This is a genomic window from Consotaella salsifontis (genome assembly GCF_900167365.1).
Lineage (GTDB): Bacteria > Pseudomonadota > Alphaproteobacteria > Rhizobiales > Rhizobiaceae > Consotaella > Consotaella salsifontis.
The window spans coordinates 134,882-190,484 of the sequence record NZ_FUXL01000001.1; the positions used below are offsets into that span (position 1 = coordinate 134,882).

At 63.9% G+C, this 55,603-nt stretch carries 56 protein-coding genes (1 of these 56 only partly in view); 20 read left to right on the forward strand and 36 right to left on the reverse strand.

Features of this window, described 5'->3' with window-relative positions:
* The first annotated feature begins 16 nt into the window (after positions 1 to 16).
* Positions 17 to 721 carry a retropepsin-like aspartic protease family protein gene (locus B5D38_RS00645; RefSeq protein WP_078706445.1) on the forward strand — a complete coding sequence of 235 codons (705 nt, stop codon included), beginning with the start codon at positions 17 to 19 and terminating at the stop codon, positions 719 to 721.
* Between the two features lie 10 nt (positions 722 to 731).
* Here B5D38_RS00645 and dusA read toward each other — a convergent pair whose 3' ends face one another.
* The 4 genes from dusA to B5D38_RS00665 form a co-directional block, all read right to left on the reverse strand.
* Positions 732 to 1,727, reverse strand: coding sequence for a tRNA dihydrouridine(20/20a) synthase DusA (gene dusA / locus B5D38_RS00650; RefSeq protein WP_078706446.1), 996 nt, complete (start codon positions 1,725 to 1,727; stop codon positions 732 to 734).
* 154 nt (positions 1,728 to 1,881) lie between these two features.
* Positions 1,882 to 4,182: a putative bifunctional diguanylate cyclase/phosphodiesterase gene (locus tag B5D38_RS00655; RefSeq protein ID WP_078706447.1), complete on the reverse strand. Its 2,301-nt coding sequence runs from the start codon at positions 4,180 to 4,182 to the stop codon at positions 1,882 to 1,884.
* A gap of 489 nt (positions 4,183 to 4,671) precedes the next feature.
* Positions 4,672 to 5,292: a carbonic anhydrase gene (locus B5D38_RS00660; RefSeq protein WP_078706448.1), complete on the reverse strand. Its 621-nt coding sequence runs from the start codon at positions 5,290 to 5,292 to the stop codon at positions 4,672 to 4,674.
* Positions 5,293 to 5,566: 274 nt separating this feature from the next.
* Positions 5,567 to 6,052: a MarR family winged helix-turn-helix transcriptional regulator gene (locus B5D38_RS00665; RefSeq protein ID WP_078706449.1), complete on the reverse strand. Its 486-nt coding sequence runs from the start codon at positions 6,050 to 6,052 to the stop codon at positions 5,567 to 5,569.
* A 296-nt stretch (positions 6,053 to 6,348) separates the two neighbouring features.
* Between B5D38_RS00665 and B5D38_RS00670 the strand changes: the two genes are divergently transcribed.
* The 7 genes from B5D38_RS00670 to B5D38_RS00700 all read left to right on the forward strand — a co-directional run bounded on the left by B5D38_RS00670 (position 6,349) and on the right by B5D38_RS00700 (position 14,207).
* Positions 6,349 to 6,633, forward strand: a complete 285-nt coding sequence (locus B5D38_RS00670; RefSeq protein ID WP_078706450.1) for an acyl carrier protein — start codon at positions 6,349 to 6,351, stop codon at positions 6,631 to 6,633.
* A gap of 117 nt (positions 6,634 to 6,750) precedes the next feature.
* Positions 6,751 to 7,956: a beta-ketoacyl-ACP synthase gene (locus B5D38_RS00675; protein ID WP_078706451.1), complete on the forward strand. Its 1,206-nt coding sequence runs from the start codon at positions 6,751 to 6,753 to the stop codon at positions 7,954 to 7,956.
* 16 nt (positions 7,957 to 7,972) lie between these two features.
* Complete coding sequence (locus B5D38_RS00680) at positions 7,973 to 9,259, forward strand: beta-ketoacyl-ACP synthase (protein ID WP_078706452.1); 1,287 nt, start codon at positions 7,973 to 7,975, stop codon at positions 9,257 to 9,259.
* Between the two features lie 30 nt (positions 9,260 to 9,289).
* A complete protein-coding gene (locus B5D38_RS00685; RefSeq protein ID WP_078706453.1) occupies positions 9,290 to 10,351 on the forward strand; it encodes a zinc-binding dehydrogenase in 1,062 nt (353 codons plus the stop codon).
* Positions 10,348 to 11,265: a lipid A biosynthesis lauroyl acyltransferase gene (locus B5D38_RS00690; protein ID WP_078706454.1), complete on the forward strand. Its 918-nt coding sequence runs from the start codon at positions 10,348 to 10,350 to the stop codon at positions 11,263 to 11,265. Before B5D38_RS00685 ends, B5D38_RS00690 begins: the two co-directional genes overlap by 4 nt.
* Before the next feature lie 338 nt (positions 11,266 to 11,603).
* A complete protein-coding gene (locus B5D38_RS00695; protein WP_245318703.1) occupies positions 11,604 to 13,601 on the forward strand; it encodes a putative bifunctional diguanylate cyclase/phosphodiesterase in 1,998 nt (665 codons plus the stop codon).
* A 258-nt stretch (positions 13,602 to 13,859) separates the two neighbouring features.
* Positions 13,860 to 14,207: a response regulator gene (locus tag B5D38_RS00700; protein WP_078706455.1), complete on the forward strand. Its 348-nt coding sequence runs from the start codon at positions 13,860 to 13,862 to the stop codon at positions 14,205 to 14,207.
* Between the two features lie 72 nt (positions 14,208 to 14,279).
* On the opposite strand, the gene B5D38_RS00705 is transcribed toward B5D38_RS00700, so the two are convergent.
* The 10 genes from B5D38_RS00705 to moaA form a co-directional block, all read right to left on the reverse strand.
* Positions 14,280 to 14,822 (reverse strand): DUF4405 domain-containing protein, encoded by a 543-nt coding sequence (locus B5D38_RS00705; RefSeq protein WP_131829836.1) that lies wholly within the window; start codon positions 14,820 to 14,822, stop codon positions 14,280 to 14,282.
* Between the two features lie 160 nt (positions 14,823 to 14,982).
* Complete coding sequence (locus B5D38_RS00710; RefSeq protein ID WP_078706457.1) at positions 14,983 to 15,864, reverse strand: NAD(P)-dependent oxidoreductase; 882 nt, start codon at positions 15,862 to 15,864, stop codon at positions 14,983 to 14,985.
* 77 nt (positions 15,865 to 15,941) lie between these two features.
* Positions 15,942 to 16,718 (reverse strand): ABC transporter permease, encoded by a 777-nt coding sequence (locus B5D38_RS00715; RefSeq protein ID WP_078706458.1) that lies wholly within the window; start codon positions 16,716 to 16,718, stop codon positions 15,942 to 15,944.
* Positions 16,719 to 16,735: 17 nt separating this feature from the next.
* Positions 16,736 to 17,452, reverse strand: a complete 717-nt coding sequence (locus B5D38_RS00720) for an ABC transporter permease (protein WP_078706459.1) — start codon at positions 17,450 to 17,452, stop codon at positions 16,736 to 16,738.
* Between the two features lie 67 nt (positions 17,453 to 17,519).
* Complete coding sequence (locus B5D38_RS00725) at positions 17,520 to 18,311, reverse strand: ABC transporter substrate-binding protein (RefSeq protein WP_078706460.1); 792 nt, start codon at positions 18,309 to 18,311, stop codon at positions 17,520 to 17,522.
* Positions 18,312 to 18,539: 228 nt separating this feature from the next.
* Complete coding sequence (locus B5D38_RS00730) at positions 18,540 to 19,487, reverse strand: AEC family transporter (RefSeq protein WP_078706461.1); 948 nt, start codon at positions 19,485 to 19,487, stop codon at positions 18,540 to 18,542.
* Positions 19,488 to 19,657: 170 nt separating this feature from the next.
* Positions 19,658 to 20,269, reverse strand: coding sequence for a molybdenum cofactor guanylyltransferase (mobA, locus tag B5D38_RS00735; protein ID WP_280949361.1), 612 nt, complete (start codon positions 20,267 to 20,269; stop codon positions 19,658 to 19,660).
* A complete protein-coding gene (locus B5D38_RS22130; protein ID WP_165690746.1) occupies positions 20,266 to 20,472 on the reverse strand; it encodes a YMGG-like glycine zipper-containing protein in 207 nt (68 codons plus the stop codon). Before B5D38_RS22130 ends, mobA begins: the two co-directional genes overlap by 4 nt.
* Positions 20,473 to 20,562: 90 nt before the next feature.
* On the reverse strand, positions 20,563 to 21,039 hold the full coding sequence (locus B5D38_RS00745; protein WP_078706463.1) for a hypothetical protein: 477 nt from the start codon (positions 21,037 to 21,039) through the stop codon (positions 20,563 to 20,565).
* A 4-nt stretch (positions 21,040 to 21,043) separates the two neighbouring features.
* Positions 21,044 to 22,033, reverse strand: a complete 990-nt coding sequence (moaA, locus tag B5D38_RS00750) for a GTP 3',8-cyclase MoaA (RefSeq protein WP_078706700.1) — start codon at positions 22,031 to 22,033, stop codon at positions 21,044 to 21,046.
* A gap of 164 nt (positions 22,034 to 22,197) precedes the next feature.
* On the opposite strand from moaA, the gene B5D38_RS00755 reads away from it, so the two are divergent.
* Positions 22,198 to 22,563 (forward strand): gamma-butyrobetaine hydroxylase family protein, encoded by a 366-nt coding sequence (locus B5D38_RS00755; protein ID WP_078706464.1) that lies wholly within the window; start codon positions 22,198 to 22,200, stop codon positions 22,561 to 22,563.
* Between the two features lie 78 nt (positions 22,564 to 22,641).
* Here the strand turns inward: B5D38_RS00755 and B5D38_RS00760 are convergent, their stop codons facing one another.
* The 4 genes from B5D38_RS00760 to B5D38_RS22345 all read right to left on the reverse strand — a co-directional run bounded on the left by B5D38_RS00760 (position 22,642) and on the right by B5D38_RS22345 (position 27,530).
* Positions 22,642 to 23,418, reverse strand: coding sequence for a proteasome-type protease (locus B5D38_RS00760; RefSeq protein ID WP_078706465.1), 777 nt, complete (start codon positions 23,416 to 23,418; stop codon positions 22,642 to 22,644).
* 196 nt (positions 23,419 to 23,614) lie between these two features.
* The gene (locus B5D38_RS00765) at positions 23,615 to 24,562 is read right to left on the reverse strand and encodes an alpha-E domain-containing protein (RefSeq protein ID WP_078706466.1); all 948 of its coding nucleotides are present in this window, start codon (positions 24,560 to 24,562) and stop codon (positions 23,615 to 23,617) included.
* 2 nt (positions 24,563 to 24,564) lie between these two features.
* Positions 24,565 to 25,977 carry a circularly permuted type 2 ATP-grasp protein gene (locus B5D38_RS00770; protein ID WP_078706467.1) on the reverse strand — a complete coding sequence of 471 codons (1,413 nt, stop codon included), beginning with the start codon at positions 25,975 to 25,977 and terminating at the stop codon, positions 24,565 to 24,567.
* Positions 25,978 to 26,216: 239 nt separating this feature from the next.
* Positions 26,217 to 27,530, reverse strand: a complete 1,314-nt coding sequence (locus B5D38_RS22345; RefSeq protein ID WP_207552865.1) for a threonine/serine exporter family protein — start codon at positions 27,528 to 27,530, stop codon at positions 26,217 to 26,219.
* 258 nt (positions 27,531 to 27,788) lie between these two features.
* Between B5D38_RS22345 and B5D38_RS00780 the strand changes: the two genes are divergently transcribed.
* The 6 genes from B5D38_RS00780 (at position 27,789) to B5D38_RS00805 (ending at position 33,666) form a co-directional block, all read left to right on the forward strand.
* Positions 27,789 to 29,207: a phosphomannomutase gene (locus tag B5D38_RS00780; protein ID WP_078706701.1), complete on the forward strand. Its 1,419-nt coding sequence runs from the start codon at positions 27,789 to 27,791 to the stop codon at positions 29,205 to 29,207.
* Between the two features lie 150 nt (positions 29,208 to 29,357).
* On the forward strand, positions 29,358 to 30,050 hold the full coding sequence (gene larB, locus B5D38_RS00785) for a nickel pincer cofactor biosynthesis protein LarB (RefSeq protein WP_078706468.1): 693 nt from the start codon (positions 29,358 to 29,360) through the stop codon (positions 30,048 to 30,050).
* Positions 30,051 to 30,230: 180 nt separating this feature from the next.
* Positions 30,231 to 31,685 (forward strand): NAD-dependent succinate-semialdehyde dehydrogenase, encoded by a 1,455-nt coding sequence (locus B5D38_RS00790; protein WP_078706469.1) that lies wholly within the window; start codon positions 30,231 to 30,233, stop codon positions 31,683 to 31,685.
* A 292-nt stretch (positions 31,686 to 31,977) separates the two neighbouring features.
* A complete protein-coding gene (locus tag B5D38_RS00795; RefSeq protein ID WP_078706702.1) occupies positions 31,978 to 32,220 on the forward strand; it encodes a DUF2249 domain-containing protein in 243 nt (80 codons plus the stop codon).
* Between the two features lies 1 nt (position 32,221).
* Positions 32,222 to 32,584, forward strand: a complete 363-nt coding sequence (locus tag B5D38_RS00800; protein WP_078706470.1) for a metal-sulfur cluster assembly factor — start codon at positions 32,222 to 32,224, stop codon at positions 32,582 to 32,584.
* The gene (locus B5D38_RS00805; protein ID WP_078706471.1) at positions 32,581 to 33,666 is read left to right on the forward strand and encodes a hypothetical protein; all 1,086 of its coding nucleotides are present in this window, start codon (positions 32,581 to 32,583) and stop codon (positions 33,664 to 33,666) included. Before B5D38_RS00800 ends, B5D38_RS00805 begins: the two co-directional genes overlap by 4 nt.
* A 64-nt stretch (positions 33,667 to 33,730) precedes the next feature.
* On the opposite strand, the gene B5D38_RS00810 is transcribed toward B5D38_RS00805, so the two are convergent.
* From B5D38_RS00810 to B5D38_RS00835, 6 genes are all read right to left on the reverse strand, one after another.
* Positions 33,731 to 34,714, reverse strand: a complete 984-nt coding sequence (locus tag B5D38_RS00810; RefSeq protein ID WP_245318706.1) for an alpha/beta hydrolase — start codon at positions 34,712 to 34,714, stop codon at positions 33,731 to 33,733.
* 94 nt (positions 34,715 to 34,808) lie between these two features.
* Positions 34,809 to 36,791 (reverse strand): bifunctional 2',3'-cyclic-nucleotide 2'-phosphodiesterase/3'-nucleotidase, encoded by a 1,983-nt coding sequence (locus B5D38_RS00815; protein WP_078706472.1) that lies wholly within the window; start codon positions 36,789 to 36,791, stop codon positions 34,809 to 34,811.
* A gap of 89 nt (positions 36,792 to 36,880) precedes the next feature.
* Positions 36,881 to 37,405 carry a GNAT family N-acetyltransferase gene (locus B5D38_RS00820; protein WP_078706704.1) on the reverse strand — a complete coding sequence of 175 codons (525 nt, stop codon included), beginning with the start codon at positions 37,403 to 37,405 and terminating at the stop codon, positions 36,881 to 36,883.
* 5 nt (positions 37,406 to 37,410) lie between these two features.
* Positions 37,411 to 38,283, reverse strand: coding sequence for a 3-mercaptopyruvate sulfurtransferase (gene sseA / locus B5D38_RS00825; protein ID WP_078706473.1), 873 nt, complete (start codon positions 38,281 to 38,283; stop codon positions 37,411 to 37,413).
* Between the two features lie 5 nt (positions 38,284 to 38,288).
* Positions 38,289 to 39,032, reverse strand: a complete 744-nt coding sequence (locus B5D38_RS00830; RefSeq protein WP_078706474.1) for an alanyl-tRNA editing protein — start codon at positions 39,030 to 39,032, stop codon at positions 38,289 to 38,291.
* Positions 39,032 to 40,072: a cysteine synthase A gene (locus B5D38_RS00835; RefSeq protein WP_078706475.1), complete on the reverse strand. Its 1,041-nt coding sequence runs from the start codon at positions 40,070 to 40,072 to the stop codon at positions 39,032 to 39,034. Before B5D38_RS00835 ends, B5D38_RS00830 begins: the two co-directional genes overlap by 1 nt.
* Positions 40,073 to 40,233: 161 nt before the next feature.
* On the opposite strand from B5D38_RS00835, the gene B5D38_RS00840 reads away from it, so the two are divergent.
* The 4 genes from B5D38_RS00840 to B5D38_RS00855 all read left to right on the forward strand — a co-directional run bounded on the left by B5D38_RS00840 (position 40,234) and on the right by B5D38_RS00855 (position 43,084).
* Complete coding sequence (locus tag B5D38_RS00840) at positions 40,234 to 40,392, forward strand: YqaE/Pmp3 family membrane protein (RefSeq protein WP_078706476.1); 159 nt, start codon at positions 40,234 to 40,236, stop codon at positions 40,390 to 40,392.
* Positions 40,393 to 40,613: 221 nt separating this feature from the next.
* The gene (gene rpsD, locus B5D38_RS00845) at positions 40,614 to 41,231 is read left to right on the forward strand and encodes a 30S ribosomal protein S4 (RefSeq protein WP_078706477.1); all 618 of its coding nucleotides are present in this window, start codon (positions 40,614 to 40,616) and stop codon (positions 41,229 to 41,231) included.
* 147 nt (positions 41,232 to 41,378) lie between these two features.
* Positions 41,379 to 42,251, forward strand: coding sequence for a tRNA 2-thiocytidine(32) synthetase TtcA (gene ttcA / locus B5D38_RS00850; protein ID WP_078706478.1), 873 nt, complete (start codon positions 41,379 to 41,381; stop codon positions 42,249 to 42,251).
* Complete coding sequence (locus B5D38_RS00855) at positions 42,248 to 43,084, forward strand: inositol monophosphatase family protein (protein ID WP_078706479.1); 837 nt, start codon at positions 42,248 to 42,250, stop codon at positions 43,082 to 43,084. Before ttcA ends, B5D38_RS00855 begins: the two co-directional genes overlap by 4 nt.
* A gap of 55 nt (positions 43,085 to 43,139) precedes the next feature.
* Here the strand turns inward: B5D38_RS00855 and B5D38_RS00860 are convergent, their stop codons facing one another.
* The 9 genes from B5D38_RS00860 to purC form a co-directional block, all read right to left on the reverse strand.
* On the reverse strand, positions 43,140 to 44,420 hold the full coding sequence (locus tag B5D38_RS00860) for a multidrug effflux MFS transporter (RefSeq protein ID WP_078706480.1): 1,281 nt from the start codon (positions 44,418 to 44,420) through the stop codon (positions 43,140 to 43,142).
* A gap of 255 nt (positions 44,421 to 44,675) precedes the next feature.
* Positions 44,676 to 45,023 (reverse strand): Grx4 family monothiol glutaredoxin, encoded by a 348-nt coding sequence (gene grxD, locus B5D38_RS00865; RefSeq protein ID WP_078706705.1) that lies wholly within the window; start codon positions 45,021 to 45,023, stop codon positions 44,676 to 44,678.
* Positions 45,024 to 45,155: 132 nt separating this feature from the next.
* Complete coding sequence (locus tag B5D38_RS00870) at positions 45,156 to 45,389, reverse strand: BolA/IbaG family iron-sulfur metabolism protein (protein WP_078706481.1); 234 nt, start codon at positions 45,387 to 45,389, stop codon at positions 45,156 to 45,158.
* Positions 45,390 to 45,471: 82 nt separating this feature from the next.
* On the reverse strand, positions 45,472 to 47,676 hold the full coding sequence (gene purL / locus B5D38_RS00875) for a phosphoribosylformylglycinamidine synthase subunit PurL (protein ID WP_116002536.1): 2,205 nt from the start codon (positions 47,674 to 47,676) through the stop codon (positions 45,472 to 45,474).
* 150 nt (positions 47,677 to 47,826) lie between these two features.
* Complete coding sequence (locus B5D38_RS00880) at positions 47,827 to 48,366, reverse strand: hypothetical protein (protein ID WP_131829837.1); 540 nt, start codon at positions 48,364 to 48,366, stop codon at positions 47,827 to 47,829.
* 171 nt (positions 48,367 to 48,537) lie between these two features.
* A complete protein-coding gene (locus B5D38_RS00885; RefSeq protein ID WP_245318708.1) occupies positions 48,538 to 48,957 on the reverse strand; it encodes a hypothetical protein in 420 nt (139 codons plus the stop codon).
* Between the two features lie 25 nt (positions 48,958 to 48,982).
* On the reverse strand, positions 48,983 to 49,663 hold the full coding sequence (gene purQ / locus B5D38_RS00890; RefSeq protein WP_078706484.1) for a phosphoribosylformylglycinamidine synthase subunit PurQ: 681 nt from the start codon (positions 49,661 to 49,663) through the stop codon (positions 48,983 to 48,985).
* Positions 49,664 to 49,776: 113 nt separating this feature from the next.
* A complete protein-coding gene (gene purS, locus B5D38_RS00895) occupies positions 49,777 to 50,016 on the reverse strand; it encodes a phosphoribosylformylglycinamidine synthase subunit PurS (protein WP_078706485.1) in 240 nt (79 codons plus the stop codon).
* A gap of 69 nt (positions 50,017 to 50,085) precedes the next feature.
* A complete protein-coding gene (purC, locus tag B5D38_RS00900) occupies positions 50,086 to 50,850 on the reverse strand; it encodes a phosphoribosylaminoimidazolesuccinocarboxamide synthase (protein WP_078706486.1) in 765 nt (254 codons plus the stop codon).
* A gap of 247 nt (positions 50,851 to 51,097) precedes the next feature.
* Between purC and B5D38_RS00905 the strand changes: the two genes are divergently transcribed.
* A complete protein-coding gene (locus tag B5D38_RS00905) occupies positions 51,098 to 51,430 on the forward strand; it encodes a DUF1476 domain-containing protein (RefSeq protein ID WP_425349301.1) in 333 nt (110 codons plus the stop codon).
* A gap of 134 nt (positions 51,431 to 51,564) precedes the next feature.
* Here B5D38_RS00905 and B5D38_RS00910 read toward each other — a convergent pair whose 3' ends face one another.
* From B5D38_RS00910 to B5D38_RS00920, 3 genes are all read right to left on the reverse strand, one after another.
* Positions 51,565 to 52,485: a formate/nitrite transporter family protein gene (locus tag B5D38_RS00910; RefSeq protein WP_078706488.1), complete on the reverse strand. Its 921-nt coding sequence runs from the start codon at positions 52,483 to 52,485 to the stop codon at positions 51,565 to 51,567.
* Positions 52,486 to 52,496: 11 nt separating this feature from the next.
* Positions 52,497 to 54,629, reverse strand: a complete 2,133-nt coding sequence (gene pta / locus B5D38_RS00915; protein ID WP_078706489.1) for a phosphate acetyltransferase — start codon at positions 54,627 to 54,629, stop codon at positions 52,497 to 52,499.
* Between the two features lie 305 nt (positions 54,630 to 54,934).
* Positions 54,935 to 55,603, reverse strand: partial view of an acetate/propionate family kinase gene (locus B5D38_RS00920; RefSeq protein ID WP_078706490.1) — the 3' portion only. It continues 537 nt past the right edge of the window; the window shows 669 of its 1,206 coding nt (coding positions 538–1,206); its start codon lies beyond the right edge, outside the window; it ends in the stop codon at positions 54,935 to 54,937.

The window sequence follows — 55,603 nt, forward strand, 5'->3', positions numbered from 1 at the left end:
CGGTGAGCGAGCGACGATGCGCAACACGATCCTTTTGACTGCGCTGATCGCACTGCTGGTGGTCGGCGGGCTTTTCCTCGTGATGGACGGCGACGGGTACATCGGCCCCGTACGTGACGGCCAATTCGCAGAACTTGTCTATCTGGCCGCCATCGGACTTTTCCTCGGGAGCGGCATTGTCGCGGCTTCGCGCGGAGGCCTGTCGAGCACGATCAAGGCGGCTGGCGCCTGGGTTGCGCTCTTCGCGATCCTCATTGGTGCCTATGCATTCTCGGCGGAACTGCGAGATGTCGGCGCACGGATGCTTGGGGCGCTGATTCCGGGACGGGTCGTCACGCTCTCCAGCGGCGAGGGCAAGCGCGTCATGGTTATGCGCGATGCCGGCGGACAGTTTCAGGTCGACGCCGTGGTCAATGGCGTTGCGACGACCTTGCTCGTCGACACGGGCGCAAGCACCGTCGCTTTCGATCGCGCGGCGGCCAGACGGATCGGGATCGACGTCGACCGCCTATCCTTCGACAGCCGCGTGGAGACGGCAAACGGCGTGGCGCGAGCGGCCCCGATCCGGCTCGATAGCCTGCGGATCGGCCCTATCGAGCGCAGGAACGTTCCCGCCGCCGTGACCGAAGGCGAGGGCAGCCTCACGCTCCTGGGCATGAGCTTTCTGTCTACCCTGGGGTCGGTTGAGATTCGCGGCGACCGCCTGATCCTGACGGACTGAGAAGCTTCCTTTAGGCCGCGCTGAGCGAGAGAGGCGCCTCTTCGATCGCGGCGAAAGCGCGATGGAGAACGTCGGCATTGGCGCTTGGCCGCGCACCTTCCTCGGTCAAAATCCGGCGCCACCGCCGGGCGCCGGGGCGGCCGGTGAAAAGGCCGATCATATGGCGCGTGACGTGGGAAAGGCGGCCGCCGGCCGCGATGTGCCTTTCGGCATAACCCGCCATCCGCTCGATGAGGACGGCTGTTTCGATCGCGGGCGCTGCACTGCCGAAGATCAAGCGGTCCACCTCGGCAAGCTGGTCCGGCGTCTCATAGGCGCCGCGGCCCATCATCACCCCGTCTACCTTGTCCAATTGAGAGGCCGCGTCGGACACCGTGCGCAGCCCGCCGTTGAGGCCGACGAAAATATCCGGCAGCCGCTGCTTGAGGCGGAAGACGCGATCGTAGTCGAGCGGCGGTATTTCGCGGTTCTGTTTTGGATCGAGGCCCTGCAGCCAGGCCTTGCGGGCATGAACCCATATGGCTGCGACCCCTGCCTCGCGCGCGGTGTCTGCGAGCATGTCGAGCGCGACCTCGGGGTCCTGCTCGTCGACGCCGATCCGGCACTTCACCGTGACGGGAATCGAGACGGCATCTCGCATGGCGGAAAGGCACGCGCCGACGAGCGCGGGTTCGCGCATGAGGCATGCCCCGAACGCGCCGGACTGAACCCGGTCGGAAGGGCAGCCGACGTTGAGGTTGACCTCGTCATAGCCCCATTCCTCGGCGATGCGAGCCGCCATGGCGAGCTTGCCGGGCTCCGACCCACCAAGCTGGATGGCGACGGGATGCTCGGCCGCGTCGAAGGCGAGAAGCCGATCGCGATCTCCATGGAGCACTGCATCGGCGACAATCATTTCCGTGTAAAGCAGCGCGCGCCGGCTGAGCTGGCGATGGAAGAAGCGGCAATGCCGATCTGTCCAGTCGACCATGGGCGCCACCGCGAAACGTGCTGCCTCGATGGTCATCGATCCGCTTTTCCTTGTGGCTGTCTCATCTTGCCCGCCTATATGAGGGCAAAGCTCCGCGATGACCAGACGGTGTCGAATGGGTGAGCCGCGTTTCACCTCGCGCAATGCATGCGCTGCGCTATCGGCAACTCCGCGTCGTTGCCTTCCGGCGCTAGGCAGTGGCCGCGGGCAGGGTGCGGTCCGCCACCTGCGTTTTTGCCGAGGGGCGGCCATAGCTCTTCTCTGCGTGCTGAGGCACCATACGCCGGAGCTGCTCGATCGGCATGGCCTGCGAAAACAGGTTTCCTTGCACCACGTGGCAGCCCGCGGCGATCGCGCATTCCATTTGCTCGTCTGTCTCGACACCCTCGGCGGTCACGGCAAGCCCCATCGCGTGCGCCAAGTTGGCTATGGCGTTCACGACTGTCGCGGCGGTGCCTCCCGTTTCTCCCAACTCCCGGATGAAGGCCTGATCGACCTTGAGCCCGTCGATCTTGCAGCGCTTCAGGTATCCGATGGAGCTGTCGCCTGAGCCAAAATCATCGATCACCACATGGATGGAGGAAGCCCTGAGTTTCGCGAGTGTCTCCAGAACGCCCTGTGGCGTATCGAGCAGGGTGCTTTCGGGGATCTCCAACTGAATTCGTGTCGGCGATACGTCTGTTTCTTCGACAATCGAAAGCACACGTTCGACGAGACGCGGGTCCTTGACCTGGGCGGGCGAAAGATTGACCGCCATCGTAAGGTTTGGAAATTCTGCCGCGACTTGGCAGGCCATTCTGAGGACCCAGTCGCCCAGCGGCAGGATGAGCCCGCTTTCTTCCGCTACAGGTAGAAATTCGAGGGGGCCGATCAATCCGAGCCTTGGATGATTCCACCGCAGCAGCGCTTCCAGGCCGGTGAGGGTGCCGGTCTGTGCGTCGAGCAGCGGCTGATAATGAACCTGGAGCTGATTGGGGGCCCATAGCGCGTGACGAAGGTCGACCTCCATCTGGCGCTTGTTCTTTTCCGCTTCCACCAGCGTATCGCTGAAGATGGTGAAGTTGCTGCGGCCACGGCTCTTGGACTGGTAGAGCGCGATATCGGCTCGATGGATGAGCTCTTCCTGGTCCTCCGTGGTCGGCACCGCGATCACCGCGCCGACGGAGACGCCGACGAAGGCCTGTACGCCTCCAAGATCGAAAGGCGCGGAAATCACCAAGACGATGCGCCGCGACAGCGCCTCGATGTCTCCCGGCTGACACATGCTCGTGACGATGGCGAATTCGTCGCCACCGAGCCGGGCGACGGTGTCGCCCTGCCGGGTGATCTTGCGCAGACGATCCGCGACCTGGCGGATGAGTTCGTCGCCCGCCTGATGCCCGAACGTATCGTTCACGTGCTTGAAGCGGTCGAGGTCCAGGAAAAGGACGGCAAAGCTCGCGTTGCTGCGGCGCGCGCGCTCCAGATGGATGTCGAGGCGCTCGGCGAACCTCGCCCTGTTCGCCAGCCCGGTGAGAGAGTCATGGAAGGCGAGATGATGGACGCGCTTTTGAGTCGACATCAGGCGGCTCGATGTGCGGTAGAGCCAGTAGATCAATGTTCCGATCAACAGCAGGACGACCGTCAGGCCGACAACCAGAGCAGGAGCGAGCTCGCGAAGAACCACGAGATTGGGTCGATCAACCGTCCAGCAAAGATAGCTGACTGGCCCGTCGGGCGATGTCAGGGAATAGCATGCCTCGGCCGGGTCTTCAGAAGGCGTAGAACTGAAATGAGGATTTGCGAGCTGAAGACTCTGCCTGAAGTGCTCGAGGAAGGAGCCGTCAAGAAACGTGACGGCGACATGGAGCATCCTCTGCCCAAGATCGTCGTATCCGGAGGAGCCCTTGCCGATCGACTGCGTCACATAGGCAAGCGCGGGGCGCCCGTCGATGAGAAGGAAGTTGTAGAGGGCAACCCCGGCCGTCGGCTGGGCGGTCACGGCGCTCTGGCGGTCCTGAAATCGATTCAAGAGGTCGCCGATCTCGGGCAGAAAACCTGTCGGATCGACACGTTGGCTCTGAGACATCGCAAACAGGCGTTCGCCGCTCTCGCTCAGAATCGCCGAACGGTCGATCGACAGAATGCGCGAGGTCCACGATTCGATGTTCGACCCAAAGCCCTGAATCGCGGAGAAGCCCTGCGCTCGGATCATTTGGTCGAGTTGGACGAACGCCGCTTGCCGCCCGACGATCTGCAACGAAAGGTTGGCCACGCTCTCGGCTACCGATTGTTCCTCCCGCTGGCGGGTGTCGCCCTCAATCTTGCTTGCCGACCAGTAGGCCACGCCTCCGACAAAAAGCGCCGTAAGGCCGAGGATGAGAAAGACGGGCAGAAAGATCAGCAGCAGGGGGTGCGAACGCCGCTCGGCATCGACGAGCGCTTTCGAGCCTCCGGCCCGCCGCCTAAAGGCGCGAAACTGGAAAGGACGGCGTCCCGTGAGCTGGTTCATCGTGCCAGTTCCACTCCATGGCCGTGCGTGAAGGATGCAAGCCGCATCCTTGCGTCAAGCGTTGATAAGCCTGGGCTGCGACGTCTTGTGGTTGTGCAGTATGTTTCAGAATTGCGAAAATAAACTTACCTGATCACGCTCGCGCAGAGGCGTGTGACGACTCGCGCTTGCTCGAAATGAAGGTGGCTAAACATGCATATCTGATGGGCTGGCGCTGCGGCGCGAGAAAAACGTAATTTATCCAAGCGGCGAGAAGGGCAATCCGAAACGACGCGTTTCGTAAGCGCGACTTATAGAAGTGGAAGCTTGCCAATGTCCTAACGGAATGTGCGTGGCTGACGCGGTTCCACAGCCTTGAGTATGCCCGTTGCCGGGTCATCTTGGCGAGCCGTCATGGCGCGCCACCGTTGACGCCTTGCGCGACACTGGAGCGACGACGTCTCCGTCGTCGCTTGTGCGGGATCTCTTCCGGGAAAACTTGCGTCGCGATCAGAACGAAGACTGATCCACCGCCACAAAATCCTCTCCCGCGAGACGACTGAGAACGCCGGTGTGGATATCGAACTGGAAACCCTCGACCTGGAGCGAGCCGGCCTCTTCCGCTTCCGCGACCCAGGGGAACGTTCGCAGGTTTGCCAGCGACAGACGCACGACCGCCGCTTCATACTTCGGAAGCAGTTCGTGAAGTGGGCCGACGCGCGGAATGGTCTCCAGAACCGGAGCCGCGATCTCCATCCACCGACTGACGAAGTCCTGCGCGTCGGAAGGGGCGCCTTCTGCCATTGCGCGCACACCGCCGCATTGGGCATGGCCAAGGACCACAGCCCGCTTCACCTTGAGGACGCGCACAGCGTACTCGACAGCCGCGCTCGTTCCGTGGTGGTGACTGTCAGGGGCATATGGCGGAACGAGGCCCGCGATGTTGCGCACCGAAAACATCTCGCCTGGGCCCGCGCCGAAGACGCGCTGCGGATCGACGCGGGAGTCCGAGCAGGCGATCACCAGCGTGTGGGGATTCTGGCCATACATCGCCAATGCCTCGTAGGTCGCGCGCTCGCTCGGCCACATCTCCGCGCGGAACCGGCGATACCCTGACAGCAGACGATCCATGCTCACCTCTCCATCCTTGTCACCTGGAACACCCTTGCCGACGCGCCGATCCTCAGGTGCAAACCTTCGCAGACCAAATAGGTGATCCGTCTCGCGTGTCATCGGCCCAAGCGGGCGTGGTGCTCATGCTTCCTTGGCGCGGAGCGCTACCGGATGCAAGAAGCAGTCACTTCTTTCCAATGAACGATGATGCGGATCCGCTTTCCTGTGGAGGGAAAAAAGGAGTGGGGAAAGCGGTAAGGCTCCGTCGATCTGATAACTGAAACGGCACAGGCTACGACTGAGCGAGAACGCGATCCAGGGCGGCAAGGCCAGCCTCAAGACAATTGAGTTCCTGCTCGCTCAGTTGATCGAGTATGTCGCGTTCGGCCTGCCTCGCTGCGGACTCGATGGCGTCGTATGCTGTTCGCCCCTTTTCCGTGAGAGCCAGGAATTCAAATCGGCGGTCGAACGAGGCGCGCGTGCGATTAATCCAGCCGCGTTCGTCGAGAGACGCGACCGCGCGACTGACCTTGGTTTTGTCCATGGCAGTCATATCGACGATCGCACTCGAAGTGACGCCGGGTGCGTCCTCACGCGCGGCGCCAAGCGCCAGAAGTACGTAGAACTCGGGTGACGTGAGGCTGCTATAGGCGCGGTGAACGAGAGCGGCCTTGCGGCCCAAAATCGTCGTCACCCGCTCCAGGCGGCTCGACAGAAGAGCGCCGACGCTACCCTTTTGTGACAAGGGGTGGTCCGCTGGGAGGGGGGCGAGGCTCATCGAATGTCTTTTAGCTTTTCAATTGTATCGACAAGGAATGTTAATTGGAGCCATTGTCCCACAGTCTCAAGAGTTTATGTGGAATTTTGGCGCCCTGAGGGACAAGTGTGATGGCAAGGCCACACATCGAGATGTCAACCCATGGCTGTGCTTTTTTTGACCAAGGCGGCGGTCGAGGCGCAGGCGAGGAACGCGTTTTGCGCCGGGCGGACGGCGATGCCCCGCGAGATGCTTTGCTTTCCTCGGCGAATTTTCTATACGTTCGCAGCCATTGACATCACGTCCGAGGGATACCTTTGTCTTCAACCTTCGAGAAAGTCGCCGAAATCATTGCCGAGACGTGCGAGATCGACAGGGATCAGATCACTCCCGACAGCCATACGATCGACGATCTGGGAATCGACTCGCTCGATTTCCTCGATATCGTTTTCGCCATCGACAAGGAATTCGGGATCAAGATCCCTCTTGCTGAATGGACGCAGCAGGTGAACGAGGGAAATGTCCCCGCGTCCGAATATTTCGTCATGAAGAATCTGTGCGCGAAGATCGATGCTCTGCGCGCCGCTTCACAGGCGTCCTGATCTGAACCGGTACGGAGGCCGCCGCGGCGATGGCCTCCGGGCCCGGGCAGCTTTGATCCGACAGGCCACCGGCGCGCGGATGCGTGGGCCGGCCCTACAAAAGATTCGGCACCCCGCATGAGCGTTTCCTCGCACGACGTCCTCGTCACCGGCATCGGCCTCGTCTCCTCGCTTGGCGAGGGGATCGACGCGCATGTCGAAAAGCTCGCAGCGGATGGGCCCCGGCCCGTCTTGAACACGGAAGAGTTCGCGCCCTTCCTGGTCCATCCTCTGCCGCCCGTCGACTGGTCGACGCAGATCCCCAAGAAGGGCGATCAGCGGCAGATGGAGACCTGGCAGAAGCTCGGCACGTTCGCGGCCGGCCTTGCGTTGAGCGATGCGGCTGTCGGCACCGACCCGGCAGAGCGCGGTGCGATCGATATGATTGTCGCGGCCGGCGGCGGCGAGCGGGATCTCCAGGTGGATTCCCTCGTGATGGAGCGGGCGAGAGGATTGGACGATCCTCAGTCCCTGATCAATCAGACTTTGACGAACGAGCTTCGACCGACCCTCTTTCTCGCGCAGCTCTCCAACCTGATGGCCGGCAACATCTCGATTGTCCACAAGGTGACCGGCTCGTCCCGCACCTTCATGGGTGAGGAGGCCTCCGGCATTTCTGCCGTCGCGACGGCAGCTGCGCGCATCGCGGCGGGACAGAGCGAGATCTGTCTCATCGGCGGGGCTTTCTCCGCTCCCCGCAAGGAGCTGATTTCCAACTACGCCATGGGCGGCTTCCTGTCGTCGGGCGATTGGTCCCCGGTCTTCCAGAGGAGAGATGCTCAGTTGGGTTTCGTGCCGGGCAGCGTGGGCGCCTTCCTGGTCCTGGAATCGGCGGAGCACGCCTCCCGACGTGGAGCGCGCGCCTATGCGCGCGTCGCGCAGGTGGCCGCCGATCGCGGCGCTCGAACCGAGGAGGCCTTTGCGACGCGCATCAAGGCGCTCCTCAACGAAATCGGAGCCGATGACGATGAGGCACTCCTCGTCCTCTCCGGCGCGTCGGGCTGCCAACCAGTGACGGAATGGGAGAAAAGTGCCCTGGATGAGCGGTTACAGAGAGCCGCGTTGAGAAGCTTCGGTTCGTTGCTTGGACATTCGCTGGAAGCGCATTTCTTCGCTGGAATTGCGCTGGGCGCTGCCGCTCTTCACTCCGGGCGGGGCCTTGCGCCTTTCGATCCCATCGCGGAACGCGCGAGCTCCGTCGCCCCGTCGCAGGCATTGATAACGACAGTCGGCCACGTCAGCGGCGAGGGCATGTGCCGGCTCGTTGCTGTCGATCCGAGCTGATCTGAAAGGAAAAGGCATGACGGTGAACCCTGGCGCGTTCTCCTCTCGCCCTGCGGTCGCGGTGACGGGCCTTGGCGCCGTGTCTTCGCTCGGCATCGGCATCGAGGATAATTTTTCCGCGCTGAAGGCGGGCAAGTCCGGCATTAAGCCGATCACGCGCTTTTCGACCGAAGGGCTGCGCACGACGATCGCCGGGACGATCAATTTCATTACCTTCGAACCGTGGACGGCGATCGGCTTCACGCATCGGCTCGCCGACATGGCTGCGCGGGAAGCCGTCGCGATGGCCGGCATCGATTCCGGCCGCTTTGACGGCCCTCTCGTACTTGCGGCCCCACCCGTGGAACTGGAATGGCCGCAGCGCCTCGAACTGGATCGGCTGGCCGGGGAATTCGATGAGGCCGCGAGCTATGACCGGCTGTTGAGACTGTCGCGCAATCACCGCGACTCCGCGCTCTACGATCTGACGCTTTTCGGAAAGATCGCAGACCAGTTGGCCGACAGTTTCGGCACGCGGGGCCTGCCGATCACTCTGTCCACGGCGTGTGCTTCCGGCGCGACGGCCGTTCAGCTCGGCGTCGAGGCGATTCGCCGCGGCGAGGCCGAGCGGGTTCTGGTGGTCGGCGCCGACGGATCGGTGGGACCCGAGGCGGTGATCCGCTTCTCACTCCTGTCCGCTCTCTCCACCCAGAATGCGATTCCCGAAAGAGCATCGAAGCCGTTCTCGAAGGACCGGGACGGCTTCGTGATGGCGGAAGGGGCGGGCGCTCTCGTTCTCGAGTCGGTCGACGCGGCGAAGGCGCGCGGCGCGGAAATCCTCGGCTATGTCCTCGGCTGTGGCGAAAAGGCCGACGACTTCCACCGCACGCGTTCCAGCCCGGACGGCTCGCCCATCATCGCGACCATTCGCGCCGGACTCGCCGACGCTGGTCTGGCGCCGGAGGAAATCAGCTACATCAACGCGCACGGCACCTCGACGCCCGAAAACGACAAGATGGAGTACACGGGGCTCGCTGCGGTCTTTGGCGACGCGCTGGCCTCCACGCCCATCTCCTCCAACAAGTCGATGATCGGGCACACGCTGACGGCAGCGGGGGCAATCGAGGCTGTCTTCTCGATCCTGACGATGCGCGAGGGCGTGCTGCCTCCGACGATCAACTACGACGTGCCGGACCCGGCGATTCCGCTGGACACGGTGCCCAATGTCGCCCGATCCGCAGACGTGGCGACGGTTATTTCCAACTCCTTCGGCTTCGGTGGCCAAAACGTCTCGCTGGTGTTTGGCCGCGAGCCGCGGCGCTGACCGACTGCCGGCGCAAGAGCGAGTCTATTCATGCGTGCACTTCAGCTCCTCGGCCCTCGCGATCTCCAGGTCCGCGACATCGACGCGCCCGCCGCTCCCGGGCAGGGCGAGGTGACGGTCGCGATCAAGGCGGTGGCGCTCAATCATATCGACGTATGGGGATGGCGGGGCATGGCCTTCGCCAAGCGCAAGCTGCCTCTCGTGGTCGGGGCCGAAGCGGCCGGCGTTGTCGAGACGGTCGGGCCGGGCGTTTCAAGCCTTCTGCCGGGGCAACTCGTCTCCATTTATGGCGCGCGCACGTGCGGGCGCTGCCGTGCCTGCCGCGAGGGACGCGACAATCTTTGTGAGGCGGTGGAAGGGGTTCACGGCTTCCACCTGGATGGCTTCGCTTGCGAAAAGGTGACGATGCCGGCGCGCTTGCTGGTACCCGCGCCGCCGGGATGCGATGCCGTTTCGGCCGCCTTGGCGCCTGTCACCTTCGGCACCGTCGAGCACATGCTGTTCGACAATGCGCGGCTGGAGCCGGGCGAGACAGTCTTGGTTCAGGCCGGTGGCTCGGGCATCGGAACCGCGGCGATCCAGCTTGCCAAACGCTGGGGAGCCACCGTCATCACCACGGTCGGCTCGGATGACAAGGCGGAAGCGGCGCGGGCTCTTGGCGCGGATCACGTGATCAACTATCGCGAGGAGCGCTTCGAGGGCCGCGTGCGCAAGATCACCGCCAAGCGCGGCGTCGACGTGGTCTTCGAGCACGTCGGAGCGGAGACCTGGGCGGGATCGCTTCTGTCGCTTCGCCGTGGCGGGCGGCTCGTCACCTGCGGGTCGACCAGCGGCGTTTCGGCGGAAACCAACCTCATGATGCTCTTCCAACAGCAGCTCAAGCTGATCGGCTCGTTCGGCTGCACGATGGAGAACATGCGCAACGCCATGGATAAGCTGGCGCGCGGCATCGTGCACCCGGTCGTCGATACCGTCGTCGCTCTGGACGATATCACCGAGGCGCTGGACCGCATGGAAAGCCGAAAAGTCTTCGGCAAGATCATTCTCGACGTATCACTCGGCGAGGCAGAGCGGCCGCGACTGGCGCGATGAAGATATTCCTCTTTCGTCTCAGCCGCCGGCTGGAGCGAGCGAAGGATTGGCTGATCGGTCAGTCGCTCTTCGCTCTGATGGCTTTGCTGCGGCTTGTGCCTCCGCGTGTCGCCATGTCCATTGCGGCTCGCGTCGGTAGCCTGCTCGGCCCGTTGATACCGCGCCACCGCGTCATGCTGGACAACCTGAGACGAGCTTATCCAGAGAAGGACGAGGCCTGGATCGAGCGGACCGCCCGTGGCAACTGGCGCGAGATGGGCCATATGGCGGCCGAATACGTGTTTCTCGACAAGCTTGTCGATCTCTCGTCGATCGGACAACCCGATGCGTTGGTCGAAGTCGAGGGCATCCCGCGATTTTTCGAGATTCTGGACCACAAGGGTCCGATCGTGCTCTTCACCGCGCATATGGGGTGCTTTGAGCTGCTGCCGCTTTACGCGGCCCATCTCGGCCTCGATCTGACGGTGCTCTTCCGCCCACCGAATAATCGCACGATCGCGCGCCGGGTGGCGGAAACGAGGAGCGTCGGCTCTGCCCGTCTCGTTCCCTCAAGGGCAGGCGCGGCATGGGCGTTGGCCTCCGCGCTGGAGCGAGGCGCCACTGCGGGAATGTTGGTCGACCAGAAGTTCAAGCGCGGCGTGGCGACGCGCTTCTTCGGCCGGGAATGTCGGACCAACCCGCTGCTCCCCAAGCTGGTTCGTCAGTTTGATTGCAAGGTCTATCCCGTGCGCTCCGTGCGCTTGCCGGGGGGGCGCTATCGGCTGGAGATTGAGCCCGAGATGGCATTGCCGCGTAATGCCGCAGGCGTGGTGGACGTCGAGGCCAGTTGCCAGCTGCTCAACGATGTCGTCGAGCGTTGGGTCAGAGAGTATCCCGAGCAGTGGATGTGGTTCCATCGTCGCTGGGACTACTGAAGTGGAGGATCGGACGCGTCTAAAGTGAACCGATCATCTCGCTGAGCCTTATTTGTAGGTGTCTAAAGGTTTAGATCGAATCGATTTTCTCATCCCGCTGTCCGGGCGCTCGTCTTTGTGCGGCGTAACTTGAGATGTCGGGTATAACCTACTGATATATCAGCGATATGCGGGAAATTTTCCGAACCGGCTCTGTCGCGGATGCGCTTTATCGTCCTGCGAAGGAGGCCCGCGAAGGACCATTCTGGGCGGTTGTGGTCTAGGAACAGCTTCCAGTATTACGACGATTTATTTACTCCCCCAGGGCTATTTTGGCGCCAAAACAGCGAAATGAGCCCATGATAGTCAGCAAGCTCAGAAGATATGGAACGTCCGTTGCCGTCGGCGTGGCCATTGCTGCGTTTGTGATTGTCTCGACGCTTGTTCTCGGTTCGCGCACTGTTGGCCGGCTGGTGGATTCGGCGATGCGCGAGAAGGGCGCCTCGTTCGCTCATCTGCTGGTGTCGAAGGACGACGCGCTCTCCGCATTTCTGACCGGCATTGCCCGCTCACCGGACGCCGAGGCAGCTATCCGCGATCTCGCGGCGCTTTCGGGCATCGACAGTTTCGTCGTCTTCGATAGTCAGGGTCGGGAGACATATCGCTCCCGGTCCGATCGCTACGAATGGCTGCTGCGCGACCGTCCGGGCGGTGTGCGGACCGGAGATCATCTTTCAGATCCGGTCCTCGCGAAGACCGGTGCTTGGCAGATCGTCTATGACGACGGTCAGTCAAACCCCTCGGTCCTGACTCCACTCGTCCGCGACGGCGTCACTCTCGGCTATGTGTCGATCGACGGTGAGATGAATGGCGAACGCGAGGTCTATCGCTCTGCCCTGATGCGGGGGTCGATCGCCTTGCTGGCTGTCGTTCTTCTAGCGACGGGAACGCCCATGCTTCTTTACGTCCGCCGTCAGCGGAAGATGCAGGAGGCGGACGATCGCATCTATTTCCTGGCCAACCACGACCCGTTGACCCACCTTCTCAACCGTACGCGGATGCAGGAGGAAACGGATCGCGTTCTGGCGACGGCGCGGGCGACGCGCGAGCGCATGGCCTACTGCTGCATCGACATCGACGGTCTGGGGGATGTCAATGACACGCTGGGACAGTCGAGCGGCGACCAGCTTTTGAGGGTGGTGGCAAGCCGGCTCTCGTCCATCATCGATGGAGGCGATCTTCTTGCCCGTGTTGGGCCGGATGACTTCGCGTTGCTGCGGCGGCGCATCAACGAGGATGGCGATCTTGCTGCCCTTGCGAGACGCATCATCGACGCAGTCAACGAGCCGGTCGAGCTGATGGGCCATATCATGCGGCCACGCGTCTCCATCGGCGTCGCCATGCTCCCGCAGGACGGACGCACACACAATGAGCTGCTGAAGCATTCCAGCCTGGCGCTCATCTATCACAAAGCCGCAAAAAGTGGCGACTACGCGCTGTTCGAGGCCTCCATGGACGAGGAGACCCATCGTCGGCGGGAAGTCGAGGCGATGGTGCGTCGCGCTGTCGAGAACGACGGCTTTTCGCTCTTTTACCAGCCGATCGTCAGCGGCGACGGATCAAGACTCCTTGGTTTTGAGGCACTCGTCCGCATGCCCGATGGAAACGGTGGCTTCGTCTCTCCAGCGACCTTCATTCCCATCGCCGAGGCGCGGGGATATGTGAAGGCAATCGGCAGCTGGGTTCTGCGTGAGGCAACGCGGCAGATTGCGCAGTGGCCGGAGGAGCTCTTCGTCGCCGTCAATCTCTCGGCGGTCCAATTCCGCGACGGCGACCTCATCGATATCGTGAAGCAGGCGCTGGAGGATGCGGGCATATCGGGAGAGCGCCTGGAGATCGAGGTGGTGGAATCGCTGCTCCTGGAGCGCTCCGACGACATTCTCGCCCAGCTCAACGATCTCAAGACGCTCGGCATCTCCATCGGCATGGATGATTTTGGTACGGGCTATTCCTCTCTCGGTTATCTCTGGCGGTTCCCCTTCGACAAGCTGAAGATCGACCAGTCGTTCATGTTCGCGTTCGATAACGGCGAGCCGAACGTGCCCGAGATCATCTCGACCATCGTTTCCCTGGCCCATCAGATGCGAATGAAGGTGACGGCCGAGGGCGTCGAGACCCGGGAGCAGGTGGATCTTCTGAGTTCGTTCGGCTGTGATCAGCTCCAGGGCTACTTCTTCGCGCAGCCAACTTCGCCCGAGCAGATCGCGGCGGAGATACTCACCCGCTTCAGCGCCCGCCTGGGACATGGGAAGGAGCCTCAGCCCCGAGCCTTGCGGCGATTGGAAACTGCCGTCTGACGGTGGTGACGCACGCTACGGTTCAGGTTTCGCGCTGTGATTGGATTTTAGAAGTGGCGCTGGAGCCTCTCGATAATACTCCGAGGGGTAAAGGATACATTAATAGAGGAACATCAGAATTTAGTAATTGTTTACCATGTTCGGTGAACGACTCACTCTTTCCCTAGTGGGGGAGTCGGGATTATTCGCATTTGATCCAACTTGTTTGCAACCCTTGGGGGCCGCCGGCATTGACATGAAAATCGAAGGGATAGGGCAATGCGGGTCTTGATCGTTGAAGACGAGCCGATCCTGGCAATGGATCTGGAAGATATCATAGCGCGTGATCATGACGCCGAGTGTTTTCTCGCGTCCACCGTCGAAGACAGCATGTCGAGGATCGACAGTGGTATCGATTTCGCCTTGCTGGACATTCACCTCGGCCCCGATGGGCAGACATCGCTTCCTGTGGCGCGGGAGTTGAGGCGGCGGAACATTCCCTTCTGCTTCATTTCCTCTTGCTTGTCGGAGCTGCCGCCGTCGTTCGGCCGGGTGCCAAAGGTGGCAAAGCCGTTTGAAGTCCGTGACATCAGCCGGGTTCTGACACGGGTCGGTTTCGGCTCGTAGGATAGCCTGAAAGACGGGGCGAGACGGATGAGCCTCGCCCAATTCGATTGGAGCTAAGCAGCCCGTGTGGCGTCAGCGGCCTTGGGCTCTTCCATCGGCAGTCGCTGCCGATGCCAATAGCTTCGAGAAAACGATGGACGCATCCACGCCATGACGTCCCGCGATGGTCGAAATGCTGTCATCGGCTAAGATCGGGCCATAGCCCGCATCGTCGAGGCGCTTCACCGCCTCTGCCGCATCGAGCCGGACGACGGGTGCCAGTTCAGCCACTGAAGCCGATTGCGCCGCTCTCATCAGAGCAAATGCTGCATTCCCTCCACGACCGCCACCAGCCGGCAATGGTTGAAGGAGGTAATAGCCAGCGGCCAGGAGGCTCAGAACCAGCGCAACAGGCATCCACTTGCCATGAAAATAGTTGGCGAAAGCGTGCCAGTTGCGCCAGAGGTGGAGGCCGATCGGAATCAGCAATATCATGGAGAGCACTTCGTGCATCTCATGGAAGAATCTGCCGGCCCAGCCAAAAAACAGCGCGGTGCCGGAGATGGCCGATACCAGGAAGAGACCAACCGTGAAGGGGGTGGCGGATCTGAACAATAAGTTTCGGATCGTTGTCATCTATACACCGGAGAAACTGGCGTCATTTTGTCAATAAAGACGATGACGGTGTGAACTCTACTTGTGTATAGTATAGAAATGCGCCAGGTTTCGCTGGCGCAAAATCGTAACAAAGTTTTTCACTTGATTGCTGTGTCGGGCGCGTGGGCAGAGCGCAATCTCAGCGTTTCGAGAACGCCTCGAGGCGAGCGAGAAGCGCGGAGGTGTCCCAACGCCGTCCGCCGAGCGCCTCGACCTCTCCATAGAACTGGTCGACGAGCGCCGTCACCGGCAGGACTGCGCCGTTGCGCCGTGCTTCGGCGAGGCAGAAGCCGAGATCCTTGCGCATCCACTCGACGGCGAAACCGTGGTCGTACTCGCCCTTGTCCATGGTCTTGTGGCGGTTCTCCATCTGCCACGATCCGGCCGCGCCCTTGGAGATGACCTCGACGACCTTGCTGATGTCGAGGCCGGCGCACTTGCCGAAATGGATGGCCTCGGAGAGCCCCTGCACGACGCCGGCGATGCATATCTGGTTCATCATTTTCGTGAGCTGACCGGAGCCGGCTGGACCCATCAGCCCGACCATTCTGGCGTAGGTCTCGATGACGGGCTTTGCCTCGGCGAAGGCGGCCTCCTCACCGCCTGCCATCACGGTGAGCACGCCGTTTTCGGCGCCGGCCTGCCCGCCCGAAACAGGCGCATCGAGAAAGCGCAGACCGCGTTCCCTGGCTGCTGCGTCGAGCTCGCGCGCGACCTCGGCCGACGCCGTCGTGTTGTCGATCAGAATGGCGCCTTTCTTCATGCCGGAGAAGGCACCATCCTCGCCAAGAACGACGGAGCGGAGGTCGTCATCGTTGCCGACGCAGGTGAAGACGAAGTCAGCGCCCTCGCAGGCCTCACGAGGCGTCGCGGCATGAAGACCGGAAAACTCCCGGGCCCACCGCTCTGCCTTCGCCGCCGTGCGGTTGAAGACGGTCACGTCGTGGCCGCCACGCGTCTTCAGATGGCCGGCCATAGGGTAGCCCATCACACCCAGTCCGATGAAGGCGACCTTCGCCATGGCAACGTCCTTTCTTTCCTATTCCAACAATCACGGCGATGCCACGAGGCATCCGCCTCTGTCCGAGACGCCGGTTCCTAGCGCTTCTGGTGGCGCGTCAGCCGCTTCTCAACGACATTGGTGATGTTTCGCAGCACCTCGACGATGGAGAGATAGAGCACCGCGGCCCAGATGTAGGTCTGGAAGTCGAAAGTCCGGCCGTAGGCGCGCCGCGTTTCGCCGAGAAGATCGTAGACGGTGATGATGGCGACGATGGCCGAAGCCTTCACCATCAGGATGATCTCGTTCGTGTAGGGACGGAGGGCGACCATCAGCGCCTGGGGCAGAATGACTTTCCAGAAGATCACCAGTCGCGGAAGGCCGAGCGCCCGCGCACCCTCCCACTGGCCGCGCGGCACGCTTTCGATCGCGCCGCGCAGGATCTCGGCCTGATAGGCGGCGGTGTTCAGGGAAAGCGAGAACAGCGCGCAGTACCAGGCTTCGCGGAAAAACCACCAGAGCCCGATCGTTTCGAAAAAGCCGCGAAACTCACCGAACCCGTAATAGAACAGGAAAATCTGCGCCAGAAGCGGCGTTCCGCGGAAGAAATAGACGAAGGCGAAGGAAAGTCCCCGCGCCAAGCGGTTCCTCGCCATGCGGCCGAAGGCGACCGGAACCGAGACCAAGGCGCCGGAGACGATCGACGTGATCACCAGCGATACCGTGACGACAAGCCCGTCGAGGTAGGCCGGTCCGTATTTGGCAAAAAGAGCCGGGTTCCAGACATTGACGAGGTAGATGACGAGGCCGAGCGCCGCGAGCGCCCACAGCCCCAGCACCAGAATGCCGGCGATTCCCGCGCGCCGCGGCGCCATGGAAGGAGGTTGAGCGCTCACCGGGCCGTCCCGCCGCGCTTGGTCCAGCGGTCGATGCCGGCAATGCCGGCCGACGACAGCATGGTGAGGATCAGATATAGCACGCAGGCGAGCCCGAAGAAAAGAAAGGGCTCACGCGCCACGCGTGCGGCCGTCTGGGTTTGGCGCAGGATATCCGTCAGGCCGACGACCGACACTAGCGCCGTGTCCTTCAGAAGGTTCATCCAGAGATTAGCGAGGCCCGGCAGCGCAATGCGGATAAGCTGCGGCAGGATGATCAGGATCATGATGCGCGAGTTCCGGAGGCCGAGGGCCATTCCGCCTTCCCATTGCCCCCTGGGGATGGCCCGGAACGCGGAGAGGAACACCTCGCTGGCAAAAGCCGAAAACACCAGCCCGAGAGCGATCATGCCGGAAACGAAACCCGACACTTCCACCGGGCCGGTCCCGAGCGCGGCCAGCACTCCGTTGAGCAGGTGCGGTGCGCCGAAATAGACCAGAAAGAGGGTGAGCAGCTCCGGTAGCCCACGAAAGATGGTGGTGTAGATGTTGGCCGCAAGGTTGAGCGCCCAATCCTCGGAGCGTTTCGCCAACGCCAGCAGGAAGCCCATGACAAGGCCGATCGGCAGCGTTGCGAGCGCCAGGGAAATGGTGACGAGAACACCGAGGGCGATGTCGTCGCCCCAGCCAAACTCGCCGAAGCCGAGAAGATCCCAGGTGGAAGGTGCGTTCATCGCGTTCGGGCAAACAAAGCCGGCCGCGCGGGGCGCGGCCGGGGATGGATGTTAGGGGCGGACCGGCTCACTCGCCGTAGACGTCGAAGTCGAAATACTTGTCCTGGATCTTCTTGTAGGTGCCGTCTTCCCGGATCGCGGCGATGGCCTTGTCGAACATCTCCTTGAGCTTGTCGTCGCCCTTGCGCAGGCCGATGCCGATGCCCTTGCCGTAGATGGCCGGATCGGCCTTCAGGGTGCCGAGCAGCTTGCAGCAGGCGCCTTCGTCGCTCTTCAGCCACTCGTCCAGAACCACGACGTCATCCATCACGGCGTCGAGGCGGCCATTGGCGATATCGAGCTTGTACTCTTCGGCGGTCGGATAGCCGCGCACGTCCGCATCGGGGAAATACTGCTCGGCGGCCTGGAAGTGCGTCGTGGCAGCCTGGGCGCCGATCACCTTGTCGGCGAGCGCCTCAGGCGTGGCTTCGGTGATGTCGCTGTCCTTCGGCACGGCCACAGCCGGCGGCGTCTGGTAGTACTTCACGCTGAAGGCGATCTGCTCTTCGCGCTCGGGTGTGATGGACATGGATGCAATAAGCGCGTCGAACTTGTTGTTCTGGAGCGCGGGAATGAGCCCGTCCCAATCCTGGGTCACAAACTCGCACTTGACCTTCATCTCGTCGCAGAGCGCCTTAGAGATATCGATGTCGAAGCCGGTGAGTTCGCCGCTCGCCGTGAGATAGTTGAAGGGCGGATAGGCGCCTTCGGTGCCGATCCGAACGGTCGACCAATCCTTGCCGCTGTCGTCGGCGTGGCCGGCCACGGCGGAAAGCGCCAAAAAGGCTGCGGCAAGAGTCAGGGTACGAGTGGAACGCATTCGGGGTGCCTCACTGACGCGGACGTCGGACTTCATGCGCTCTCGGTGTCCGCCTTCCGGATGAGCGCGCCTACCAAAGAGGCGATCTTTACCGATCGCACACAAAACGCAACCGCTGCGGCCCCTCCCGATCAGGGAAAATCGACCAAAGCGCGACGATTTGCTCATCCTATCCACGCCATTCGTCGGAAAGTTGCCAAGTTGGATCGTTTTGGCGCCAATCTCAGCTCAATCCGGAATGAGATAAAGCGCGGCGCTGATGGTGAAAAACGACAGGAGCGTCATCGCGAGCATGGCCTGCGCAGCACGCTCCTGCTGCCCGTATCTCTGGGCGAAGATCGGATACATCGTCATGGCGGGCGATCCGGCCATGACGATGCCGGCCTTGAGGAGAAGTGGATCGTTCGGAACGATTCCCACGGTGGCCAGCCCCTCGAACCCGAGGAAGACCAGGAAGGGGTGCAGCAACAGCTTCCCGGCGACCACGAGGGCGACGCCGGGGTCGAAGGCGCCGGGCTTCAGGCCGTAGAGCGTTCCGCCGATGACGACGAGTGCGACGGCAACGCTCGAGGCCGAGACCACGCTCACCGATTTCGTCACGGGGCCAGGAAGCGGAACATGCATCAATGAGATGGCGAGGCCGATGATGAGGGAGAGCACGATCGGGCTGGTGAAGAGCCGCCGCGCGATGATTCGCACCAGCACCATGCCTTTCGCCTCGGAATGGCCGGCGCGTTCTGCCAGGAGCAGCATCAGCGGGATCATGACGGTGTTCTCGACGACGACGTCGAGGGCAAAGGCGATGGCGGCCGCGCTCGGCAGCGCCATGGCCAGAATCGGATAGCCGACATAGCCGCTGTTGGAGCAGCTCATCCCCATGGCCTGGAAGGTGCTGGCCGCCGATGACATGCCGAGGACGCGACGACTCACGACATAGCCGATGGCGAAGGCGGCAAGGGAGCCGAAGAGATATGCGCCGATATAGGCGAGGTCGAAAATCTCGCTGAGATCGCGGCTGATCAGCGCCTGCAGGATCAAGCCGGGCAGGGCAATCGAGACGACGAACTTGCCGAGCGCGGCCAGATCAGCCGCCGTCAAGACCGCCAGGACGACGGCAACATAGCCGATGCCCATCAGCATGAAGACGACGCTGGTGGTGGAGATCACATCGAGCATGTCGTGGTGCTCGCGGCGGCGCCTTGGGCGCGACGGAAACAGGCGGGCATGGCAAAACGCGGCACAAGAAGCCAGGGCCGGCAGTCTGCGCTACGCGGAAGGCCGGCTCTTCGGCTAGGGAGAACGCGCCCTCATGATCCCTTCAGCCGCCAAGGACAAGCCCGTCGGCGTCACAGGCCCGAAAATTCAGCCGCGAGAGCGAGGTCCTCAGGAGTGTTGACGTTGAAGAACGGGTCGCCATCAGGGGCGTCTTTGGCGCGGGGAAACTCGACGGCCTCGGCGTCTGCCGTCTCCAAGAAAGCCTTGATCGAGCGTTTCTGGTTTTCCTGCAGGAAATCAGGAAGCCGCGCGAGCACCGAGAGCGGCCAATAGGTCACGGTTGGCTGCAGGTCGCCCTCGAAAGATGCGACGCGAGGCCGGAAAGGCGAGCCGGCGCAAAGGACGTCAACAAGATCGGCGGGAAGGAAAGGCGTATCGGCGGGAACACTGACGAGGCCACCGCAATCGCTGCGGTGAGTCGCCAGCCAGGCTTGCGCCGCGTCGAGACCGGCCAGCGGCCCGGCGAAATCGGGTAGCCGATCTTTGACGACCATCATACCGAGAGATTCGAATATTGGATCGTCGGGCGCGCTGAGGAGGATTGGATCGACCCTGCCTTGGAGACAGGCGGTAACGCGCGACAACAGAGTCTGGCCGCCGAGCTCGACCATTGGCTTGGGAACGGGCGCGGCCATACGCCGGCCGCGCCCGCCCGCCAGAACAAGGCCGGCAACCCGGCTCAGAGCCGGCTTCCCACAACGCCGCCGGTCACGCCGCCCGCGACACCGCCGACGATCGCTCCCGGCGTATCGCCCACGGCCCCGCCGATCAGCGCACCGCCGACCGCGCCGACACCAGCGCCGGCAACCGTCTTTTCCGTGTGTGTGCATCCGGCGGTGAGGGCAAGCGCGGCCATCACGACAGCAACCTTCGATATTGGCGACATGACATCGACTCCCAATCTCGAGCTCTCAGAGTGCTTCTTCAACTGCTTCAAGGTTGTGGAGTTCCGCTCCAAATACGCTTCTGGCCCGCGTCACGAGCCCTTGCCGCGCAGCGTCATCGTGACTGGCCCGACGAGATCATCATAGGTGTCGCGCAATGCGCGCGGATAGCGGATGGCGACGGAATGGATGAGATCGCCGCGCAGGATATACCGCTCGTAGAAGATCTTGTCCTTGCGGTAGCCCGAAACGACGGCCCACGTCTTGCCCGTGCGACGATAGGTGACTTCGTCGTCGTCCGCGCGCTTGGCAACGATCGAGGCCGGCGTCTCGCCGCCAGTGTTGGCACGGGCATAGATGTAGAGTTCGGCCCCGTCGTTCGATGTCCACGCCATGCCGTCGCCATTGGTCGGGGAGGGCATGCGGTTCGGGAACGCTTCCACCGGAAACGTTGCGGAGGTGCCGTAGCGGCTGTTGTGATAGGTCAGGTCGTCCGCGCGCGCCGCCAGCGCCGTTGCTGCCACTCCAAGCACGAGAAGGGCCAGCGCCATAGCGCGATGGGCAAACATCGCCTCAGCCCCCCGTCACGCTCATATGGCGCGGCACCGCCGGGCGCTGGGTGGTGCGGTCGATGATGAAGTCGTGCCCCTTTGGTTTCCGGCTGATCGCTTCGTCGATGGCGCGAACGAGGGCCGCTTCGCCTTCCTCGGAGCGCAGCGCCGCGCGGAGATCCGCGCTGTCCTCCTGGCCGAGGCACATGTAGAGTATGCCCGTACACGTCACGCGGACGCGGTTGCAACTTTCGCAGAAATTGTGGCTCATTGGCGTGATAAAGCCGACGCGCCGGCCGGTCTCGACAACGGTCGCATAGCGGGCAGGGCCGCCGGTGTGAAAGGCGCTTTCTTCCAGGGTGAAACGCGTCGCCAGGGAATCGCGCACGGCCGTCAGCGGCAGATACTGATCGAAGCGGTCGGCTTCGATCTCGCCCATGGGCATCGCCTCAATGAAGGTGATGTCCATGCCTTCCTCGTGCGCCCAGGCGACGAGTTCGGGCAGCTCCGCTTCGTTGAAGTTCTTGAGCGCGACGGTGTTGATCTTCACGGAAAGCCCCGCCGCCTGCGCCGCCGAGATGCCGTCGAGCACCGTGTCGAGATCGCCCCGACGCGTGATCTGCTTGAACCGGATCGGGTTTAGCGTGTCGAGCGAAACGTTGATCCGCTTGACGCCGCAGTCGGCAAGCTCGCCCGCGTAGCGCGCCAGCTGAGAACCGTTGCTGGTCACTGTCAGCTCGTCCAGCGCGCCGCTCGCCAGATGGCGCGAGAGCGAGCGGATCAGGTCCATGATGTTCTTGCGGACCAGCGGTTCGCCGCCGGTCAGACGCAGCTTGCGCACGCCGCGATCGATGAAGGCGGAGGCCAGCTGGTCCAGTTCCTCCAGCGTCAGCACCTCGCGCTTCGGCAGGAAGGTCATGTCCTCCGCCATGCAGTAGGTGCAGCGGAAGTCGCACCGATCGGTGACGGAAAGGCGCAGATAGGTTACGCGCCGTCCAAAAGGGTCGATCATCGGTGCACGAGAGCCAATCGCGCGCGGATCGTGCTTGAAGTCTTCCATCAATTTCATGACATTCGCGCCGAGCGCCGGTCCTCTGCTGGCCTTTCCTGTACTGATAAGGTCCTCAGGAGCGAGGTCAACCCGCAGGCGCGTTCACGAAAAGGAGGAGCCAGACAATGGCCGAAGCCATCCGACCGCCCAAGGAGATCCGGGTCTCGCATGACCGACGCACGATGACCGTGGTTCAGGAAAGCGGCCGCGAGGACGTTTTTACAGCGGAGATGCTGCGCGTCCTTTCACCCTCGGCGGAGGTCCAGGGGCATGGGCCCGGTCAGCGCATCACCGTGGCCGGCAAGATGTATGTCAGGATTTCCAGCCTGGAGCCGGTGGGCCGTTACGCCACGCGCATCGTCTTCGACGACGGCCATTCGACCGGCCTTTACACGTGGACGTACCTGGACCAGCTGGCGCGCGAGAAGGAGGAGCGTTGGCAGGTTTATCTCGACGAGATGGCAGCCAAGCGCCTGCATCGGGAACCCTGAAGTCGCGATAGCCGATGGCGACTCGTCCCTTCGAGAGAGGTGCCGGCCGTCAAGCGGGCGACGCCGGGAGGCGTCGGCCTACTCTCCCAGTCGGCGGCCGGGATAGGACATGATGTTGTCCTTGGCGATCTCGAACGGCGGCAGATGGTCGAAGGCCACCTTCAGCGCGTCGGACCAGCCTTCCGAGATCGTCTGGTAGTAGGGATCGCGCGCGTCGAAGCGATGGCGGTAGCCGGCGGCGAAACTGTCCGTCTCGTAGAACTGCATGTCGATGGGCAGGCCGACCGACAGGTTTGAGCGGATGGTCGAGTCGAAGGACACGAGCAGAAGCTTGGCGCAATCCTCCAGCGACATGGCGCGGTCATAGGTGCGGATGATGATCGGCCGGCCGTATTTGTGCTCGCCGATCTGGAAGAACGGATTGTCGAGCCCCGCCTCGATGAAGTTGCCTTCCGGGTAGATCGTGAAAAGGCGCGGCTGGCCGCCCCTGATCTGGCCGCCAAGAATGAACGTACCGGAGAACATGCCGTCGGCGCTCTGGCCGGTGGCCGCGGTCGAGGCGATGACTTCGCGCAGCGTCTCGCCGACGAGCTTGGCTGTCTGGAACATGGTCGGCTGAGAGAGAATGTCCGACTCGCGAGTCGCCGGTGCCGCATAGCGATGATCCAGAAGCGCGATCGTCGCCTGGGTGGTCGCCAGATTGCCGGCGCTGAGCAGGCACAGGAATCGCTCTCCCGGCACCTCCCATGTCTTCATTTTCGAGACCACGGAGATGTTGTCGACACCCGCGTTCGTCCGGGTGTCGGACATGAAGACGATGCCGCGATCGACCTGAATCCCGACACAATAGGTCATGATGAGCCACGAGCTCCTTCGAGGACGACGGCTCGGCGCCGTTCATTCCATAGTATTTCCAGATACTCGCCCGAAGCTGTAGCGCAGCTATGCGGCAGCGCCAAGACGCGCGACGGACACACCGCCCGATCCTTCTCGCTTGCCCGGGCGCATCACCGAACTTGATCTCGCTTCTACGTTGCAGATGGCGTGCCGCTCAAACATAAAATCGGTAGCACTGGGCGATTTCGTTCGCGAGCCGATTGTTATCGCGGATGAAGAGCTCGAGGAATTCGTGAAGTCCGCTTTCGACGATCTCGCCCGCCGCATGGTAATGCGACAGCCGTTCCTGCCGATCCCGAGCCGTGATGTGGCATTCCTCCTCGTTGCCGTAGGTGCGGGCGAGAAAGCCAAGCGCGTCGGCGATGCAGTCGTAGCTGTAGGCGAGCGAGCGCGGCATTCGCCGGTTGAGGATCAGGAAGTCGATCGTGTTCAGCGCCGTATAGTCGCTGTGATACTCCCAGGCGTAGGCGCGGTGGGCCGAGACCGAGCGCAGGATGGAGCCCCACTGGAAGGTGTCGAGCGGGGAGCCGACCGAAGAGTGGTTCGGCAGCAGCACCCAGTATTTGACGTCGAGGATGCGCGCCGTGTTGTCGGCCCGCTCGACGAAGGTGCCGAGATTGGAGAAATCGAAAATCTCGTTGCGCAGCATCGTGCCGTAGAACGTGCCGCGCACATGGGCCGTCTGGCGCTTGACGAGATCGAGGACGGCCGGAAGCTCGCCCTCGCGAACGGGGCGGGCGAGCCGGCGCTTCAGGACGATCCAGCCTTCGTTGAGGGATTCCCATACGTCGCGGGTGAGGGCGGTGCGCACCATCCGACCGTTGGTGCGGGCGGTCTCGAACGAGGAGAGCACGCTCGACGGATTGTCGGGATCGCGCAGCAAATAGTCGATCACGTTGTGGGATTCGAAGTCGTCGTGTTTTTCGCGATAGGGGAGGTCGACGCCGGCGGAGGTGACGATCGACTGCCACTCCTCGGTGCTGGAGAGGTTCGTCATGGCGATTCTCATGCCGGCATCAAGCAGCCGCGCCATGTTCTCGGCGCGCTCGATATAGCGATGCATCCAGAAGAGGCCGGCGGCGGTGCGTCCCAGAAGTGCCATGGTCAGTCCTCCAGAACCCACGTGTCCTTCGTGCCGCCGCCCTGGCTGGAATTGACGACAAGCGACCCCTCCCGCAGCGCGACACGTGTCAGTCCCCCGGGCGTGATGCGGACCTTGTCGGAGACGAGCACGTAGGGGCGCAGGTCGACGTGACGCGGCGCAAGGCCCGCCTCCGTCAGCACCGGGACGGTCGAAAGCGCGAGAGTCGGCTGGGCGATGTAGTTTCCTGGCTTCTGGCGCAGCTTGGCGGCGAAGGCCTCGCGCTCGGCGGAGGAGGCGGCGGGCCCGACCAACATGCCGTAGCCGCCCGAGCCGTGGACCTCCTTGATCACCAGTTCGGCAAGATGCTCCAGCACATAGGCGAGGCTGTCCGCCTCGGCGCAGCGCCAGGTTGGCACGTTCTGCAGGATGGCGCCTTCGCCGGTGTAGAACTCCACGATGTCGGGCATGTAGGAATAGATCGCCTTGTCGTCGGCGATGCCGGTGCCGGGAGCGTTGGCGATGGTGATGCCGCCGTTGCGGTAGACCTCCATGATGCCGGGAACGCCGAGTACGGAATCCGGACGAAAGACCTTGGGGTCGAGGAAGGCGTCGTCGACGCGCCGGTAGAGCACGTCGATGGGCCGGTAGCCAGCCGTCGTGCGCATGGCGATGCGTCCGTCCACCTCCATGAGATCCGAGCCCTCGACCAGCTCGACGCCCATCTGGTCGGCCAGGAATGCGTGTTCGAAATAGGCCGAGTTGTGGATGCCCGGCGTCAGAACGGCGATGACCGGAGGGCCGTCGCAAGCCGGCGGCGCCACCGCCGAAAGGGACTTTCGAAGGTCCGCCGGATAGGTTTCCACCGAGCGGATGCGGCAATGCGCGAAGAGCTCGGGAAACATCTGCATCATCGTTTCCCGGTTCTCGATCATATAGGACACGCCGGAAGGTGTCCGGGCGTTGTCCTCCAGCACGAAGAACTGGTCTTCAGCCGTGCGCACGATGTCGACGCCGATGATATGGGTGTAGATGCCGCCCGGCGGCTGAAAGCGCTCCATTTGCGGCAGATAGGCTTCGTTCGCCTCGATCAGCCGTGCCGGCACCTTGCCCGCTTTGACGATTTCCTGGTCGTGATAGATGTCGTCGAGAAAGGCGTTCATCGCGCGAACGCGCTGCTCGATGCCGCGCGACAAGCGCCGCCATTCAGCTCCCGAGATGACCCTCGGAATGAGATCGAAGGGGATCAGGCGCTCCGCCGCCTGATCGTCGCCATAGACGGCGAAGGTAATGCCGGTGCGCCGGAAGAAGGCTTCCGCCTCACTGGCCTTCTCCTTCAACACCTCCGGGTCCTGCGCGCGAAACCAAGCCTGAAAAGCCTCGTAAGGCTGACGAACACCGCCTTCAGCGGTCAACATCTCATCGAAGGGCTGCACGCGAAGCTCCGCTTTTCACATACATTCATAAAGAAAAGCCGGCTGCGCAAAATCAAGAGAGGAGTTGCGCAAGAAAAGGTCTTTCCCTGCCGTCGTGGAGCATAAAAAAGCGGCAGCCGCTTCGCCAATCGCACCGCTCCCTGTCGTCGCGGAAGATTGGCCCCTGATCACGCGGCAGATCGCCTCATGCTCATCGATGGGCCGAAGCCAGGAGCGGAGCTCGCCTCTTGTCGGGAAGGTCAGGCGGAACGCCCGGTCGCGCGAGCCTTCCTCGGGAAGTTCGGCCGACGCATCAGCGACGCGACGATCGTGACGCCCGCGCCGATCGCGCCGATGGTGAAGATGACCCTGAGGCCGTTCTGGAAGGTCAGGTTCACCAGCTGCTCGAGATTTTGCGGAGACTGTTTGGTGAGTTCGAGCAGGCCGATGATCCAATGCGCCGCGGCGCTGCCGGGGATCATCGGAATGCAGCCGGCGACGGCCAGAGCGTTGCCTGCGCGGCGGATGTCCACGGGCAGCGTATCGGCGATCTCGACGGTGATGGCGACCGCGACGGCGGCGGCGAAGGACGCCGCTTCGAGGGTCCAGCCTGCCTCGAGGCCGCTGGTGCGCACGGCCAGGGCAATGGCGCCCGCGACGCCCGCCCAAAGCAGCGTCACGAGTTCGAAGTTGAAAAGTACGCCGAAGCCCGCCGCCGCAATGGCGCCGAAGATCGTCTGATGAAGCACATGATTGTGGAGCCCGACGCTCTCGCCGACGGCATCGCCGAAGATGATGCGCGTCGCGCCGACGCCCACCGTGAGGAACACCAGCACCATGAAAACGCTCACCGCCCGGGCGCTGCCAAGGGTCGGAAAGCCCTCCATGATATCGGTCTGCGCGTTGATCGCCGGAACGCCCGGAACGAGCATCAGCACGGCCGCGCTCATGGCGATGGACAGCATTCCACTATGGGACCAAAGCGCCATGAGACCGGCGAGGGCCGAGGCAGCGAAGGCGACGATGCCGGTTACGACGAAGCCGTTCACGCCGCGCCGGTTGAGCTGAATGCGCAGAAATTGGCCGATGGTGCCGGCGATCAAGACCGGCAGGAAGGCCGCCCAGTCGATGCCGAGGAGCCGGCCGAACGAGGCGCAGGCGATGCCGGCCGCGAGGCTGGCGACGATCGGGTGATAGTGCGGCATTCCACCCGCCAGCGCCGTCAGCCGGCGCGCGACCTCGTCGCAGCTCTGGCCGCCGCGCTGGACCTCGACGCAGATCTCCCGCAGCGCGTGGTTGAGCTGCATGTTGACGCCATGGGCGCCGACGCCGACCATCCGTGTGATGGTGCGGCCCGCGACGGTGACGGTGACGGCGATCGAGGCAAATCCGACGCGGATGTCGGTGCGCTCCGAACCCAATCCCTCTGCGACCAGCGTGATGCCCTCCCGGACCACCGAGGCCTTGCCGCCCGTGACCATCAGCAGGCGTCCAGCCTCCAGCGCCACGAGCGCGATAGGTTCGAGATTGATCTGCTGAGGGTCGGTGGCGGCGAAGGTTTGAGAGTGAGTCATTCTATCAACCTGTTGTCGAGCGGCTCGCGGGCGGCACGCATAGCCGCCCCGTATCGATTGTCGAGAGGGCAGATTCACAGGGAGCGATGGTCCCATGGAAAGGCGAGCTTGGCCACAGCGGCGCAAAAGGGGAGGAATCGACGGCGGGTCTTGACCTTTGTCGCCACCTCGGGCGTCCTGGCCCCGGACCACGGTTGCGCGGCCGGAACCCGCGAAAATCAAGGGGTCTGAAGAGATCGGGGGCGGCGAGTAATGACGATGAGTTCGCTGAAATTCGGGACCAGCGGCCTGCGCGGTCTGGTTGAGGATTTGACGGGGCAGCCGAGCCAAATCTACACACGAGCGTTCCTGCGGCATATCGAAACACTACCCGGTCAAGCCGGTCGGGAGGTGCTGTTCGGCCATGATTTGCGCGCCAGCAGCCCCGCAATTCTTCGAGATTGCGTCGCGGCGGCACGGGCGGCAGGCTTCTCTCCATTGGTGTGCGGTGCGGTGCCGACTCCGGCGCTCGCCGAGGCCGCTTTGCGCCTTCGCGCACCGGCGGTGATGATCACCGGCAGCCATATTCCAGATGACCGCAACGGCCTGAAATTCTATCGGGCCGATGGCGAGATCACCAAGGCGGATGAGGAGGCGATCGCCGCTAACGCCGTCGCCCTTTCGCAAGAGCCGGCATTGCCTGCGGGGGAAAGCGAGGGCGAGCGCCTTTCCATCCTCCCCACCTTCAAGGAACGGACCATCGCGTTCTTCGGCGATGACGCGCTCGCCGGCCTCACCATTGGTGTCTATCAGCACAGCTCGGTCGCCCGCGACCTCCTGGTCGAATTGCTGGATGGCATGGGTGCGGTCGTCGTGCCGTTCGGCCGCGCCGAACGCTTCGTGCCGGTCGATACCGAGGCGCATCGACCCGAGGACGTGGCGCTCATCGCGGCAGAAGCGGCTCGCCAACATCTCGATGCCATCGTTTCGACCGATGGCGACGCGGATCGCCCGCTCGTGGCGGACGAAACCGGAGCCATCCTGCGCGGCGACATCCTCGGTCTGCTCACGGCGCGCCATCTCGGCCTTCAGACGATCGTCACGCCCGTCACGTCCTCCTCGGCGATCGAGGCTTCGGGCATCGCTTCCACAGTTCTGCGCACCAAGGTTGGCTCTCCCTTCGTGATTGCCGGCATGGCCGAGGCTGAGCGGCAGGGCCGTCCTGGCATCGTCGGATTCGAGGCGAATGGCGGCACGCTTCTGGGGTCCGTCGTTGAGAGGGACGGGCGACGCCTGGCCGCGCTGCCGACCCGCGATTGCGTGCTGCCGATCGTGTCCGTGCTTTGCGAGGTGGCGCGAAGCGGCATGCCGCTATCGCGTGTCGTCGCCGGGCTGAACGCGGGGCACACGGCGGCCCATCGCCTCCAGAACATCGCGTCGGAGAAGAGTTCGGCCTTCCTCCATAGGCTCGCGAAGGACGATGCCTATCGTGCGACCCTCATGGCACCGGCCGGACAGGTTGCCGCCGTGGATGATCTCGACGGGGTGAAGATGGCGTTGGCGGATGGGCGCATCATTCACTACCGCGCCTCCGGTAACGCGCCGGAGCTTCGCTGCTATGTCGAGGCTGGCGATGCCGAGGCCGCCCGCGAACTCCTGGAATGGGGCCTTGATCGCGCTGCCAGGGAAGTCGCCTGAAAGCCGATGCTCGAGGTCGGACGGGCGCGGTTGTCGCGAGGGGCGCTTTTCGCTACTGCCATGCGGTCGGTCAACCGCTGAGGTCTCATCCGCTTGCGCGGAGTGGCAGGGGTGCCGGTGTTCGAGCAAGGTGCTGAGGGACTTCGCGGAATGAACAATTGGGCGATCCGCCACGACGACGATCGGCCACGGCGCATCGGCATCGCCGAGGCCGTGCTTTGTTCCGGAAAAACGACGGAGCAGGCGGTGGCCGCGGCCGAAGCAGCCTTCGCCGCCCATGGCCGCTGTCTGATGACGCGCCTTTCTCCCGAGGCCTTCGCGGCGCTGCCCGAGGCGTTCTCCTCCCGGCTCGACTACGATCCGCTGTCGCGCACGGCGGTGCTCGGCGCCTGGCCTGAGATTCACGATCAGGGCTCGGTGGCGGTCGCCACTGCCGGCACGGCGGATGTCGCCGTCGCGCTCGAGGCCGTGCGCACGCTCCGCTTCGAGGGCGTCGCCTCGGACCTCGTGACAGATGTCGGCGTCGCCGGGCTTTGGCGTCTGTTGAGCGTGCGGGACCGGCTTGCCGATTACCCGGTCGTGATCCTCGTCGCGGGCATGGAAGGCGCGCTCTTCTCCGTCGCGGGCGGGCTCTTGCCCGGCCTCCTCATCGCCGTGCCGACAAGCGTCGGCTACGGTGTTACGGCCGCTGGCAAGGCGGCGCTGACCTCGGCCCTCGGCAGCTGCGCGCCGGGCGTTCTGACCACGAATATCGATAACGGCTACGGCGCGGCCTGCGCCGCCCTGCGGGCGCTGAACGCGGCGGCGGCGATCGCCCGGTTGAAATCGCCAGAGACCGAATAGCCGGTAAGCTTCTCGGGGCTGTCTCTGGACGAAAATCCACTATCTGTGCCGTTGAACGCGTCGCGACGGTGGCTTCACGCTCGGGGTGGCGGTCTTCCGCCGGCTCTTTGCGCTGGAGGTCCGTTCCGACACTGCAAGGCCGGCCCGCCCGGCGCGGTCGGCAATCAAGGAGCACAGATCATGGATATTGGCGCCTCAGCGCTCTTTCGGCAGGCCGCCCTGGTGGGAGGAGAGTGGATCTCCGCCGACCCGGCCAAAGCGATCGAGGTGAAGAATCCGGCGACCGGCGAGATTATCGGTCGGGTGCCGAAGCTCGGCGCCGCCGAAACGAATAAGGCCATCGCCGCGGCAAAGGAGGCGCAGACGGGCTGGGCCGCACGGACGGCCAAGGAGCGCGCCGGCGTTCTGCGCAAATGGTTCGACCTGATGATCGCCCACAAGGACGAGCTCGGGCGTATCCTGACCCTGGAGCAGGGCAAGCCGGTGGCCGAGGCCACGGGCGAGATCGTCTACGGAGCCAGCTTCATTGAGTGGTTCGCCGAAGAAGCGCGCCGCGTCTATGGCGACATCATCCCGCCCCACCGCGCCGACAGCCGCATCCTGGTGATGAAGCAGCCGATCGGCGTCGTCGCGGCGATCACGCCCTGGAACTTCCCCAATGCCATGATCACCCGCAAGGCCGGTCCCGCCTTCGCGGCGGGATGCGCCATGGTTCTGAAGCCTGCCTCGCAGACCCCGTTTTCGGCGATCGCTCTCGCCATCCTCGCCGAAGAGGCCGGCCTGCCCAAAGGGCTCTTCAGTGTGCTCACAGGCTCGGCGAGCGAGATCGGCGGCGAGATGACCGCCAACCCGACGGTGCGCAAGCTCACCTTCACCGGCTCGACCGAAATCGGCGCGGAGCTTTATCGCCAGTCGGCGCCGACGATCAAGAAGTTGGGGCTCGAGCTCGGCGGCAATGCGCCGTTCATCGTGTTCGACGACGCGGATCTCGACGCGGCGGTGGAGGGCGCGATGATCGCCAAGTTCCGCAACAACGGCCAGACCTGCGTCTGTGCCAACCGCATCTACGTTCAGGACGGCGTCTATGATGCCTTCGCCGCCAAGTTCTCCGAGGCGGTGGGCAAGTTGAAGACCGGCAACGGCTTCGACCAGGGCATCAACCTCGGGCCGTTGATCGACGAGGCGGCGCTGGAGAAGGTCGAGGAGCACATCTCGGACGCGCTGGGCAAGGGCGCCAAGGTCGCGCGCGGCGGCAAGCGGCACCCGCTCGGCGGCACCTTCTATGAGGCGACGGTCCTGACCGACGTCACCAAGGAGATGGTCGTGGCGCGGGAGGAGACTTTTGGCCCGGTGGCGCCGCTCTTCCGCTTCACCGACGAGGATGATGTCATCGCCCAGGCCAACGACACCGAGTTTGGCCTCGCAGCCTATTTCTACGCCAAGGACCTCGGCCGCGCATTCCGGGTGGCCGAGGCGCTGGAATACGGCATCGTCGGCGTCAACAGCGGGCTCGTCTCCACGGCCGAGGCGCCGTTCGGCGGCTTCAAGCTCTCCGGCCTCGGCCGGGAGGGCTCGAAATACGGCATCGAGGAGTTCATGGAGCTCAAATATGTCTGCCTCGGCGGTATCGCCTGAGTGCGTGAAGAGGCGGGCGGACACAAAGCCATCCGCCTCGCTCGGAAAGATGGCGCGTGAACGCCGCGCCGACACGTTGCTGCTGGGCGCCTGACACTCTGGCGCTGGGATCGCCGATCGCATTCTTCTCGATGCGGCGTCCGACCTGAACTTCGAGGGCGTGCCGTAAGGCGCGCCCTTTTCGTATGCGTATGCGTCACCCATGGGCAAAGGCCGCCGAACGTTGCGGCCCGACAAAGAGGGCGAGGCGAAGGCGGAGCAATCTCCGGCCATCGAAACAGGAACTCGCCTCATGAACATTGCCGCGACCATCACTGCCGTCCACGACGTGCGCGGTCTTCCCTGCGCCGCCCGCAAGGAGACGATCTTCGGAACGTTCGACTCCCTTGCCGACGGCGAAGCCTTCGAGTTCATCAACGACCATGATCCCGCACCGCTTCAGGGCCTTTTCGCGGCCCGCTACGGCGAGCGTTTCGGCTGGGCCTACGTCGTCGCGGGGCCGGACGAATGGCGCATTCGGATCACGCGAGGCTGAGATGGGAGATCCGGCTGAAGTCGTCCGCGCGGCGCTCGCCACTGTCGACGATACTGAACTGGGCATCAACATCGTCGACCTTGGCCTGGTTCTGGCGATCGAGATTGGCGAGGGCCACGTCGCCATCTGCCTGATGATGACGACGCCGACCTGCCCCCTCGGTGCGCTCATCGCGGAAACGGCGAGGGCGGCTGTCGAACAACGGCTCGGAGCCGGCTGGGTGGTCTCCGTGGAGCTCGACCGCGCCGCCAAATGGAGCCCGGATCTTGCCGTCGAGGCGGTGAGGGAGCGGTTCGCGCCGCGTCCATCGGCTCTCGGTCACGCGGTGAAGGCAGGCTTCTCACGCCTGTTCGGAGCGCCATGAAAGCGATTGGCGCGGCGCGGCTTCTGCTGATCGGAGCCGCATCCATGGCTCTGGTTCTCGGCATTGCCGGAGGATTGGCAAGGCTTGGCATCGTTGTCGCGCCCGCCACGGCCGGAGAGTTTCATGGCGCCCTGATGATCTCGGGCTTCTTCGGCACGCTGATCGCCATCGAGCGCGCGGTGGCCGATGGCCGGGCCGCAGCGCTCCTGGTGCCGGTCGTATCGGTGCTCGGGCTGATCTTCTCGCTCTCCGGCTTCGAGCTTGCGGGTGCGGGCGCCTTCCTGGCGGCGGGCTTCGGCCTGACGCTCCTCACGTTTCTCGCAGCCCTGCGCCTGCCGACGCTGTTCACTGCCGTGATGACGGCGGGCGCTGCCTTCTGGGCCATCGGTTCGGGTCTTTGGCTCCAGGGCGCAAGCATCGCTGACGTCACCTACATCTGGCTCGGCTTCCTCGTTCTCACCATCGTCGCGGAACGCATCGAGCTGTCGCGGCTCATGATGGCCTCAGGGCCCGCCAAGGCGGCGCTCCTTTTGTTCATCGCCCTGTTTGCCGTGGCCCTTCTGCGCGGAGAGCCATGGCAAGGCTCCCTTCTTCTCGCGGTTTCCCTCGGCGCGATCGCTCTTTGGCTTCTCGGTAACGACATCGCGCGGCGCACGATCTTCTCGCGTGGCCTCGCTCGCTATTCTGCGGCCTCGCTGCTTTTGGGCTATTTCTGGCTTCTCGTCTCCGCATTCAGCCTGGCGCTGGCTCCTCCCGGAATTGCGGCCATGGGGCACGACGCGGCCGTTCATGCCATCGCGCTTGGCTTCGTCCTGTCGATGGTCTTCGCGCACGCCCCGATCATCCTGCCGGCCGTTCTTGGTGCGCCCGTGCGCTATACCGCCGCTCTCTATGTGCCGACCCTGCTGCTTGAGGCGTCCGTCGCGGTGCGGCTTTTTGCAGATTTCAGCGAGCGGGTCGAGCTGCTGCCTGTCTCAGCCTGGACGACCGTCGCCAGCATGGTGCTTTATGGGCTCATTCTGGCGTCCACCGCGGCGACCGTGGCCGGCCGTGGCAGAGGCGGCGGTAGGGTTCGCACCTGACGGCCTCGGCCAAGTGGGGGCGTTTGATATCGGTCGCCTCGTGGTCCCCAAGTTTCGAGCCGTCCTAGTTCGTCGGCAGGGACCTGATCCAGTCGACGATGCGGGCAGCGAGAGCATCGGTGGTGGCGGGCGAGATGATATCCCCCGCCAGGACGTGATGCGCGGGGTCGCTGTCGCCCGTCACCTCCATCGTTTCGGCCGGCGCGCCCCAGCGGCTCGCAACCGCCCGCACAGCATTGGGATCGATTACGCGGTCCTCGGGCGAAAAGAGAAAGAACGCGGGGATGCGGATGGTCGAAACGTCCGCCGAGCGCGCCGCCTTGGCCAGCGCCGCCATCGGCAAATAGGAGACGGTCGGGAAGCTCCTCGTCCAGTGCTTTTCGATCTCCGGGTTGGAGGTCGCGGCGGCCGTTGTCTCGCTGCCGAAGAGCGGCACGAGCTTGCGCGCGAAGGGGAAAGTCAGGAGCGGCGCCCGCCAATCCTGGAGGCGGTAGTTCGGCGACATCAGAACCAGCCCCTGAACGTTTTTCATCAGGCCGGGAACGGTGGCGCCCAGCGTCGCCAGCGCGGCGCCCGTGGAATTGGCGACGATCACGGTTTTCTCGCCGATCCTGTCGGCGATGGCGAGCGCCTCGGCGAGATCGTTCACCCAGGCGTTGACGTCGGTGATGGCAAGGCCCGGGCCGTCTCGCCCGTGCCCGTCGAGGCGGGTGAAGAAAAGATTGGCGTGGAGCGCCCCGGCGATTTCGTCCGGCAGCGGACGAAGCTCGGCCTTGGATGCCGAGAAGCCGTGGATATAGACGATGGCGAGCGGTGTCTTGGCGCGCGATGCGGGATAGGCCCAGACGATCTGCTTTTGCGCCTCGAGCCTGAGGTTGGGAATATCGGCTTCCTCGCGCTTCAGATAGCTCTCCGGATCGGCACCGATCTCGGCAGGATCGAACGTCACGGCAAGGTCCACCGGCTCGCGCGGGCCGAAAAACCACAGGCCGGCGAGCGCCAGAGCGACGATGAGAAGGGCGATAAGGATGCGGCGCAGGCGGACCAACGAAAAACCCTCGCGGCAGTCAAAACACTGCCGCGAGGGATAGGCATTTTGGCGGCGCGATCAAGCGCAACAGCGCCGCGCCCGCCTGCTGGCGTCAGATCTTGAGCTTGAAGAGCTTGAAACCATTGGGCCCGTCGCCTGCCGGCTTGATGGTGACGCCCTTGACCTGATCGGCATAGACGATGGCGCCAGGGCCGGTTTCGAAGAGCACCTCGGTGCCGTCCGCGGGCGCAAAGGACCAGTTCGCATCGGCAGACGGGTTGATGGTGCCGAGTTCGTGAATGTAGCGCACGATGACGTCGCGATTGGCGTCGGGCGCCACATAGATGATCTTGTCCTCATTGATGCCGGGAAAGTTCCCGCCGCCACCGGCGCGATAGTTGTTGGTGGCGACGACGAACTCCTGGTCCGGATCGATGGGCTTGCCGTCATACTGGAGATCGAGGATGCGCTCGGCCTTATCGTCGGCGATCTCGCCCTTGGTCGTGTATTTCGCCGGCTGCGTCACGTCGATGCGGTAGGTCACGCCGTCGATGACATCGTAGTTGTAGGAGGGAAAATCGTCGGCGAGCAGCCGCTGGTCTTCCTTGCCCTTCTCGATTTGGCGGAACATGCCGGCCGACATTTCCAGCCATTCCTTGACGTCCGAACCCTTGATCTTCACCGCGCGGACGGTGTTCGGGTAGAGGTAGAGGTCGGCGACGTTCTTGATGGCGATGGGGCCGGCCTTGACGTCGGTGTAATAGTCGGCGCCGCCGCGGCCGCCCGCCTTGAAGGGCGCCGCCGCCGAGAGAAGCGGCAGGGAGGCGTATTCGCCACCCTTGAGGATCTTCTCCATGTACCATGTCTGCGCCTTGTTGACGATCTGTACGGACGGATCGTCCGCCACCAGCGCGAAATAGGAATAGAGCGGCGCGGCGGTTTCGCCGACGGGGGTGCGCACATATTTCAGCGTCGCCTCGTGGTCGCCCCGCGCGGCGTCGAGGACCTTGTTCTCGCTCTCGACCGTCCTCACCGGCTTCTTTTCGACGCGCTTGTAGATCGGCCGCAGCTCGGCCGTGGCGTCGGCGATCTTCCACGCACCGCCGTCGTGCTCGAGCAGAAGGTCGACAAGGCCCATATGGGAGCCCCAGAAGCCAGCCATGACGGCCGGTTTACCGTGCAGCGTGCCCTTCTTGTGGTCGGCGCCCTTGATGCCCTTGAAGTCGTCGCCCGGAAACTGAAGGTGCTGATGGCCGGTCATGATGACGTCGACGCCGTCGACCGCCGCCAGAGCGAGCGATGCGTTCTCGGCCTTCTCCTCGTTGCCGGCGGCGATGCCCGAATGGGAGAGGGCGATGATGATGTCGGCGCCTTCCTCCTTCATCTGCGGCACATAGGCCTTGGCGGTCGCGACGATGTCGCGCGTGTCGGCCTTGCCCTGGAGGTTCTGCGAATCCCAGATCATGATCTGCGGCGGGACGAAGCCGATGATGCCGATCTTGATCGGCTTCTTGCCGCCGTCGCCCATCTCGATCTCACGGTCGAGGATCAGATAGGGTTTGACGAAATGGTCGTCCTCGCGCGGGCTGCCCTTCAGGTCGCCCTTGACGAGGTTGGCGCAGGCGTAGGGGAAGTTCGCACCCGCCATCACCTTCGTCATGAAATCCAGGCCGTAGTTGAACTCGTGGTTGCCGAGGGTGCCGGCGTCGTACTGAAGCGTGTTCATGGCGGCGATGACGGGATGAATGTCGCCGTCCTTCATGCCGCGCTCGTAGGCGACATAGTCGCCCATCGGGTTGCCCTGGAGGAAATCGCCATTGTCGAGCAGCATCGAGTTCTTCGACTCGGCCCGAACCGCATCAATGAGCGTCGCCGTGCGGGCAAGGCCCACCGTGTCCGTCTCCTTGTCGGCGTAATAGTCGTAGGGAAAAACGTTGACGTGGATGTCGGTGGTCTCGAGCAGCCGCAGATGGGCTTGGTTCGGCGCGGCATGCAGCGAGTAGGGATGGATCAGGACGAAGCTGCCCGCTGCCGCCGTGCCGAGGAGGAACTTTCGGCGAGAGAGCGGAAGAGCGAGTGCGGGGCGGTTGGCCATGGCGAGCCTCCTTAAGGTCGAGCCGGGTGGAGACTATGCAACCCGGATCGATGACGCCAGTGTGTCCAGAGGCCGCCGGCGAAGAAAGCTCATCGAGGTTCGATGGCCGCCGTCAGCACCTCGCGCACGCCCACCGCCTCAAAGCCGCTGGTGCGGTAGAGCCGCAACGCCGCCGGGTGGTCCAGCGTGTTGGTCTCCAGCGAAAGCACCTCGCACCCGGTGGAGAGTCCGGCCTCGATCGCCCGCGTCAGCAATGGCCGCGCGAGCTTCTGGCCATGGAAATCCGGCAGCACCGCAAAATGCACGATGCGCGTTTCCCTGAGCTGCACCTTGTGCTCGGTCTCGAACCAGCCGGCCGGTGCGCCGTCGACATAGAGCACGTGAATGCCAATGGAGGGCGAGTGGATCTCCTGGGCAAGACGAGCGTCAGGCAGGTGGCGCGATGTCCAGTGGTGGGCCTTGCCGACCGTGTCGTAGAGATAGCGATAGAAGCCGACCGGAATGTTCGGCGCCCGCACGAGGGCATAGACGCGCCCATCGTCCGGCCACGGCAACAGCGGGCGCGCCGGCGGATAGATGATGAGCTGCGTTACGATGGCCTTGATCAGCGTCACGGGAATCAAGCCGACCGCGAGGAGGCCGCCCCGGTCTCGACCGGCGTGTCGGATTGAGAGCCCCACTCTGTCCAGGAACCGTCGTAGAGGCGGGTGTTCTCCACATCGAGCGCCGCCAGCGCAAGACTGATCACCGCCGCCGTCACCCCCGAGCCGCAGGAGGTCACAATGGGGCGGTCGAGGTCGAGGCCGGATTCGGCAAAGACGCGGCGCAGCTCCTCTTGCGGCTTCAGCCGGCCATCCTCGATCAGCTTGTCGAAGGGAAGGTTGGAGGCCCCCGGCATGTGGCCCGAGCGCAGCCCAGGGCGCGGCTCCGGTACCTCGGCGGTGAAGCGGGCGGACGCGCGCGCATCGGCGATCTGCTCGCTTTGGCTGGCCACGATCTCCCGCATCTCGGGCAGGAAGACGACGGCCTCTTCGTTGAAACTCGGGGTGAAGGTCGTCGCCCGCGGCTCCGCCGGACCGGCCTCCACGGGCAGGCCGGCGGCCTGCCATGCCGGAAAACCGCCATCGAGCACGCGCACGTCGCGGGCGCCGAAAGTCTTGAACAGCCACCAGACGCGCGGTGCGCTGAACAGCCCCTTGCTGTCGTAGACGACGATCGTGTCGGTCTGGGCGATGCCGAGCTTTCCGACCGCCTCCGCGAAGACCTCGGGCGTCGGCAGCGTGTGCGGCAGCGCCGAGCCCGGCAGGACGATCTCGTCTTGGTCGAACAGCACGGCGCCCGGAATGTGCGCGGCCTCGAACTCGGCGCGGGGCGAACGCTGTTCGGCGGGCATGGTCCACGAGGCATCGACGATGGAAAGGCCGCTACGCCCTGCCTGGTCGAGATGGCTTGCCAGCTCCTGCGGCGAAATGAGGAGGCTCTTCTTATGCATGAGCGTCAACCAGACTGGGGAAGGGAGCCGAAACGGATGCGGAAGCGCCGGTTGATCCGGCCCTTCTTTTCGATCTTGCCGATGTGGACGGCGCCGACCTCGCTGGTCCTGGCGACATGGGTCCCGCCACAAGGCTGGGTATCGACGCTCGAATTCTCGCCGATGCAGACGAGCCTGATGCGGCCGGAGCCGCGTGGCGGCTTGACGTTGGCCGATTTGACGAGGCCCGGATTGGCGTCGAGTTCCTCGTCGGTGATCCACTGGGTAAAAATGGGATGATCGGCCTCGACGAGAGCCATCATGGCCGCCGTCACGTCCGCCTTGTTCGCCTGTGCGTCGGGAATGTCGAAATCAACGCGGCTTTCCTCCTCGCCGACGGAGGCGCCGGTTATGGGGAAGGGGCAGACGACGGAGAGAAGATGGCAGGCGGTGTGCATGCGCATCAGCTTCAGGCGCCGGTCCCAATCGATTTCCTGAGTCATCATCTGGCCCAGGGAGAGCCCTTCCACCGGCTCTGCCGCCTGCAGAACGACGGAGTCCCGATTCGCGCCATAGACCGTATCGGTGATCCGGATGGTGCGGCCATCCGAGGTCCTGACAACGCCGGTGTCGCCGGGCTGGCCGCCGCCGGTCGCGAAGAAGATCGAGCGGTCGAATACGAGCCCGCGCTCGCCCTCGAACCCGACGAGCTCGGCCTCGGTGCTGCGAAGGTAGGAATCGTCCCTGTAGAGAATCTCTGTCGCGGCCATTACTCGACGGCCTCGAACGGCACGTTGAAGTTGGCTCTGTGTTCGAGCCACGCCGGCACGGGCAGGTCCTTGGCCCGGAGGAAGGCCGGGTTGTAGAGCTTCGACTGATAGCGCGCGCCGATATCGCAGAGGATCGTCACGATCGTATGGCCGGGGCCAAGTTCGCGCGCCATGCGGATGGCGCCGGCGATGTTGATGCCGGACGAACCGCCAAGGCAGAGCCCTTCGTCCTTGATCAGGTCGAAGAGGATCGGCAGCGCTTCCTCATCGCCGATGCGATAGGAGAAATCGGGCGTAAAGCCTTCGAGGTTGGCGGTGATGCGGCCTTGGCCGATGCCCTCCGTGACGGAGGAGCCCTCGGACTTCATCTCTCCCGATGTGTACCAGCTATAGAGAGCAGCGCCCCTCGGATCGGCGAGGCCGATCTTGATGTGGCCAGAGCGACGCTTGAGCCCCATCGCGGTGCCCGCCAGCGTGCCGCCCGTGCCGACCGCGCAGATGAAACCGTCGATCTGGCCGCCGGTCTGGGTCCAGATCTCTTCCGCCGTCGTGACGACATGCGCCTCGCGATTCGCCACGTTGTCGAACTGGTTGGCCCAGATCGCGCCCTGTGCGTGGGTCTCAGCGAGATGCTGGGCGAGGCGGCCCGACAGCTTCACGTAGTTGTTCGGGTCCTTGTACGGAACAGCCGGGACCTCGACCAGCTCCACACCGAGCAGGCGGAGCGCCGCCTTCTTTTCCTCGCTCTGGGTTTCCGGAATGACGATGACCGTCCTGTAGCCAAGGGCGTTGGCGACGAGGGCAAGTCCGATGCCGGTGTTGCCCGCCGTGCCCTCGACGATGATGCCGCCCGGCTGAAGCAGGTCCTCCGCCTCGGCTGCCCGGATGATCGCCAGCGCCGCCCGGTCCTTGACCGACTGGCCGGGATTCATGAATTCGGCCTTGCCGTAGATTTCGCACCCGGTGATCTCGGATGCCCGCTTCAAACGAATGAGCGGCGTGTTGCCGATTGCATCAACAACGGAATTCAGCCTGTCCATGAGCCTGCCACATCTCGATATCCGACGATGAACCTATGTCCGGGGGGCGTGCAAAGCAAGAATCTCCAGCGCCATGAGCCGCCTCAAATGTCCCGGCGAGGGAACGGCCGAACGGCCTTTGGCGTTGTCGAAGTAGTTTTCAGTGCCCCTCGGAGTTCTCGATGGACCTTATCCGAATTCTCATCGCCATCCTCCTGCCGCCCGTGGGCGTGTTCATGCAGGTCGGGTTCGGCAAACATTTCTGGATCAATATTCTGCTGACCCTTCTCGGCTATTTCCCCGGCATCATCCACGCGGTCTGGGTTATCGCCAAATACTGAGGAAGGGGCGTCGCAGGATTGACACAGCCGCCGGCGGCGTCTATCGACCACCGCAGCCAGTCGAAGGCTCTTCGGCTGGCTTTTTGACGTGTCCCGTGGACGAGGGCGGCTAGCGCCTGCCTCGTCCTGTCAGTCCGCCGAAGGCGGGCAGAGGAGGGCGCGTTTCCTCTATAGGTTCGTCGGCTCGTCCGTCGGATCGATTCGCTGTTGAAGGAAATGCGATGAGCAAGCGCGATTCAGTTAAGTATAAAATTGACCGCCGGATGGGCGAAAACATCTGGGGTCGCCCGAAGTCCCCGGTCAATCGTCGCCAGTATGGCCCCGGCCAGCATGGCCAGCGCCGCAAGGGCAAGATCTCGGACTTCGGTCTGCAGATGCGCGCCAAGCAGAAGCTCAAGGGCTACTATGGCGACGTGTCCGAGAAGCAGTTCCGCAAGGTTTATGAAGAGGCCGCGCGCCGCAAGGGCGACACCTCGGAAAACCTGATCGGCCTGCTGGAGTCCCGCCTCGACGCCCTGGTCTATCGTGCCAAGTTCGTGCCCACGATCTTCGCCGCGCGCCAGTTCGTCAACCACGGCCATGTCAACGTCAACGGACGCCGGACCAACATCGGCTCCTACCGCTGCAAGCCGGGCGACGTCATCGAGGTGCGCGAGAAGTCGAAGCAGCTCGCCATCGTCATCGAGGCGACCCAGCTCGCCGAGCGCGACGTGCCGGACTACCTCGAGGTCGATCACCAGAAGATGGTCGCGACCTACGCCCGCACGCCGGGCCTGGGCGACGTGCCCTATCCGGTTCAGATGGAACCCAATCTGGTCGTCGAGTTCTACTCGCGCTAAACAACGGCGCGAGGCTCTGCGAAACACGAAAGGCCGCCTCGTGCGGCCTTTTGCTTGTTCAGGTGCCGGAAGAATGCCTGCGCCGGCGGGTGCAGTCCTCGAGCCGCCGTCGCGGCGATCGCCAGAGATGAACCCGAAGGCTTTGAGATGCGCGACCAGGAAATTGAGAGCTGGAGCGGAGAGGACGCAGGGGAGGGGCCGGATTGCCACCCACTCTTTCGCGACGCACCGAGCAGCGTATCCTTCAAGAAGCTGCGCAAGCGCCTCCTGAGGCAGGTGCGCGAGGCAATCGAAGAGTTTGCCATGGCGCGCCCCGGCGCGCGCTGGCTCGTCGGCCTCTCGGGCGGCAAGGATTCCTACGCTCTCCTCGCTGTGCTGCACGACCTTTCCTGGCGCGGCCTCCTGCCGGTCGACCTTCTCGCCTGCAATCTGGACCAGGGGCAACCGGGATTTCCCAAGGAGATCTTGCCGAACTTTCTCTCGGCCCACGGCATCGCCCACCGCATCGAATACCGCGACACTTATTCCATCGTCACCGACAAGGTGCCGGAAGGCGCGACCTACTGCTCGCTCTGCTCGCGCCTGCGGCGCGGTCACCTCTACCGCGTCGCGCGCGAGGAGGGCTGCGAGGCGCTGGTTCTCGGCCATCATCGGGATGACGCGCTGGAGACGTTTTTCATGAACCTCTTCCATGGCGGCCGGTTGGCGGCGATGCCGCCCAAGCTCGTTAACGACGAGGGCGACGTGATGGTGCTGCGCCCGCTGATCCGCGCCGCCGAGGAGGACCTTGGACGCTTCTCCGCAGCTCTGGGTTTCCCCATCATCCCGTGCGATCTCTGCGGCAGCCAGGACGGCCTGCAGCGAAACGCCATGAAGGCGATGCTCGTCGATCTGGAACGCCGGTTTCCCGGGCGTAAGGACGTCATGATTCGCGCGCTCGCCCATGTCCGCCCGAGCCATCTTCTCGATCCGGCTCTCTTCGATTTCGCAGCGCTCAGCCCCGGAAAGGATCTCCCGTGACCAATCCCGTCGAACTCGACCAACTCGTCGCCATTCTGAGGGATGCTGCACGGGAGGAGATTCTGCCACGCTTCCGCCGGCTGGAGCCCTCGGCCATCCGCGCCAAGACGTCGGCGATCGACCTGGTGACGGAGGCGGATGAAGCCGCCGAGCGGGCGATCCGAGCACACTGCGCCGCCCTTTGGCCGGAGGCCGCGTTCGTGGGCGAGGAGGGCGTCGCCGCCGACCCAAGCCTTCTCGGCAAGGTCGCAACGGCCGATCTTGCCATCGTCGTCGATCCGATCGATGGCACTGCGAACTATGCGGCGGGCGCACCACTCTTCGCGGTCATGGCTTCGGTGGTTGCCAAGGGCGAGACGGTGGCGGGCGTGATCTACGATCCGCTCGGCGACGACGCCATGGTGGCGGAAAAGGGAAGCGGCGCCTTTCTGAAGCGCCCGGACGGCTCCGGTCATAGGCTCGCTGTCGCAACGCCCCCGGCGCTGGAGGATGCGGTCGGCGCCGCCTCGCTCACCTACTTCGCCAAGGCCTTCAAGCCGGAACTCTTCGAACGTTTGGCAAGTCTTCGCTCGATCGTGAACTATCGTTGTGCCGGCCACGAATGGCGGCTTGCCGCCTCAGGCCATCTCCACTTCCTGAGCTATCACAAGCTGATGCCCTGGGATCACTTGGCGGGGGCTCTGATCTTCACCGAGGCCGGCGGCTTCGTGCGCCGATTGGACGGTTCGCCCTACCGCACGAGCCATGTCGCGGGAGGCCTGCTGGCGGCCTGCAACGAGGACAGCTGGCATTCGCTCTACGAGCGGGTTTTCAAGGACATGGCGAACGACTGAGGCGTTTGGAGCGGTCCGGTGATCCTCGGGCCGCTCCGCGCGTCACCGCCGCGGGCTATTCTGCTGCTTCGCCAGCATTGACCGTGGCGGGGGGCGGGGGAGCCGGGAGATGACGAGGCGTGAAGAGGCGCCCACCCTCGGCCATGAAGACCAGCCCCAGCGACACGATACCCAGCGTCACGAAGCCGCCGAACAGCGGAATCAGCGTGCCATTGTAAAGAAAGCCGATGGTCGCGCCGAGCAGGCCGCCCAGCACGGTCTGGAGAAACCCCAGGGCCGAGGAGGCGGTGCCGGCGATATGGCCCAGCGGGTCCATGGCCAACGCGTTGAAGTTGGTGCCGATGAAGCCGAAGAAGCAGAACAGCGGCACGAACAGCGAGAAGAACAGCCAGAACGGCGGAGCGCCATCGTTGACGAGCGACGCGATGAGCTCGGCTGATGCGACGATGATCAGGCCGATCAATGCCGCGTGGGAAAGCTTGCGCATGCCGAAGCGGCGCACCAGCCGGGAATTAAGGAAGCTCGAGGCCGCCATGAAGACGGCGACCGCCGAGAAATACAGGGTGAACTCGGGACCGAAGCTGAAGACCTCGGTATAGATCTGCTCGGCCTGATTGATGAAGGCGAAGAGCACCCCGAAGATGACCGAGGCCGCGAGCGTGTAGCCGAAGGCGATGCGGTTCGTGAAGACCGCGCCAAAGGCCTCTCTCACCCGGCGGACGTTAAGCTCCCGCCGGTCCTCGGGGTGGAGCGTTTCGGGCAGGCGCAAGGCGACCCATGCCAGCACGACCATGCCGAAAAGGAAGATGACGAGCGAGATCTCGCGCCAGCTGCCGAAAAGCAGGACCAGCTGCCCGACATTGGGCGCGACCACCGGGATCACCATGAAGACCATCATCACCAGCGACATGACGCTCGCCATCTGACGTCCGCCGAAGCAGTCGCGCACCACCGAGATGGCGATCACCCGCGTCGCGGCCGTGCCGGTTCCCTGGAGCGCGCGGCAGAGGAGGAGGATACCGAAAGTCGGGGCGAAGATGGAGGCGAGTGCCGCGACGGCATAGATGCTGAGTCCCGCATAGAGCAGCGGCTTGCGCCCGAAGCGATCCGACAGGGGCCCGTAGAATATCTGCGTCACACCGAAGCCGAGCATGTAGGAGCTGATCACCAGCTGACGGCTGTTCTCCGACTCGACATTCAGCGCCTGACCGATGTTCTGAAGCGCGGGAATGAAGATATCGATCGCCGCCGAGTTGAGTGCCATCAGGCTGGCGACCAAGGTCACCAGTTCCCAATAGGGAATGCCGCGCGAATCTCGGACGGGCGCGTCGTTCATGGCCAAACCTCTTGGGATGTGACGTCGGTAAGGTAGCGAGGGGAGCCGGTTTGGCAAGAGCGGGCAACGCTCAGGCCAAACTTGCCGTTCGGCGCCTGATAGACGCCTCGCAAAACCGATCAGACCATTGAAAAACCCTCCGGCGGGCCGGAGGGTTAGGGGTGGTTGGAAAGGCGCCCTTGGCGGCGTCCTTCACTGCTCGTCGTGGATCTGACGTGGAGGGTGGGAGCGCCTCTCGCGCCGAATCCCAAACCGCTACTCGGCCGCGGGCGCGTCCGTCTGAGTCGCCACGCCCTTGTCGGCGAAGAGCGACTTCAGCTCACCGGCCTGGAACATCTCCTTGACGATGTCGCAGCCGCCGACGAACTCGCCCTTCACGAAGAGCTGGGGCAGCGTGGGCCACTGGCTGTATTCCTTGACGCCCTGACGCAGATCGTCGGACGTCAGGATGTTGATGCCCTTATAGGGGACGCCGAGATAGTCGAGGATCTGGACGACCTGCCCGGAGAACCCGCACTGCGGGAAGTCCGGCGTGCCCTTCATGAAGAGCACCACGTCGTTGCCCTTGACCTCGCTGTCGATCCAATTGCTGATTTCGCTCATCTCGATGCCGTCCTGTTGATGCCGGAAAGCGGCCTGCTTATCGCGCGTCAAGCGGGCCGTAAAGCTCTGGTGGTGAAAGCGGAATCCGCGCGCTCGGCGATTCTTGCGCGCGCTGGCTCCGCAGCCTATCCCTCACTTGGGAGCGCTGGTCTGCAATGCAAGGGCATGAAGGGCGCCGCCCATCTTGCCCTGAAGCGCGCGATAGACCAGCTGATGCTGCTCGACCCTCGACTTTCCGCGAAAGCTCTCCGAGACCACTTCCGCCGCATAATGATCGCCATCACCGGCCAGATCGCGGATGCTGACCACGGCGTCGGGAATCGCCGTCTTGATCATCGCCTCGATTTCCCGAGCATCCATCGCCATCGTGCAGCTCCCTCGACGCACTGATCTCATCCTCGATACGATACGAGCCGCAGGGGAGCGGATCAATCGCTCGCGCCCGAGATCACGCCACCGTCTCACCCGACATATAGGCAGGGAACCAGGATTCAAAAGCCGCGCGCATCGTGACGACGGACAGCGCAAGACGATCTCTCACGACAAGTTCGTCGCCGCCGACCTTTCCCAGTCGGCGAAGGGGAATGCCTGCCTCGGCGGCTTCCGCTTCGAGTTGGTCCGCTTCGGCTGCGGGCAGGGCAACCACGTAGCGGGCCTGGTCCTCGCCGAAGAGCAGGGCATGGAGTGAACCATCGCCCGGATCGATCGCCGCGCCACGGCCCGACTCGATGCACATTTCCGCGAGCGCGATGGCAAGGCCGCCATCGGAGAGGTCGTGACAGGTTTGGACGCGGCCGCCTCGAATCAGCGCGCGCACGAACTCGCCATGTCGGCGCTCCTCCGCCAGATCGACCGGCGGCGGGGCTCCGTCTTCGCGGCCCTCCATCTCGCGCAGGAAGACCGATGCACCGAGGTGGCTGCCGTCACGGCCCACCAGGAAGAGCACATCGCCCTCTTTCATGGTGCCGATACGCGCCAGCTTCGAGCGGTCGCGGATGAGGCCGACGCCGCCGATGGTCGGCGTCGGCAGAATGGCGGCGCCCTGCGTCTCGTTGTAGAGCGACACGTTGCCGGAAACGATCGGGAAATCGAGAGCCTCGCAGGCGGCGCCGATGCCCTGGATGGCCTTGACGAACTGGCCCATGATCTCCGGCTTTTCGGGATTGCCGAAGTTGAGGTTGTCGGTGGCGGCCAAGGGTTCCGCCCCAACTGCGGTAAGATTACGCCAGCACTCGGCCACGGCCTGCATGCCGCCCTGGTAGGGGTCGGCCTCGCAATAGCGTGGAGTGACGTCGCAGGAGAAGGCGAGCGCCTTGGTCGGATGGCCATCGACGCGCACGACGCCGGCGTCGCCTCCCGGCGTTTGGAGGCCGTTGCCCTGAATCAGCGTGTCGTACTGCTCGAAGACCCAGCGGCGCGACGACAGGTCGGACGAGCCGAGCAGCTTCAGAAGCGTTGCGGCGTAGTCGGCAGGCTCGGCGATATCAGCGGCATGAATCACGGCGGCCGGGGCCGGCTCGATCCATGGGCGGTCGTACTCCGGTGCCTCGTCGCCCAGCTCCTTGATCGGAAGGTCGGCGACCTCGCGTCCCTCCCACAGCACACGGAAACGAAGATCATCCGTGGTTCGGCCGACAATGGCAAAGTCGAGCCCCCACTTGCGGAAGATCGCTTCGGCCTGCTCGCGCTTTTCCGGCACCAGAACCATGAGCATCCGCTCCTGGCTCTCCGACAGCATCATCTCGAAGGCGCTCATGTGGGTTTCGCGCACCGGCACCTTGTCGAGATCCAGCTCGATGCCGAGGTCGCCCTTGGCGCCCATCTCGACGGCCGAGCATGTCAGCCCCGCCGCGCCCATGTCCTGGATCGCGACGACGGCGCCCGTCGCCATGAGCTCGAGGCATGCCTCCAGGAGGCACTTTTCGGTGAAGGGATCGCCCACCTGGACGGTCGGCCGCTTTTCCTCGATGTCCGCGTCGAACTCGGCCGAGGCCATGGTCGCGCCGCCGACGCCGTCCCGTCCCGTCTTGGCGCCAAGATAAACGACGGGCAGGCCGACGCCCTTCGCCTCGGAATAGAAGATCGCGTCGGTCTTCGCCAGGCCGGCGGCGAAGGCGTTGACCAAGCAATTGCCGTTGTAGCGGGCGTGGAAGTTGACCTCGCCGCCAACGGTCGGCACGCCGAACGAATTGCCGTAGCCGCCGACGCCGGCCACGATGCCGGAAACGAGGTGCCGCGTCTTCGGGTGGTCCGGCGCGCCGAAGCGCAGCGCGTTCATCGCCGCGATCGGCCGGGCGCCCATGGTGAAGACATCGCGCAGGATGCCGCCGACGCCCGTCGCCGCTCCTTGATAGGGCTCAATGTAGGACGGGTGGTTGTGGCTCTCCATCTTGAAGACCACGCAGTCGCCGTCGTCGATGTCGACGACGCCGGCGTTCTCCCCAGGCCCCTGAATGACGCGCGGACCGCTCGTCGGCAGTGTGCGCAGCCACTTCTTGGAGGACTTGTAGGAACAGTGCTCGTTCCACATGGCCGAGAAGATGCCGAGCTCCGTCAGCGTCGGCGTCCGGCCGACAAGCCTCAGAATGTGCTCGTACTCGGCGGGCTTGAGGCCGAGGGACTCAGCGAGCGCCGGTGTGACATGCGGTTCCACGAGCTTGTCTCCGTCACTTGGCCGACCGGGAGCGGTCGCGTCGATGGGTCGGGAAGCATTCCGCCGCAGCGGCTGCGAACCTCCGTCTAGAACATCGGAGAGGCGATGGGAATGAGGCTTGAGGGCTGGCAGGCTCGACAGGCCCGCAGGTCACAAACTTTCCTCGTTCGGAGGCTGTCGAAGCAGCCACCATCCAAAGGCCAGAGCATAGAAGTAGGAGAAGAGTTCGAGCGTCTCCTCGATCTCCATCATATGCATGCGCTCCCCATATTCGGCCGCCATCAGGAGAGCAGCCGAGACCAAAAGCGGCCAGAACGTCAGGCTCCATCGAGGGCGGAAGATGCCTGGAAGGTGGCGACGCTGAAGGACGAAATAGGCGAGGACGAGGAGGGCACCCGCCGTCATCAAACCGTATTTCCAAGTGTGCGTCAGGCATCCGCCGCCACTGTAGAAGTGGCTGGTGCAGGACGGCACCTCGCGCAGAACAGCCGAATAGAGAAAGTATGCGGCGCCGCAGGCGAGCAATCCCACGGGGCTGCGCGAGCGCCACGCCCGGACAACGAGCGTGACCGCTGCCAGCCCCACGATCGCCGCCTGGATCCACTCGATAGGCCCGTCCTCGTCGAACCAGGGGGCCGCCGATGGCACCTGAGTGTGGAAGAACCAGCCTATGGCCAAGCCGACCAGCAAGGCGATGATCCCTGCTGGCAGCCATATCAACAGGGAAGGGGAGGATATGCCCTCATCCGTGGATGAGGACGTGGGAACGGATGAATCGCTGAACATGACGCCTTCATGACACGCGAAAACGTGAGCGTCATCACGGCGTCAAAAAAATAAGTTGTCAGAACAATTCATATGTCAGGCCGAGCAGCTGTCGCGCCCCGTCCGCCAACGCGCGAGGTCGGATTGGACGCGCGGCGCAACCGAGCTCTCGCCGGTGAGAGGCCCGTAGATGGCGACCTCCGAGGAGCCGCTCTGACCCTCAACGACCAGGAGCGGGCGCGCCTCAGGATGGCCACGCGGCACCAGCAAAAAGCGAGGCCGCCCCGAATAGGAAGACAACTCCGGAGCCAACGAGTAGGCGGCGAAAACCGGATCCTTGGACTTGAACCAGCAGCGGTTGGCGTTGAGGGCCAGCCGTTCCATCCGGTCAAGGCCAGTATCCACCACAGGCTTCTCGACGGTCGATGAACTCGAACAGGCGCAGAGCCCCGCAAGAGCCGCAAGGGCGATCACGGCGCAGGCGCGTGTCATGGTCGAAGACGGCAAAGTGCTCATCCGAAAAACCGAACCTTCTTTGCCTTTAGGCCGCCTTGAGGGCGCTGCCGCCCATGACGCTCTCGAATATGCCCCGGCCGTCCGTTCCGCCGTGTTCTGGCTCGATCAGGTTTTCGGGATGTGGCATCAGGCCGAGAACATTGCCCGCCTCGTTAATGATGCCGGCGATGTCGTGGACCGCGCCGTTGGGGTTCGTCCCCTCGGCATAGCGGAAGACCACCTGGCCGTTTCCTTCGACGCGCGCTAGGATGTCCTCGTCGGCGAAGTAGTTGCCGTCATGGTGCGCCACAGGGCAGCGGATGATCTGCCCGTTGCCGTAGGCCGTGGTGAAGCGCGTCTCGGCGTTGGCGACCTTCAGCTTCACCTCGCGACAGACGAATCGCAGCGACGTGTTCCGCATCAGGACGCCGGGCAGAAGGCCCGTCTCGCAGAGAATCTGGAAACCGTTGCAGACGCCCAGCACCGGAACACCACGACCCGCCGCCTCTGCAACCGCCCGCATGACCGGAGCGCGCGCGGCGATGGCGCCGCAACGCAGATAGTCGCCATAGGAAAAACCGCCCGGAATGACGATGAGGTCGACGGGCGGGATCGAAGTTTCGGTCTGCCATACCGTCGCCGGCGCCCGGCCGCTGATCTTGGTCAGCGCCGCGATCATGTCGCGGTCGCGGTTGAGGCCTGGAAGAATGACGACGGCGGTGTTCATTGGCTTTCGGGTCTCTCGGGCACAATGCCGAAAAGCCGCATGGCTTCTCGGAAAAGGTTACGTCAAAACAGAACGCTAGAGCGAAATGCCGATTCCGAGGAAGCGCCTTCGCCCTAGAATATCTCGACGGTGTAGTTCTCGATCACCGTGTTGGCGAGAAGCTTGTCGCACATCGCCCGGAGATCAGCTTCGGCGGCCGCTCGATCTTCCGTGTCGAGGTCGACGTCGAACACCTTTCCTTGGCGCACGCCGCCAACGCCCGAAAAGCCGAGGGCGCCCAGCGCTCCCTGGATGGCCTTGCCCTGTGGATCGAGGACGCCGCTCTTGAGCGTCACGATGATGCGCGCCTTCATGACGGGATCAATCTACCTTGCGAGGAACAATACGAAGATGCTGTCGGGGTCCCGGTGCCAGCCTGCGGGCTACTTGACCAACACCGGGCCGGAAGGGCGGGGCGAATCGTTCTCATTCATGATGCCGAGACGGCGCGCCACTTCCTGATAGGCCTCGACCAGCCCGCCCATGTCCCGCCGGAAGCGGTCCTTGTCGAGCTTGTCATGGGTCTGGGTGTCCCACAGCCGGCAGCAGTCGGGCGAAATCTCGTCGGCGACGACGATGCGCATCATGTCGCCCTCGAACAGGCGCCCGGTCTCCATCTTGAAGTCGACGAGCTGAATGCCGACGCCGAGGAAGAGGCCCGAGAGGAAATCGTTGACGCGGATCGCCAGCGCCATGATGTCGTCGATCTCCTGGGGGCTGGCCCAGCCGAAGGCCGTGATATGCTCTTCGGAAACCATCGGATCGTCGAGCGCGTCGGCCTTGTAGTAGAATTCGATGATCGAGCGCGGAAGAACGGTGCCTTCCTCGATGCCGAGGCGCTTGGCCAAAGAGCCCGCCGCGATGTTGCGCACAACGACCTCGAGCGGAATGATCTCGACCTCGCGGATCAGCTGCTCGCGCATGTTGAGGCGGCGGATGAAATGGGTCGGGATGCCCATCTTGTTGAGATGAGTGAAGATGTGCTCGGAGATGCGGTTGTTGAGGACACCCTTGCCGTCGACGACTTCGTGCTTCTTCTTGTTGAAGGCGGTCGCGTCGTCCTTGAAGAACTGGACGAGCGTCCCTGGCTCCGGGCCCTCGTAAAGGATCTTGGCCTTGCCTTCGTAAATACGGCGGCGACGTGTCATGATGTGCTCTATCTGGTGGATGCGCTGCTGGGGCAGACGACAACTTGGGTCTTTGAGCGGTGAATAGACCAAGCGGCCTCGGTAAACAATCGCCGCAGCATCCAAATTGGGAGCTGTGCCATGCCAAGGCAAGCCGCCGGATGGACTATCCCCGAGAATTTGGCGGTTCCGCAGCCATGGAAAACAAGGCGGGCCAGTGCTATCCTTTTCGCAGCAACTGACGTTGTTGGGAGGAGCCGACATGTCGATGAGCGATCGTAGCCGCGAGTTCGAGGCCGGCTATGTGCAGGACGAAACCTTGCGCTTTCGGATCAGGACGCGGCGGAACGAACTTCTTGGATATTGGGCCGCGCAGAAGCTCGAAAAGTCCAATATCGAAGGTCGGGCTTATGCCAAGGAGCTCGCCGAAAAGCACGTGAACGCGCCGGGCGACGATGAGATATTCGCAAGGATCAGAGCTGACTTTGATGAGGCGGGCGTTCGCCAATCGGACCATCAGATCCGCCGCACGATGAGCGAGCTCATGACGAAGGCTGAGCAGCAGGTGCGCGAAGGGACCGACGGAACCCTCGACGACTGAAGCTGCCATCTCTCCGCCAGCCCTAAGCTGGCCACGGGATGCGGGACAGGCGGCGACGCCGGAAGGGGCGCTACCCTTCTGGACGAAGACGCCGTCGGCTTGCAGGCCGCCCGTCGCCCCCATGCCCTGGCGTTTCAGTCGTGCTTCAGTTCCTTCGCCACGATTCCGGGACGGCGATAGATGAACCAGTAGACGCCGCCGACGAGAAGCGCGCCCCCCACCCAGTTGCCGGCGGTGACGGCCACGAGATTGTTGATGACCCCTGACCATGGAATTTCAGGCGCGGCACCGCCATGCGCCGACCAGAAGCTCTTGGGCGCGCCCCAGGAGATGAAGAGGCCGAGGGCGAGATAGTACATGTTGGCAACGCAGTGCTCGAAGCCTGCTGCCACGAAGGCCGTCACCGGAAAGACAATGGCGATGATGCGATCGGCAACGGTGCGGCCCGCCAGCGCCAGCCACACGGCAAGACACACCAGCACGTTGCAGAGGATACCCAGCGCGAAGGCTTGGCCGAAGGGCAGGGCAGCTTTTGCCTCCGCGTAGTGAACCGCTGCCGCTCCCACGGCGCCACCGCCGAAGGCGAACTGGCCGGACGCGAAGACCAGCGCGGCGGTGATCACGCCGCCGACCAGGTTTCCGAGCCAGACCGTGGTCCAGACCTTGACCATCTTAGCCGTCGTCAGCCGTCGGCTCGCCCATGCCATCACCATAAGCATGTCGCCGGTGAAGAGCTGCGCGCCCCCGATCAGCACCAGGATCAGGCCGAGAGAGAAGGTCAGCCCCGCCAGAAGCCGAATGACGCCATAGGGCAGAATGCCCTCGGCGCCTGCCACCACGGTGGTGGCGAACATCGCGCCAAGGCCGATGAAGGCGCCGGCGAGCATGGCAAGCGCAAACAACGTGGCAGGGTCACTCGCGGCCTTCTTGACGCCGAGGTCCTCGGCCGCGACAGCGATCGAGGCGGGGGCCAGGGAGCCGCCCGCCTCGATGCCGCGAAAGAAGGAGGATGGGACCGCTCCGGTTCCATCCTTGATTTCCTGTCGAACCGTCACGTAACGCCTTTCTATTCCGCCGCGATGAGGCTGGCCGCCTTTTCAGGCTCGGTTTGCTGGGACTGGATCGCGGTGAGCGCGATGGTGAAGACGATGTCGTCCACCAGCGCGCCGCGAGACAGGTCGTTGACCGGCTTGCGCAATCCCTGAAGCATCGGGCCGACGCTGACCACGTGGGCCGAGCGCTGAACCGCCTTGTAAGTGGTGTTGCCGGTGTTGAGGTCGGGGAAGATGAAGACGTTGGCGCGCCCCGCGACCGGGCTGCCCGGAGCCTTGGAGCGGGCGACGCTCTCAACGCTCGCGGCGTCGTACTGCATCGGGCCGTCGATGAGAACGTCGGGCCGCTTGGCCTTGGCCATCTCCGTGGCGGCGCGAACCTTCTCCACGTCGTCGCCCGAACCGGAGGTGCCGGTCGAATAGGAGATCATCGCGACGCGGGGGTCCAGGCCGAACGCCTTGGCCGTATCGGCGGACTGGACCGCGATATCGGCGAGCTGCTCGGCCGTCGGGTTGGGATTGACCGCGCAATCGCCATAGACCAGCACCTGATCCGGCATGAGCATGAAGAACACGCTGGAGACGATCGATTCGCCCGGTTTGGTCTTGATCAGCTGAAGGGCCGGCCGGATGGTGTTGGCCGTGGTGTGGACGGCACCGGAAACCAGCCCGTCGACCTCGCCGAGCGCCAGCATGACCGTGCCGAGGACGACGTTATCCTCCAGCTGTGCCGCCGCCTGGGGCGCCGTCAGCCCCTTGCTCTTGCGCAGTTCCACCATCGTCGGAATGTAGCGGGCGCGCACCGCCTCCGGATCGATGATCTCGAGGTCCGCCGGCAGCTCGAGCTGCTGTGCGCGGGCGAGGCTCTCGATCTCCGCCCGATCGCCGAGCAGCACGCAATGCGCGATGCCCTTTTGCTGGCAGGTGATGGCGGCCTGGATGGTGCGCGGCTCGTTGCCTTCCGGCAGCACGATCCGCCGGTTCGCCGCGTGGGCGAGCTGGATCAGCCGGTGGCGGAAGCTCGGCGGCGACATTCTGAGTTCCGTCGGCTCGCCGATGCGCTGGCGAAGGACGCTTGTATCCATGTGGTCGGCGATAAAGGCAATGACGCGCTCCATATGAACGCTGTCGTCGCGGCTGACGTGATAGCTGAGGTGGGAGAGCCGCGAGGCCGTCACGTATGTATCGTCGGGCGAGCTCAGGATCGGCATCGCGTTCTTGCCCGGCGAGGTGATGAGTTCGGCCACCTGATCGGCGAGCAGCGAGCCACAGGAAAGAAGCATGCCGGCCAAAGGCACGCCGCGCTCATTGGCGAGGGCCGCGGCCAGCGCGATATCGCTACGCTCGCCGGGGGTGACGACCAGCGTGCCGGGGCGCAGGCGGCGGATGATGTTTTCGACCGTGCGCGCGGCGACCACGATCTCCTGAACCCGGATTTGGTCGAGGCCGGAGCCTTGGACGACCTTGAGGTCGAGCGACGAAACGATGTCCGAGAGGCGCGGCGCGTTCAGCGTTGAAGCGTACGGAATGGCCGACAGGATCTCGCAATCGATGCCGTCGGAGATTTTCAGTGCCGCCTTGACGGCCTCCGTGTTTCCTTCGCTCGGCATCTTGTTGATGATGATGCCGGGGAAGCGACGCTTGGTTTCCTGGAGATACTGTTGGCGCGCCAGCGTCACCGTCTCCGCCAGAGCCTTGGGATCGTATTCCGCGCCGGAGAGCACGGGAATCACGTCCGCGCCGAGGCTGCGGGCGATTTCCACGTTGAGGCGCTGCGCCAGCTGAGCGGCTGCAAGGGGGATGAGTCCCTCGACGATCACCGCGTCATGGTCGGCCTTCATCGCCTCGACCATGTTCACGACTTCCTCGAGGAGGGAGTCCATTTCGCCCTTTGCAACCAGCTCGACGGCCTTTTCGAAGGCAATCGACTCGGGCGAGTGGACGAAACAGAGGGTCCTGGCGAAATGGCTGGACGTCTCGCCGCCCGAGCTCGACTTTGAGCGCCCGGTCACGTCCGGTTGGGAGATCGGCTTGACGAAACCGACCTTGATTCCGTCGCGCTGGAGCGCCCGCACCACACCGAGGGCGACCGAGGTCAAGCCGACATCCATGGCGAGGGGGGCAAGGAAAAGAATGCGAGTGGACATATTCGTGGTTCCCTGAATGCCGTTTGATCAGGACCGCGACACCTTCGGCCCGTCGTGGACTTACGCACGTCGAAACTCGAACCGGCGTCGCCTTCAGGCCATCCCTGGACGCAGAGCGCCGATCCCGGAACGGCCTACATTATGCAATGCCGATGAGACCCCGTCTCGCGGTATGTCCCATCGGGAGTATCTCTCCATCAGCCGCGCGCGGTTCCGTAAGGTAACCGAAGCACCAGGTTCTCGGGCCTTGTCGACCTGATCTCCGAGCCCTGGTGCTTGTTTCCTTCGGTCACGCGTCGCGGGCGTCAGGCCACGACACCCGCGAGCTCGGCGGTGTCCTTGGCGATCAACCATTCCTCGTTGGTGCCGATCACGGCGGCGATCGGCGATTTGCTGGAGCTGATCACGCCACCCTCGCCACCGACCATCCGCTGATTGGCGGCTTCGTCAAGCGTCAGGCCGAGCGGGGCGAGCCTGGCGATCGTCTTCTTGCGCATCAGGACCGAATTCTCGCCGATGCCGCCGGTGAAGACCAGCGCGTCAAGTCTCGGCAGCGACATGGCCAGAGCGCCGACATAGCGCGCAAGGCGATGGACGAATACATCGAGCGCGAGGATGGCGCGCTCATCGCCCTTCGCCGCCGCCGCTTCGAGCGTGCGGCAGTCGTTGGAGATGCCCGACAGGCCGAGAAGTCCGCTCTTGCGGTTGAGGAGATTGTCGAGCTGGTCGACGCTCATCTTGTCCTCGCGGCCGATATAGAGCACGGCGGCGGGGTCGATGTCGCCCGAGCGGGTGCCCATGACCAGGCCTTCCAACGGCGACATGCCCATGCTGGTATCGACGCTGCGACCGTTATGGACGGCGGTCGCCGAGCAGCCATTGCCCAGATGGGCGATGACGATGCCGTGGTCGTTGGGGTCGAGGCCAAGAACCTTGACCGCTTCCATCGAGATGAAGCGGTGGCTTGTCCCATG

Excerpts from the sequence above, each read along its gene's own strand:
- B5D38_RS00645 (WP_078706445.1), top strand. The coding sequence starts at position 17 with ATGCGCAACACGATCCTTTTGACTGCGCTGATCGCACTGCTGGTGGTC.
- dusA (WP_078706446.1), bottom strand. The coding sequence starts at position 1,727 with ATGACCATCGAGGCAGCACGTTTCGCGGTGGCGCCCATGGTCGACTGG.
- B5D38_RS00655 (WP_078706447.1), bottom strand. The coding sequence starts at position 4,182 with ATGAACCAGCTCACGGGACGCCGTCCTTTCCAGTTTCGCGCCTTTAGG.
- B5D38_RS00660 (WP_078706448.1), bottom strand. The coding sequence starts at position 5,292 with ATGGATCGTCTGCTGTCAGGGTATCGCCGGTTCCGCGCGGAGATGTGG.
- B5D38_RS00665 (WP_078706449.1), bottom strand. The coding sequence starts at position 6,052 with ATGAGCCTCGCCCCCCTCCCAGCGGACCACCCCTTGTCACAAAAGGGT.
- B5D38_RS00675 (WP_078706451.1), top strand. The coding sequence starts at position 6,751 with ATGAGCGTTTCCTCGCACGACGTCCTCGTCACCGGCATCGGCCTCGTC.
- B5D38_RS00680 (WP_078706452.1), top strand. The coding sequence starts at position 7,973 with ATGACGGTGAACCCTGGCGCGTTCTCCTCTCGCCCTGCGGTCGCGGTG.
- B5D38_RS00685 (WP_078706453.1), top strand. The coding sequence starts at position 9,290 with ATGCGTGCACTTCAGCTCCTCGGCCCTCGCGATCTCCAGGTCCGCGAC.
- B5D38_RS00690 (WP_078706454.1), top strand. The coding sequence starts at position 10,348 with ATGAAGATATTCCTCTTTCGTCTCAGCCGCCGGCTGGAGCGAGCGAAG.
- B5D38_RS00695 (WP_245318703.1), top strand. The coding sequence starts at position 11,604 with ATGATAGTCAGCAAGCTCAGAAGATATGGAACGTCCGTTGCCGTCGGC.
- B5D38_RS00700 (WP_078706455.1), top strand. The coding sequence starts at position 13,860 with ATGCGGGTCTTGATCGTTGAAGACGAGCCGATCCTGGCAATGGATCTG.
- B5D38_RS00705 (WP_131829836.1), bottom strand. The coding sequence starts at position 14,822 with ATGACAACGATCCGAAACTTATTGTTCAGATCCGCCACCCCCTTCACG.
- B5D38_RS00710 (WP_078706457.1), bottom strand. The coding sequence starts at position 15,864 with ATGGCGAAGGTCGCCTTCATCGGACTGGGTGTGATGGGCTACCCTATG.
- B5D38_RS00715 (WP_078706458.1), bottom strand. The coding sequence starts at position 16,718 with ATGGCGCCGCGGCGCGCGGGAATCGCCGGCATTCTGGTGCTGGGGCTG.
- B5D38_RS00720 (WP_078706459.1), bottom strand. The coding sequence starts at position 17,452 with ATGAACGCACCTTCCACCTGGGATCTTCTCGGCTTCGGCGAGTTTGGC.
- B5D38_RS00725 (WP_078706460.1), bottom strand. The coding sequence starts at position 18,311 with ATGCGTTCCACTCGTACCCTGACTCTTGCCGCAGCCTTTTTGGCGCTT.
- B5D38_RS00730 (WP_078706461.1), bottom strand. The coding sequence starts at position 19,487 with ATGCTCGATGTGATCTCCACCACCAGCGTCGTCTTCATGCTGATGGGC.
- B5D38_RS22130 (WP_165690746.1), bottom strand. The coding sequence starts at position 20,472 with ATGTCGCCAATATCGAAGGTTGCTGTCGTGATGGCCGCGCTTGCCCTC.
- B5D38_RS00745 (WP_078706463.1), bottom strand. The coding sequence starts at position 21,039 with ATGTTTGCCCATCGCGCTATGGCGCTGGCCCTTCTCGTGCTTGGAGTG.
- moaA (WP_078706700.1), bottom strand. The coding sequence starts at position 22,033 with ATGATCGACCCTTTTGGACGGCGCGTAACCTATCTGCGCCTTTCCGTC.
- B5D38_RS00755 (WP_078706464.1), top strand. The coding sequence starts at position 22,198 with ATGGCCGAAGCCATCCGACCGCCCAAGGAGATCCGGGTCTCGCATGAC.
- B5D38_RS00760 (WP_078706465.1), bottom strand. The coding sequence starts at position 23,418 with ATGACCTATTGTGTCGGGATTCAGGTCGATCGCGGCATCGTCTTCATG.
- B5D38_RS00765 (WP_078706466.1), bottom strand. The coding sequence starts at position 24,562 with ATGGCACTTCTGGGACGCACCGCCGCCGGCCTCTTCTGGATGCATCGC.
- B5D38_RS22345 (WP_207552865.1), bottom strand. The coding sequence starts at position 27,530 with ATGACTCACTCTCAAACCTTCGCCGCCACCGACCCTCAGCAGATCAAT.
- B5D38_RS00780 (WP_078706701.1), top strand. The coding sequence starts at position 27,789 with ATGAGTTCGCTGAAATTCGGGACCAGCGGCCTGCGCGGTCTGGTTGAG.
- larB (WP_078706468.1), top strand. The coding sequence starts at position 29,358 with ATGAACAATTGGGCGATCCGCCACGACGACGATCGGCCACGGCGCATC.
- B5D38_RS00790 (WP_078706469.1), top strand. The coding sequence starts at position 30,231 with ATGGATATTGGCGCCTCAGCGCTCTTTCGGCAGGCCGCCCTGGTGGGA.
- B5D38_RS00795 (WP_078706702.1), top strand. The coding sequence starts at position 31,978 with ATGAACATTGCCGCGACCATCACTGCCGTCCACGACGTGCGCGGTCTT.
- B5D38_RS00800 (WP_078706470.1), top strand. The coding sequence starts at position 32,222 with ATGGGAGATCCGGCTGAAGTCGTCCGCGCGGCGCTCGCCACTGTCGAC.
- B5D38_RS00805 (WP_078706471.1), top strand. The coding sequence starts at position 32,581 with ATGAAAGCGATTGGCGCGGCGCGGCTTCTGCTGATCGGAGCCGCATCC.
- B5D38_RS00815 (WP_078706472.1), bottom strand. The coding sequence starts at position 36,791 with ATGGCCAACCGCCCCGCACTCGCTCTTCCGCTCTCTCGCCGAAAGTTC.
- sseA (WP_078706473.1), bottom strand. The coding sequence starts at position 38,283 with ATGCATAAGAAGAGCCTCCTCATTTCGCCGCAGGAGCTGGCAAGCCAT.
- B5D38_RS00830 (WP_078706474.1), bottom strand. The coding sequence starts at position 39,032 with ATGGCCGCGACAGAGATTCTCTACAGGGACGATTCCTACCTTCGCAGC.
- B5D38_RS00835 (WP_078706475.1), bottom strand. The coding sequence starts at position 40,072 with ATGGACAGGCTGAATTCCGTTGTTGATGCAATCGGCAACACGCCGCTC.
- B5D38_RS00840 (WP_078706476.1), top strand. The coding sequence starts at position 40,234 with ATGGACCTTATCCGAATTCTCATCGCCATCCTCCTGCCGCCCGTGGGC.
- rpsD (WP_078706477.1), top strand. The coding sequence starts at position 40,614 with ATGAGCAAGCGCGATTCAGTTAAGTATAAAATTGACCGCCGGATGGGC.
- ttcA (WP_078706478.1), top strand. The coding sequence starts at position 41,379 with ATGCGCGACCAGGAAATTGAGAGCTGGAGCGGAGAGGACGCAGGGGAG.
- B5D38_RS00860 (WP_078706480.1), bottom strand. The coding sequence starts at position 44,420 with ATGAACGACGCGCCCGTCCGAGATTCGCGCGGCATTCCCTATTGGGAA.
- grxD (WP_078706705.1), bottom strand. The coding sequence starts at position 45,023 with ATGAGCGAAATCAGCAATTGGATCGACAGCGAGGTCAAGGGCAACGAC.
- B5D38_RS00870 (WP_078706481.1), bottom strand. The coding sequence starts at position 45,389 with ATGGCGATGGATGCTCGGGAAATCGAGGCGATGATCAAGACGGCGATT.
- B5D38_RS00885 (WP_245318708.1), bottom strand. The coding sequence starts at position 48,957 with ATGAGCACTTTGCCGTCTTCGACCATGACACGCGCCTGCGCCGTGATC.
- purQ (WP_078706484.1), bottom strand. The coding sequence starts at position 49,663 with ATGAACACCGCCGTCGTCATTCTTCCAGGCCTCAACCGCGACCGCGAC.
- purS (WP_078706485.1), bottom strand. The coding sequence starts at position 50,016 with ATGAAGGCGCGCATCATCGTGACGCTCAAGAGCGGCGTCCTCGATCCA.
- purC (WP_078706486.1), bottom strand. The coding sequence starts at position 50,850 with ATGACACGTCGCCGCCGTATTTACGAAGGCAAGGCCAAGATCCTTTAC.
- B5D38_RS00905 (WP_425349301.1), top strand. The coding sequence starts at position 51,098 with ATGAGCGATCGTAGCCGCGAGTTCGAGGCCGGCTATGTGCAGGACGAA.
- pta (WP_078706489.1), bottom strand. The coding sequence starts at position 54,629 with ATGTCCACTCGCATTCTTTTCCTTGCCCCCCTCGCCATGGATGTCGGC.